Consider the following 57671-nt stretch of genomic DNA (forward strand, 5'->3'; position numbering starts at 1 on the left):
CACGGCATCATGGATCAGCCACCTATTCCGAAAAATGAAGGAATCTTTGCTCGAGGCTTATTGCAAAAAATCGCCATAAACGCAGGGGTCTTCACCATCGTAACCTTGTTTGGTTATTATTTAGGTAGTTATGTCGATACTATCAGCCCATGGGTAGACGCAAGTCAGCATGTCGGTCAAACAGTTGCATTCTTGATCTTAGCTTATTCATCGATTTTGCATGTATTCAATGTACGCAGCAGTCAATCGATCTTTAAAGTCAATTTAGCAACCAATAAAGCTTTGGTAGAAATGGCGTTACTGGCATTAGCTATTACAACGGCTGTTGCTTTGCTGCCGTTTACGCAAGAACTATTCGGCCTAGTACACATCAGTTTGAATCACTGGTTCTTGGTAGGAATTTTGTCTATCGTACCAATCGCGGTCAATGAACTGATCAAGTTCCATCGATTACCGGAAGCAGAAGAAGAGGTATAATTAACTGTTTCTAAGTTGATTTTCTTTTTACTGGAACTATACAAAAAAAGGAGGTGTGACATGAATGTTGTCACACCTCCTTTTTTGCTAATAGGCTGAATGTTTCTTTTACTACCTCTCGATAAACGGTGTTCTCCTGCCAACCCCTCGGTCACAAGTCACACTCTCTTTTAAATATCTTTCGGCAATTGTTCATAAAATGCTGCTTTTGTTGCGGAAATGTATGGGCTGAGCCATAGATAACCGATACCAGCAGTTGCTAATGCTAAGATATGCCAGCCGATAAATGAAAGATCCAACCAGAAAAGTTTTCCTTTGTAACCATCCATCAATTTTCGACTTGCGGTGATCGTATCCAGTACTTTAGGCGTTTGACCTGTTTCTTGGACGATATCATAATAGATAAAATAGCTTTGAGAATAAGAATAGCTTTTAATGATTCCAGGAATAACTAATAACAAACCCCATAATGTTGTAAAGATTGAAATCAGTACAGCTAAGCCGATTACTCCGCCGATAAACAAACCTTTGAATCCACGAAATGCATCTTTGAATGGTTCAATCTGATCTTTTTGACCGCGTAAAACATCAAGATAAGTCCAAGAAATACCACTCATGAACAAAGCGCTGATAATGCTAGAAATAATTCCACCGCCGCCTCCTGAACTACCGCTTCCTGATGCCATCGCATCTGAGACGTTCGCTGATCCATCATACGTGGCAATAGCAAACAAGATAATAGGAATCATAATAAGAAGAATAGCAGCAATACCAATCAATGTAGGGATTAGATTTAATAAAACAGCTTGACCCCACCGACCTTTTAAACTCTCTTTTGCTTGGCGTTTTAATTCTGCAGAAGATTGCATGATTTTTCCCTCCTTTCTTTCATAAAACCAATATACCATGTATCAAAAAATATTTCTGGCATAATGTTTTTTCTTTTTTGTTATTCATGAAAAAAAGATGAAAAAAAGAATATTAAATAAAGTAGAAGGAAGCCGAGGGAACTTGCAAAAAGCACTTGAAACGATTATGATGGTGGGAGTTGTCAAGATATTTTATATAGAAAGTAGGGAAATGAATGACGCAACCTGCCATTCGCTATCGTTTAATCAAGAAAGAAAAACATACTGGCGCGCGTTTAGGGGAATTGATCACGCCGCACGGAACTTTTCCCACACCAATGTTCATGCCAGTAGGAACATTAGCTACAGTAAAAACAATGTCCCCAGAAGAGTTGAAAGAAATGGGTGCTGGCGTTATTTTAAGTAATACATATCATTTATGGCTACGCCCTGGTGAAGACTTAGTAGAAGAAGCTGGCGGACTGCATAAATTTATGAACTGGGATCAACCGATTTTAACAGATTCAGGTGGCTTTCAAGTTTTTTCATTAAGTGATATGCGGAATATTGAAGAAGAAGGCGTGCATTTCAAAAACCACTTGAACGGTTCGCGTATGTTTTTATCACCAGAAAAAGCAATCAACATCCAAAATAAATTGGGCTCTGATATTATGATGAGTTTTGACGAATGTCCACCATTCGATGAAAGTTACGACTACGTGAAAAAATCAGTAGAACGTACGTCTCGATGGGCAGAACGAGGATTGAAAGCTCATGCTAACCCAGACCGTCAAGGATTATTTGGAATCATCCAAGGCGCAGGATTTGAAGATCTTCGTCGTCAAAGCGCGAAAGATCTAGTCGGCATGGATTTCCCTGGTTACTCAATCGGCGGGTTATCTGTCGGGGAACCTAAATCAGAAATGAATCGTGTATTAGAATTCACTACACCGTTGATCCCCGAAAACAAACCACGTTACTTGATGGGTGTCGGTGCTGCTGATTCATTGATCGATGGTGTTATCCGTGGAGTAGACATGTTTGACTGTGTCTTGCCTACTCGAATCGCTCGAAATGGCACATGTATGACTTCTCAAGGCCGTCTAGTAGTGAAAAATGCGAAATATGCCCATGATTTCCGTCCAATTGATGAGAAATGTGATTGTTACACATGTAAAAACTATACACGTGCCTATATCCGCCATTTGATCAAATGTGATGAAACATTTGGCATTCGTTTGACTTCTTACCATAATTTATACTTCTTGTTGAATTTAATGAAACAAGTACGTCAAGCGATCATGGATGATAATTTGCTTGAATTTAGAGAAGCCTTTTTTGAAGAGTACGGGTTCAATAAAGAAAACGCAAAAAGTTTCTAAAGGAAAATCTTTTAAAAATTAAGTAAAAAACTAGTGTTAGCAGCATTTTTCTGCTAAAGTGTTTTTTGTAGATACAGAATTAGTGAGGTGAAAAAAATGGGATCATTACCAATGCTTGTGATGTTTATCGCGCTATTAGCAATGTGGTTTTTTATGTCACGTTCGCAAAAGAAACAACAGCAAGAACGTCAAAACTTGTTAGATAGCATGAAACCAGGTGATTCAGTCGTAACGATCGGCGGATTACACGGAGTTGTTTCAGAAATCGACAATGATAAACGGACAGTCGTTTTAGACTGCGAAGGGATCTTCCTTGAGTACGATCGTGCAGCAATCAAAACGGTCAAACCAGGGACTGTCGTAACAAATGATGCAACAACGACTGTTGAAACAACAGAAGAACCAACTGAGACAGTTGAAGTAAAAACTGAAACAACAGAAACACTGGAAGAGACAGAAGAGAAAAAAGAAAAATAAGTATCAAAGCTTATTTAAAGACGAGGTAGGGCAGAAAGATGTCCTACCTCATTTTTTATTCAAAAAAGAAAGAGATAAGAGCATGGGATACATTGCTCAACATTGAATAATCGGGTGTGTCATATAAATAATAATAAATAACTTTATATATTTTTCTATACAAACGCCTGTAAATAAAGCAATTTTATATTTAAAAATAACTGTGAAAAAAATCACAAAAAAGTGTTTACATAGAAAAACAAATATTGTATGATATACATGTGAATGATTTAACAAATAACCATGACCCATTAGGAGGATAATGATGGCTAAAGTAATGGAAAAAGAAAAAACGAAGACAATTGACGTACAAGCAATGATTGATGGTTTGGCAGAAAAAGCAAATGCAGCATTGAAAGAAATGGAAAGCTTTGATCAAGAAAAAGTGGACCATATCGTGCATGAAATGGCAATGGCAGCTTTAGATCAACATATGCCATTAGCAAAGATGGCTGTGGAAGAAACAGGTCGCGGTGTTTACGAAGATAAAGCAATCAAAAATATGTATGCGTCCGAATATATTTGGCATAATATCAAACATGATAAAACAGTTGGTGTAATCAATGAAGATGTCCAAAAAGGATTGATTGAAATTGCTGAACCAGTCGGTGTGGTTTGCGGAGTAACTCCAACAACGAATCCGACTTCCACAACGATTTTCAAATCAATGATCGCGTTGAAAACAAGAAATCCAATCGTTTTTGCTTTCCATCCAAGTGCCCAAAAATCTTCTGCAGAAGCAGCACGAGTGGTACGTGATGCTGCTATCGCTGCCGGAGCTCCTGAAAATTGTATCCAATGGATCGAACATCCATCGATCGAAGCGACTTCTATGCTAATGAACCATCCAGGTATCGCGATCGTCTTAGCGACAGGTGGAGCTGGAATGGTCAAGTCTGCTTACTCTACAGGAAAACCAGCTTTAGGTGTAGGTCCAGGTAACGTACCAGCTTATATTGAAAAAACAGCAAAAATCAAACGTGCAGTGAACGATTTGATCGTTTCGAAAACATTTGATAATGGGATGATCTGTGCTTCTGAACAAGCTGTGATCGTGGACAAAGAAATCTACGCAGCAGTAAAAGCGGAATTCCAAGCACACCAAGTTTATATCGTAAAACCAGATGAATTGCAAAAATTGGAAGATGCAGTGATGAACGAAGGAAAATATGCGGTCAATCCATCAATCGTTGGACATTCTGCGATGGAAATCGCTAAATTGGCAGGAATCAGTGTACCAAAAGGAACGAAAATGCTGATTGCTGAATTGGAAGGCGTAGGACCAGACTATCCGCTATCAAGAGAAAAACTTTCTCCAGTTCTTGCCATGATCAAAGCTAACAATACGGACCATGCGTTCGATTTGTGTGAAGGTATGTTGAATCTTGGAGGATTAGGACATACAGCAGTTATCCATTCAGAAAACGAAGAGTTGCATGTCAAATTCGGTCTTCGAATGAAAGCTTGTCGTATTTTAGTGAATACACCATCTGCAGAAGGCGGCATCGGTGATATCTATAACGAAATGATTCCGTCATTGACTTTGGGATGCGGTTCTTATGGTAAGAACTCTGTTTCTCGTAACGTCTCTGCTGTAAACTTAATCAATGTCAAAACTGTAGCGAAACGGAGAAATAACATGCAATGGTTCAAATTACCGCCAAAAATCTTCTTTGAAAAGAATTCTCTATTGTACTTAGAGAAAATGGAAAATGTTGAACGTGTCATGATCGTTTGTGACCCAGGTATGGTCCAATTTGGTTACTGCGATACAGTTCGTGAAGTATTGGCACGACGCAAAAATGATGTGAAAATCGAAGTCTTCTCAGAGGTTGAACCGAACCCATCGACAAATACCGTATACGCAGGAACGAAATTGATGGCAGACTTCAAGCCGGATACAGTAATTGCTCTTGGAGGCGGTTCTGCAATGGACGCGGCTAAGGGAATGTGGATGTTCTACGAACACCCAGACACATCTTTCTTCGGTGCAAAACAAAAATTCTTGGATATCCGTAAACGGACATACAAGATCGATAAACCAGAAAAGACACAATTCGTATGTATCCCGACAACATCAGGAACTGGTTCTGAAGTAACACCATTTGCGGTCATCACTGACAGTGAAACACATGTGAAATATCCGTTAGCAGATTATGCATTGACACCGGATGTCGCAATCGTCGATCCTCAATTCGTCATGTCAGTTCCAGCATCTGTCACAGCAGATACAGGAATGGATGTGTTGACGCATGCAATTGAATCTTATGTTTCAGTCATGGCTTCAGATTATACACGCGGGTTGAGTCTGCAAGCGATCAAATTAGTCTTTGACAATTTAGAAAAATCAGTGAAAACACCTGATATGGAATCACGTGAAAAAATGCACAACGCTTCTACAATGGCTGGTATGGCGTTTGCTAACGCATTCCTAGGTATTTGTCACTCAGTCGCACATAAAATCGGCGGGGAATACGGGATCCCTCATGGACGGACAAATGCGATTCTTTTACCGCATATTATCCGCTATAATGCAAAAGATCCACAAAAACATGCGATGTTCCCTAAATATGACTATTTCCGTGCAGATACAGATTACGCAGATATTGCAAAATTCTTAGGTCTGAAAGGCGAAACAACAGAGGAATTAGTCGAAGCTTTAGCAACTGCTGTTTATGAATTAGGAAAATCTGTCGGCATCAACATGAGTCTAAAAGCTCAAGGAGTCACACAAGAAACACTAGATACAACCGTAGACCGTATGGCTGAATTAGCTTACGAAGACCAATGTACGACAGCTAATCCGAAAGAACCATTGATCTCTGAATTGAAACAGATCATCATTGATGCTTACAATGGATAAGCAAAAGAAAGCATAGAAAAGAGATAAAAAAATAGATGAAAAAGAACTTGGAAAACGTTGTTTCTCCAAGTTCTTTTTTTGTTTTCTAAGTATTTGAAAGTTACTTTTGTTATTTAACGTTTAGGTCAATTTTAGACAGTTTTTGTTCAAAAAGCGATATTTATAGTGAACGGTATTACTGCTATATTAAGGATATAAAATGAAAGCGTTTAAAAAGGTGGCGTAAAGATGATTATTAAAGAAGAGATTTTTGTACCTAAAGAATTAGTGAAAGAAAAAATTGACCTGCTCGTTGAAAACCTGACAACGATCAAAGACGATAACGGTGAATTTTTATTGGACTTTGATGGATTGAAAGTAGATGACAAAAGCTGGACAGTATGGAATTGGCCACAAGGTGTCGGATTATACGGTATTTATAAAAATTACCAGATGACAAAAAATCCTCGCGCTTATCAAGTAGTCAATGAATGGTTTGAAGATCGGATGGAAGAAGGCGCTCCGCCAAAAAACGTCAATACGATGGCCCCATTGTTGACGATGGCTTACTTGTATGAAGACACGAAAGATTCACGCTATTTGCCTTATTTAGAACAATGGGCAGAATGGGTCATGAATGACATGCCTCGGACAAATGAAGAGGGGTTGCAACATGCCACATATGGACCGGAAAATAAGAATCAGCTGTGGGATGATACATTGATGATGACAGTGCTTCCTTTGGCAAAAATCGGAAAACTGTTGAATCGCCCAGAATATTTAGAAGAAGCACGTTACCAGTTTATGATCCACATCAAATACTTGATGGATAAGCGGACAGGGTTGTGGTATCACGGCTGGACGTTTGAAGGAAATCATAACTACGCCGAAGCATTTTGGGCTCGTGGAAACTGCTGGTTGACGATTGCTATTCCAGAAATCATCGAGATCTTAGAACTATCGAAAGAAGATGCATTGCGCAAATTATTGATTGAAACACTTGAAGCACAAGTGCGTGCATTAAAAACTTATCAATCTGAAAGCGGTTTATGGCATACGTTGTTAGATGATCCTTCTTCTTATGTGGAATCTTCTGCAACTGCAGGGTTTGCTTACGGTATTTTGAAAGCGGTCCATAAACGTTATTTGCCGCAAGAATATAAAGAAGTCGCTTATCGTGCTATCCAAGGATTGCTTGAACAAATCGATGAAAAAGGAGAAGTCCAAAACGTTTCAATCGGGACAGGAATGGGGGATAGTTTAGATTTTTATCGGAATATCGGAATCACAGCAATGCCTTATGGACAGTCGTTAACGGTGCTTTGTTTGACAGAATTGCTCGTCTCTTATTGTTAAAAGAAAGGAAACCCATATGAAAAAAACATCACTGCTGTTTGCAGCAAGTTCGCTTAGCCTAGGTCTGCTAGGTCTAAGCGGCTGCGGAAATAATTCTAGTGTGGCAACTGTCGCAGATGCAGACGTAAATGAGACAGTTACCTTGCGCTTTGCTTATGCAAGCAACAGCCAGCCGGTAATTGATGCAATGAATGAATTTGGGCGTTTAGTAAAAGAAAAAACAGATGGTTCCGTACAGATCCAGTATTTTCCAGATGGACAACTGGGTGGAGAACGGGAACTGATCGAGTTGACACAGTCAGGAGCAGTAGATTTCACAAAAGTAAGTGCCTCAGCATTGGAAAGTTTTTCTAAAGATTATTCGATTTTTTCAGTTCCCTATCTATTCAATGATGAAGAACATTTTTTTAAGGTGATGGATAATGAAGAAATAATGGAACCAATCTACCAATCAACCAAAGATTTAGGATTTACCGGATTGACCTATTATGATTCTGGTCAACGTAGTTTTTATATGGTAGACGGACCAATCCATACACCGGAAGATTTGAAGGGAAAGAAAATCCGTGTGATGCAAAGCGAAACAGCTATTAAAATGGTAGAGCTTTTAGGTGGTTCGCCAGTCCCCATGGGAAGTGATGAGGTATACACTTCTCTTCAATCCAATTTGATCAACGGATCAGAAAACAATGAATTTGTCTTGTATACAGCTGGACATGGCGGGGTAGCTAAATACTATTCTTATGATGAGCATACACGTGTGCCCGATATCATCATCATGAATGATGCTATCAAAGAACAGCTAACTGCTGAACAGGAAAAAGCGATTGAAGAAGCAGCAAAAGAATCGACGGTTTTTGAAATCGAAGCTTTTGCCAGAGCAATTGAAGAAGAGAAAGCTTTAGCACAAGAAGAACATGGAGTTCAATTCAATGATGTAGATAATACACCGTTTCGAGAGGCAGTCGCGCCGATTCATGATACATTCAAAAACGATCCTGCCTACAAAGACCTTTATCAAAAGATCCAAGAGCAAGGAGCGTAGCTGTGATGAAAATGATTTTAAATAAGGTGTTAGAGATCCTAGGAGCTGTTTTGCTTGTTGGGATGGTCGCTGTCGTTTTATGGCAAGTATTTTCCAGAACGGTTTTAGGAAATCCAAATACGGTCACAGAAGAGCTTGTCCGATTCGGTCTTGTCTGGTTTGCCATGTTATCTTCCGCGTATGTTGTGGGACAAAAAGCACATTTAGCCGTAACGGTTTTAAGTGAAAAATTATCTGGTAAAAAAAGTAAGATTTTAGAAGTCGTTGTTCAAAGTTTGTTTCTGGTATTTGCTGCGATGATCATGGTGTATGGCGGATGGAATGCTGTCACATTGACAATGGGGCAGATCTCACCTTCTTTAAGCATTCCGATGGGGTACGTCTATTTGTCAATACCTGTCTCAGGTATACTCATCATTATCTATAGTCTGATCAATCTAATCGATACATTAAGCAACAAGCCAGCAATTCAAGAAAAAATATAAAAATGGAGGAATAAAATGGCAATAGAAGCCGGATTAGTGTTATTTTTTGTATTTGTCGTGTTGCTTGTATTAGGGATGCCGATTGCTATAAGTATTGCGTTCTCATCAATGATGACTTTATTGTTAGTTATACCGTTTGATGTTTCTGCTTTTAGTTCAGCTCAAAAAATGGTGGGAAGTATCAACAGTTTTTCGCTCATCGCTATTCCGTTTTTTGTTCTTTCAGGTATTATCATGAATAATGGAGGGATAGCCAAGAAACTAGTGGATTTTGCGATGTTGTTCGTCGGACGCGTACCGGGGGCTTTGGCTCATACGAATGTGTTAGGGAATGCTTTATTTGGTTCCATCTCTAGCTCAGCCATTGCCGCTTCTACCGCGATTGGCGGAGTCTTGATCCCTCAGCAAGTGGAAGAAGGATATGACCGGAAGTTTGCGACAGCGGTCAATATCGCGTCAGCTCCGACAGGTATGGTCATTCCTCCAAGTACTGCTTTTATCATGTATTCACTTGTTGCTGGTGGTGCTTCGATTTCGGCTTTATTTATGGGAGGTTATCTCGTAGGGGCTCTGTGGGCACTAGGAATCATGCTAGTAGCATTCATCGTTGCTAAAAAGAATAAATACCCTGTTGTCGAAAAAGGACAGATGGCTCATGCTGGAAAAATAATAAAAGAGGCGATTCCTAGCCTTCTATTGATTGTCATCATTATCGGTGGTATCTTGACGGGGATATTTACAGCAGTAGAAGCTTCAGCGATAGCTGTCATTTACTCCCTATTGATTGCTATGTTTTACTATAAAACGGTAAAACTAAAAGATATACCTAATATGTTGTTTCAATCAGTAGCAATGTCAGGGACGATCATGTTCTTATTGGCTACTTCTTCCATGATGTCTTTCGCCATGGCGTTTACCGGTATTCCTCAGGCGATTAGTTCGTTGATTATGGGCGTAACGGATAATAAGCTAGTGATTCTGTTATTAGTCAATCTTGTGTTATTACTTGTGGGTATGTTTATGGATGTAGCGCCTGCTATTTTGATTTTTACACCAATATTTTTACCGATCGTCACAAGTGTAGGGGTTGATCCTGTACATTACGGGTTGTTTTCAATCATGAATCTGTGTGTAGGATCCATCACGCCACCTGTAGGTACAGGGCTATATGTCGGTGCAAGTGTAGGAGGCGTAAAAGCAGAGGCAATGCTGAAACCACTTCTTCCGTTTTATGGGATTATCCTAGTCGTCTTGTTTTTGATTACCTATTTCCCGCAAATTGTCATGTGGCTACCCAATATGCTGAGTTAGGAGAATAATTATGTTGAACATTACAATTAGAGGACATGATCTTTCCCAAGTCCAAACGATAGAAGATCTTGCAGAAAAAACAAAAGAACAAGGGATCCATACACTGCAGCTCGCCTTAGGTCTTTCGTTTCCTGAAATGTCTTCTGGCGCAAACGAAATCAATTCTGGGATGGGAAATTATGTCAAACAAGTCTTAGAAAAGCAAGAAGTGTCCGTAGGAATTTTAAGTTGCTATATCAATATGATTCATCCAGATTTAATGATACGAGAAGAGTTGCTGACAAAGTTCGAGCAGTATCTTCACTATGCTTCTTCCTTTGGTGCGTCGATGGTTGCTTCGGAAACTGGATGTGTCTTGCCGGAAATCCAATATACGGAAGAAAATTTCACAGATGAAGCATTTGCTGAAGCAGTGTCCGTTATCCGTCGCTTGGTAAAAGCTGGAGAAAAATACCAAATGATGGTGGGGATAGAACCAGGTTTGAATCATCCGGTGTATTCTTTAGCAAGAGTAGAGCAGCTGATCCAAGCAGTGGATTCGGACTATCTAGGAATCATTTTAGATCCGACAAATTTGATCACAAGTACTAATTATCAAGAACAAGTCCAATTGGTAGAAGAAGCTTTTGAGCGTTTTGGTGAAAAGATATGTGCGGTTCATTTGAAAGATTTTCGTGTCGAACAGGAAAAAATCGTGCCGGTAAATTTGGGAGACGGTGTGATCGAGTACACAAAAATCAAAGAAATCATCAAGAAGAACCGTCCGTATCTGTATGTGGTTCTTGAAGAAACAAAAGATGATGGGATTCGTTATGGAAGAAGTCTTCTTGAATAATGTAAAGAAGGCATTGATTAACTAATATTTAGAATGGAGGGGGCGGGGCTAGAAGATGTCACGTCTCTTCTTTTTTATAAGAGTGTATAAAAGCAGCTCTTTTTGATTACAAAAAACGTGATATAATATAATTGTGCACAACTGAACAAAGGAGGTGCAGCACATGCTCCAAAAGAAAATAAGCGGTGAACAAGTCAATACGATGGTTTCTGATCAGTATGAAATCTATCATGTCAAAGATGTCGTCAGCCAAAATAAAACAATCTACCATCACCATGATTTCTATGAGATTCATACTACATTAAAGGGTGAAGCGACTTTTTATTTGAACGGACGGCAATTTACGATCAAAGCAGGAAGTGTGCTGCTCATCCATTCCAACGATTTGCATCGTATTGTCCGCCAGTCTTCAGATGTATTCGAGCGTGTCTATATTTTTGTTACCCCTTCTTTTCTGGAAAGTCGTTCCACGCCATGGTCTAATCTATCGGCTTGTTTTCAACCAATGGGAGAGAAAAGGAGTCGTGTATTGCAAGTCGAACAGGAAGTATTGAAGCAAAAATTATCATTTATCGACCATCCTCCTGATAAAAAAATTTACGGTGAAGACATAAAATATGAACAAGCTCTGGTAGAATACTTGATTTTTCTCAATCAAGTAGTACAAAAAGAAGAGAGTGCGCAAGAACAGAATGCTGTAGTTCCAAATGAGCGTGTGGAACAAATGTTACAATATATCTCAAAAAATTTATCTCATCCGCTTTCTTTAGAGGAAATGGAGAAGCAATTTTTTGTCAGCAAATACCATATCACCCGAGAATTCAAAAAGTACACTGGATTTACGTTTCATCAGTATGTAATGAAGAAAAAGCTGATCTATGCCAAGCACTTGTTGCGAGAGTACCGTAGTTCTAGTGCTGTATATAGTAAAAGTGGTTTTTCGTCTTATCCACATTTTCTGAAAGCATTCAAGAGAGAGTTTGGTATAACGCCTAAAGAATTTTTGAAACGCGATACACAAAACCAGCTTGTTCATTATGAACATTTTGAAGATGAACAATGAGAATGATTGCTCAAAAAATAACCGAAGTAGCTGCTGTTGTTTATATAGAAGCAGAAACTGCGGTTATTTTATTTTTCTACTATAAATATTTAAAAAAAGTGCGTACATATTATATGAATCAGCTAAATTTACGAAAATCTCTCGGTGATAATCCGGTTTTTGCTTTGAACAAGCGACTAAAGTAAGCAAAATTCTCGATTCCGATTTCTTCGGAAATCATTCGAATAGTAAATTCTGTATACCGAAGAAGGTCTTTAGCGTAAGAGAGTTTTTTGCTGATTAAATAATCGATTGGCGGAGAACCGATGAATTTGGAAAAATCTTTGCTCAGCTGATATTTATTCAGTAAAAATTGCTGTTCTAATTGATCAAGTGTGATCGTTTCTTTGAAGTGTTCGTCCAAATATTGCTTAAGCTTATAAACGTAAGGTGGGATATCTTCTTCTTCGAAATCCAGCTGATACTTCTGCAAAATCAGTTCATTCAACAGCTCGTGGATAGCTACAGAGGACTGGAAATCGGTACGGGCATTCGCACCTTGCTGCATGTGGATCAATTCTGTGATCAGATGATGGATCTTATTTTCTGATGGATCACCTGTCGAATGGAAGGTGTTATGGCCATCTTTTGTGAATTCTTGATAAAATGATTGGACGCTCTGACCATTCAAATGGATCCAATCCATTTCCCATGGTTCTTCGCTAATCGTTTGATAACGCTGATATTCTTGGCAGTCAATAAAAAAGAGGTCTCCAGCTTTTAGCTGGTGCTGATTATCTTTATATGTAAGCAAACCTTCGCCAGACAAAGTAAATTTTATCAAATAAGAAGGTAAATGTGCTCGTTCAGTATAGTAAGGGACCGGCGCTTTAAAGTAACCGATTTCTTGGATATAAAAAAATAAATTCCTACTTCTTTGCGTAGGTGTCAAGATCACTCTTTTTGAGTCTTCCGACCATGAGTGATTGGCTTTTTCCCAGTAATCCATGTAAACACTCCCAACTTGTCAAGATAATGCAATTATATACCAAAATAGTGTGAAGCAAAATATAAGTTTATGTAATATGATAGCATTGTTAATAAATGATAACGCTTTATTAATGAAGTGTTAATCAACAATAAAGTAAAAGAGGTGGAGAAATGAATCCGACATTTGTTGCCATTGATATCGGTGCGTCAAGCGGACGACTAATGAAAAGTATGAGGAATGATGAAGGTTCTTTAGTCTTGGAAGAAGTACACCGATTCAAGAACGGCTTTCAGAACAAAGACGGTCATGACCGCTGGAAGATCGATTATCTTATCGAAGAGATTTTGATTGGATTTGAAAAATTAAAGAAAACAGGGATCGATCGCTGTTTTGCAGGGATCGATACATGGGCAGTCGATTACTGTTTGATTGACGAACAAGGGGAACGGATGAATGATCCGATCGCTTATCGGGACGATCGTACCGATGAAGCAGTAAAACAGTTTTCTGAAAGCTATTCTCTAGATAAGTTGTATGAGCAAACAGGGATTCAGATCCAGCCTTTCAATACCTTATTCCAATTGTTTGTCGAAGAAAAAGACCATTTGGCAAAAGCACATAAATTATTATTGATTCCTGATTATTTAGGCTACGTCTTTACTGGCAATATGGTGACGGAGAAAACCAATGCGTCTACTATGCAGCTGCTGAATGCAGGAACAAAAGAGTGGGAAACAGAACTTCTTGAAAAAGTTGGTGTCTCGAAAGAATTATTTCCTCCATTGACAGAGCCGGGAACGATACTAGGAGATTTGCAAAAAGAAAAATTCTCAAAATATGATTTGCCAGATGTGACCTTTATCACAGTAGCAAGTCATGATACGGCGTCAGCTGTATTAGGCACACCAGGGCAAGGAGAACAGTGGGGCTATATCAGCAGCGGGACATGGTCACTTTTAGGGATGGAAACAAAGATCGCCAATGTTTCTCGCGCCGCTTTTTCTGAGAATTACACGAATGAATGGGGCGCTCATAATACGGTGCGTTTCTTGAAAAACATCATGGGGATGTGGTTGATCCAGGAAGTTGCTCGAATGCAGGAGTACGAATACAGTTACGCGGAATTGGCAGAACTTGCTACAAAAGAAAAGCCGCTGCAACAAGTGATGGAAATCAATGACCCTCGATTTTTGAATCCTAAAAATATGATAGAAGAGATTCAGCAATACTGTTTTGAAACAGAGCAGCCAGTCCCTGTCTCACCGGGAGCTATCGCTCGTTGTGTGTATGATAATCTTGCTCTTTGTTACGCACAAGAGCTGATCAAAGTAGAACACTTGACTGGAACGAAATTGGAAAAACTGCACATCGTAGGGGGCGGATCGAATAATCGCTTACTGAATCAATTGACAGCAGATTATGCCGGAATCATTGTAGAAGCAGGTCCTAGTGAAGCCACAGCAATCGGGAATGTTGCCATGCAAATGCTCAGTACAGGTCAGTTTTCGAATATAGAACAAGCAAGAAATGTAATCAAACAGTCGTTTCCATGTGAAACTTTTTACCCAGATGAAAATAAGCAAAACACGATGGAATGGTACGTGAATAAAATCAAAGGAGTAATCGTATGAACACGATTGAAAGAAATTACGAACAAGCAAAAGAAAAATATGCAACTATCGGTGTAGATACAGATGCTGTACTAGAAAAGATGCAGAACATCAAAATTTCTATGCATTGCTGGCAAGGAGACGATGTCAAAGGTTTCTTGACACCGGATGGCGAATTGACTGGCGGAATCATGGCAACAGGAAATTTCCCAGGAGCTGCACGGACACCCGAAGAGCTTAGACAAGATTTGGAGAAGGCATATTCGTTGATACCGGGCAAACATAAATTGAATCTTCATGCTATCTATTTGGACACAGAAGAAGCGGTCGATCTCAATAAGATTGAGCCGAAGCATTTTGAGAAATGGGTAGAGTGGGCAAAAAAAGAAGAGATCGGTCTTGATTTCAACCCGACTTTCTTTTCGCATCCAATGATGAAAGACGGCTTTACATTAGCTCACCCAGATAAAGAAGTTCGTGAATACTGGATCGAACACGGGAAAAGAAGCCGCAAAATCGCAGAATACTTTGGAAAAGAAACTGGACAAACATGTATCAATAACTTTTGGGTACCTGATGGGATGAAAGACAATCCAATCGACCGTTTTACCCCACGGAAACGTTTGATGGAATCGCTCGATGAAATTTTTACAGAAGAGTTAGATGAACGGTATGTACAAGATGCAGTAGAAAGCAAACTATTTGGTTTAGGCGCTGAAGCTTATACAGTCGGTTCCCATGAATTTTATATGGGTTACGGGTTGACTCGTGACAAACTTGTTTGTCTAGATGCTGGACATTTTCATCCAACAGAAGTGATTTCCAATAAATTGTCTTCCTTAGCGTTATTCAGCAAAGGAATCATGTTGCACGTTTCTCGTCCAGTTCGTTGGGATTCAGATCATGTCGTTTTGATGGATGATGAATTGCAGGAAATTGCTAAAGAATTAGTCCGTAACGAATTACTGGAAAAAACGAATATCGGTCTGGATTTCTTTGATGCAACGATCAATCGTATCGCTGCTTGGGTCATTGGTACGAGAAATACACAAAAAGCATTGATGAAAGCTATGCTGGAACCAGTTGAGCGATTGAAAGAAATGGAGCTGGCTTTTGACTTTACTTCAAGAATGGCTTACACGGAAGAATTGAAAGATTTCCCGTATGCCGATGTATGGAATTATTTCTGTTACAAAAATCAAGTTCCAGTTGGTTTGGATTGGCTGGAAGAAGTCCAAGAATATCAAAAAGACGTGTTGGGATTAAGAAAATAGGAGTGTGGCTATATTGAAAAAAATAGATATTTTACAAGCGCCTTATGTGAAAGAAATGATTGAAACGACATCGAATCTTTATCGCTTGGGATGGGATGAACGAAATGGCGGGAATATTTCTTATTTACTCAAAGAAGAAGAAATCACACCGTTCTTGGATCCTGAAAAAGTGACCCGCCGCATCTCGATGATTTTTGATGCCAGCCGTTTAGCAGGATGCTATTTTATTGTAACTGGTTCAGGAAGATATTTTAAAAATGTAGCGAGCGAACCTGCCGAAAACCTTGGAATCGTTCGAGTTGCCGAGGATGGCAAAACATTAGAGCTTTTGTGGGGGTTAGAAAATGACTGCCTTCCTACAAGCGAGTTGCCAAGTCATTTCATGAGTCATATCGCCCGTTTAGAAGTAGACCCAGATAATCGGATCGTTATGCATTGCCATGCTAGCCATTTATTAGCGATGAGCTTTACGCATGAATTAGACGAGCGTTCCTTTAGTCGTACGCTGTGGCAAATGTGCACGGAATGCCTAGTTGTTTTTCCAGAAGGGATTTCCATCATTCCGTGGATGGTTCCGGGAACAAATGAGATTGGGGAAGCAACAGCTGAAAAAATGAAAAAAACTCGATTGGTTTTATGGCCGCAACATGGAATCTACGGGTCAGGAAAAGACATGGATGAAGTCTTTGGTTTGATCGAGACAGCAGAAAAGGCAGCAGAAGTCTATACGTACGTCAAAGCGCAAGGACCAATCTTGCAAACAATCACAGATGGGAATTTGTGGCGCTTAGCAGATGCGTTTGGTGTTACTCCGAAAGCAGGTTATTTGGAGGAAGTTCATACGAAAGCAGGTGTCTGACATGGTGAAAAAAGCCTTTTGCATGAAAGTTTACCCAGAAAAACAAGAAGAATACAAAAAAAGACATGATGAACTTTGGCCAGAGATGCGCACAGCGCTTCGTGAACATGGGGTTATTGACTATTCGATCTATCTTGATCCGAGTACAAGTTTATTATTTGGTTACTTAGTGGTCGAAGATGAAGAGTTATGGGGAAAAATGGCGAATACACCGATCAATCAAAAATGGTGGAAATACATGGAAGATATCATGGAAACAAATCCAGATGCCTCCCCAGTCAGCCGTGAATTGACGCCAGTCTTTGAACTGTAACAACAAGCAACTGGGCAACCGGTTGCTTGAAGTTCTTTCGTTTTTATTGTGAAAAATAATACAAATTAGGAGGAATAGAAAATGAGTAATCGAATGATTTTAAATGAAACATCGTATTTTGGAAAAGGAGCGATTGAGTCAATCGTTCCCGAATTTCAGCAGCGAGGATTCAGCAAAGCAGCTGTCATTACTGATAAAGGATTGATCGAACATGGTATAGCGACAAAAGTAACAGAGCTTTTGGATAATGCAGCAATCGATTATGTTTTATACGACGGGATCGTGCCTAACCCAACGATCCAAAACGTAAAAGACGGAGTGGCTTTTGTTAAAGAGGCAGAGGCAGACTGTTTGATCGCAATCGGTGGAGGTTCGCCAATCGATACGGCAAAAGCCATTGGGATTATTTTGACGAATCCAGAGTTTTCAGATGTCATCAGCTTAGAAGGCGTTGCTGATACAAAAAATCCATGTTTACCTATCTTAGCTGTACCAACGACTTCTGGGACAGCAGCTGAGGTAACGATCAACTACGTCATCACAGATGAAGCAAATCACCGAAAATTCGTCTGTGTCGATCCTCATGATATCCCAATCGTCGCGTTCATCGACAGTGACATGATGATGGGAATGCCAAAAAAATTGGCTGCGTCAACAGGGATGGATGCTATGACGCATGCTATCGAAGGGTTGATCACAAAAGGCGCTTGGGAAATGACTGATATGCTGCATTTGAAAGCAATTGAAATCATTGGTCATTCTTTGGAAGCTTCTGTAGAGGGTGATCAAAATGGACGAGAAAAAATGGCATTAGGACAATATATTGCAGGAATGGGCTTCTCAAATGTAGGTTTAGGACTGGTACATGGGATGGCTCATCCGTTAAGTGCATGGTACAACATCCCGCATGGTGTAGCGTGTGCAGCGCTCTTGCCAACGATCATGAAATATAACAAAGAATATACTGGAGAAAAATACCGTGAAATCGCTCTTGTACTAGGGCTCAAAGGTGCATCTGAAATGTCTTTAGAAGATGTAAGAGATGCAGCTTGCGGTGAGATCGACCGGTTAAGCAAAGCGGTTGGGATCCCAGCAACCATTTCTGAGTTAGGTGTAAAAGAAGCGGATATCCCAGCAATTGCAGAAGATGCTCTGCGAGATGTATGTACACCAGGAAATCCAAGAGAAACGACAGTAGAAGAAATCATTGCCTTATATCAAAGCTTGATGTAAAAACGAAGCGGATCTTTAACTTTGAGTTGCCTATAAAGAGAAATAGCAGTTTGTATCCGGTTATCTCTTTTAAATTGATGGTATTTCCGCTATAATTTTTCTTATAAAGAAATAGGAGAATATTATATGGAAAATAAAAAACCTTATGGAACTGTATTGATCAAAGCTTCTAAAATACTAGACTATTTAGCAGAAAATCCAGACATCTCTTTGCAGACGATCGCAAAGGGTGTGGGAATGACTTCTTCTACAGTCTTGAAAATACTAGATACTTTACTGATGATCGGCTATGTAAATAAAAATTCAGAGAAAAATTATCGTTTAGGTGCAAAGCTTATTCGCTACGCGAATAAAAACATTGAACAAATCGATTTGGTAGAACTGACTTTACCGTTTTTAGAACAGTTGCAGCAAAAAATCGATGAGACTATCCACTTAGGGGTATTGGACAACAATGAGATTTTGTACGTGAACAAACTAGATCCAAAACATCAAACGATCCGTATGTCTTCAAAAATCGGAATCACCCGACCATTATACAATTCTGCGATGGGTAAAGCCGTATTAGCAGAATTCAGTGAAGAGCAGTACACTGATTATCTTGAAAAACATCCGTTGATTCCTTACACAGAGTACACGATTACCAATGCCTTGCGTTTGAAAAAGGAAATCCAAACGGTAAAAGAAACCCACGTTGCATTTGACGATGAAGAAATCGAACGTGATATTTTTTGTATAGGAGCCTCAATCGTGAAAAACGAACAAATCATTGGTGCATTTAGTGTAAGTATGCCGAAATATCGTTTAACAGATGAGACAAAAGAACAAATAATCAGTGCCCTCAAGCAAACAAAAAGCGAAATCGAGCAAAGAATTCAAAAATAATGAAAAAAGCGTTTGCATTTTTTCTTTTCTGCCGTATAATATGGGTATAGATTTCCAAGTTATAAAATAAAATTTCTAAATAGGAAATAGGTGGAGAAGATGAAAAAAATTGATATTTTATCTCGATTGAAAAACGCCGGAGTGATTGCGGTGGTACGCGGAAAAAGTAAAGAAGAAGCTTTGAATGCTTGCCACGCAATCATCAAAGGTGGTCTAACTGGTATTGAGTTGACTTTTACAGTCCCTCAAGCGGATCAAGTAATCAAAGAACTTTTGTCATTCTACAAAGACCAACCAGAAATAGTGATTGGCGCAGGCACAGTATTAGACGCTGTCACAGCTCGCTTGGCTATCTTAGCTGGCGCAGAGTATATTGTTAGCCCTTCCTTTGATCAAGAAACGGCAGAGATGTGCAATCTGTATCAAATTCCTTACTTACCAGGATGTATGACTATTACCGAGATCAAAACAGCGCTGAAAAGCGGGGTAGATATCGTCAAACTATTTCCTGGAAGCGCTTATGGACCAAGTATCATTTCTGCCTTCAAGGCACCGATGCCTCAAGTCAATATCATGCCAACTGGTGGTGTGAGTCTGGACAATATGAAAGAGTGGTTCGATGCTGGTGTCGTAACAGTCGGAGTAGGTGGGAACCTTTTAGCACCTGCAGCTACAGGAGATTTTGACAAAGTAACAGAAGTCGCGCAACAGTATGCAGCAAAAATGAAAGAAATCAAGAGGTAACTGCTTATGGGAAAAGTAGTGACACTCGGAGAAATCATGTTGCGATTGTCCACAGAACAGGGAACCCGCATCGATTCAAGTGAACGATTCGCTGCCCATTATGGCGGAGGGGAAGCAAACGTAGCAATTTCTTTAGCTAATTACGGACATGACGCGGTTTTTGCTACCAAAGTACCTGATAACGCATTGGGAAAAGCAGTCAAAAAGCACTTGCAATGTTATGGAGTAGATACAAAACAGGTATTATTTGGTGGACCAAGACTAGGTACTTATTATATGGAAACTGGTAGTGGCGAACGCGCCGCCTCAGTGATCTATGATCGTGCCGGATCAAGCTTTGCTGAAATGGATCATTTGGAATGGTCGCTAGAGGAGTTATTCCAAGGAATAGATATATTTCATGTTTCAGGAATCACCCCAGCTTTGTCTAAAAAATGGCAAAAAATGACGAAACAAGTGATAGAAGCTGCAAAAAAAGCCGGCTGCCTGATCAGCTTCGATATCAACTATCGCGGGAAATTATGGACACAGCAAGAAGCCAGCGAAGTAATCCATCAGCTTTTACCTTTAGTAGATATCTGTTCAGCTGGAAAAATGGATGCTCTTTATTTGTTAGGTATCGAGAAAGCACCAGAAGCAGAAGAACAACCTCTAATTTATTATTATCAAAAAATGCAGGAAAAGTTCCCGAATATCCAGGTGTTTTATTCGACCAAACGTACCGTTCATTCAGCAAGTGAAAATGAATTGAAGGGGACATTGTGGATGAACCATGAATATGTGGAATCCCAAGTCCATAGAATCACCCCGATCGTGGATCGAGTAGGTGGCGGAGATGCTTTTGCAGGTGGCGTGCTCCATGGGATTTTATCCAATATGCCCCCGCAAGAAATCATTGATTTTGCTACGGCAGCTTCTGCCTTGAAGCATACGATCCATGGGGACTGCAACCAATTCAGTCAAGAAGAAGTCGCACAATTTTTAGCATGCGGCTCTGGAAAAATCATTCGATAGAAGGAGTAGAAGAAAATGCAAGAAATGGAAACACGTTATACACACAGTCCAGAAGATATCCGTCATTATTCAACGGAACAATTGAGAAAAGAGTTTTTAGTAGAAAAGGTATTTGAACCAGGAAAAATCAGTTTGACTTATACGCACAACGATCGAATGATCTTTGGTGGCGTGACACCTACTGAAAAAGAATTAGAAATCACATTAGACAAAGAACTAGGTGTTGATTACTTCTTAGAACGCCGTGAACTAGGTGTGATCAATATCGGTGGACCAGGATTCATCGAAATCGATGGGCAAAAAGAAGAAATGAAAAAACAAGACGGCTATTATATCGGAAAAGAAACACGACATGTCGTATTTTCTTCTCAAGATGCTGAAAATCCAGCTAAATTCTATATTAGTTCTGTTCCAGCTCATCATAAATATCCAAATGTAAAAATCAGTATCGACCAAGTAAAACCAATGGAAACTGGTGAAGGTCTGACATTGAATGAACGTAAAATCTATCAATACATCCATCCAAATGTATGCGAAAGCTGTCAATTACAAATGGGTTATACGATTTTAGAACCAGGAAGTGCTTGGAATACGATGCCTTGTCATACACATGAACGTCGTATGGAAGCTTATGTCTACTTTGATTATGCCAATGAAGATACACGTGTGTTCCACATGATGGGCAAACCAGATGAAACAAAACATTTAGTCGTAGACAATGAACAAGCCATTATTTCACCAAGCTGGTCGATTCATTCAGGTGTAGGTACAAGCAATTACTCATTCATCTGGGCAATGTGCGGAGAAAACATCACCTATACAGACATGGATATGGTGCAAATGGATCAATTAAAATAAGCATAAGGGAGAGAAAATGATGGAATTTAATATGGATATGTTTCGTTTAGATGGAAAAGTAGCATTAGTCACCGGTGCTGTCTATGGTATTGGATTTGAGATTGCACGCTCTTTAGCTACAGCAGGAGCAAAAATCGTATTTAATAACTTGAATCAAGAATCAGTTGATGAAGGTATAGCGCATTATAAAGAAGCGGGCATCGATGCAAAAGGTTATGTCTGTGATGTAACCGATGAAGAAGCGGTTCAAGCAATAGTTCAGCAAATCAAAGAAGATGTAGGTTCAGTTGATATTTTAGTCAATAATGCAGGGATCATCAAACGGACACCGATGATCGAAATGGATGCGGCTGACTTCCGTCAAGTAATTGACGTGGATTTAAATGCTCCATTTATCGTTTCAAAAGCAGTTATTCCAGATATGATCGAAAAAGGCGGCGGTAAAATCATCAATATCTGTTCCATGATGAGTGAATTAGGACGCGAAACAGTCAGTGCTTATGCTGCGGCAAAAGGCGGATTAAAAATGCTGACGAAAAACATCGCTTCTGAATACGGTCAATACAATATCCAATGTAATGGAATTGGACCAGGTTATATTGCTACACCGCAAACTGCTCCATTACGCGAAACACAAGAAAACGGAGAACGTCATCCATTCGACCAATTTATCGTTGGACGTACGCCAGCAGCACGTTGGGGCGAGCCAATCGATTTGGCTGGACCATCTGTCTTCTTGGCTTCTAGCGCATCGGATTTCGTTAATGGGCATGTCTTGTATGTAGACGGAGGCATACTTGCCTATATCGGAAAACAACCTTAAACGAGGTTTAGTACACTGTTTAGTGGAGAGGTCATGAAATCAGCAGCTTGAACGAATACCGAAGGACAGCTGATTAAATATCATTTATCCAAAAAAAGGAGTATGACGTAAATCAGTCATACTCCTTTTTCTGTGCGTCTTCCATACTTCACTAAGTCGATTCCTCTTGCTTCACACCAATCCTTCACTGGACCGGAAAAGATGAGAGATTGTTGGTGGAGGGTCGCGGTATTCGTTGCGCCGACCATGGTATAAAGCAGACGAAGTTCCTCTTGCCATTGTTTCATCAGCATAATGGTTTCTTCTACGCCATGATTCATCAGATGAGTCAATACAGTTCCTGAAGTGCCCACTGCCTTTGCGCCGAGACAAAGGGCTTTAAATATGTCATAGGCATTGCGGATACCTCCGGAGGCTAGGATTTCCATAGAAGTGTCTGCTTCATTTGCTTCAAGCAATGAGGCGACTGTCGATTGTCCCCAATCAGCTAGATAATTCAGTTCCCGCTTGGAGCGACGGGCGTTTTCAATCTGGGTAAAACTTGTCCCACTTCGACCGCTGATATCAACTGTATGAACCCCTAAAGAAGCTAAATCATTGATCGTTTCTCTTGTCATGCCAAACCCGACTTCTTTTACGATAAGGGGAACGTCAATGGCTGTTTGAATCTCTTGGATAAGTGCTTTCCAGTTAGTAAAATCACGGTCTCCCTCAGGCATGACCAACTCTTGAGGTGCATTCAAATGAATCTGTAAGGCATCTGCGTGAAACAATCGAATAGCTTCTTGGGCTCTTTCGACAGAAGTTCCTGCACCGATGTTGGCAATGATTTTCCCGTGAGGATATTCTTGTCGCATAATTGTATAAGTATCGGCTAAAGAAGGGTCCTTCAAGGCAGCGCTGACTGAACCAGTGGCAATCATCAAATCTGCTTCTCTTGCGACGATTGCAAGGTCTTGATTGATTTTTTTTGTTTTTTCGCTTCCGCCAGTCATCGCATTGATATAAAACGGGCTGCTTAGTGTAAACCCAGCTGCCTGTGTGCTTAGATCGACATCAGCAACTGCTGTTTGCGGCAAAGGGTTATGAATGACCCGTACGAAATCAAATTCATTTTTTTGCTTATCATGAAAGGCTTTAGCTAGTGAAACATGTTCATCTTTTCGATTCATCGGTTTTCCTTTCTTTGATCGCTATAGACATGTAACGGTAGGGGGGTGATCTCTGCTTTTTCCCATGCACTCATTAAAGGAAGGATGCCAGATTTCTGATCAACGATCACGATGCCGCAATCCCCACCACCTGCACCAGAAGACTTTGCAGCCCCTTCATACTGTTCAGCTAAATTACATAATTTATTCAAAGCAGGCGTTTCGATAACAACCCCGGTGATAGCCGATAAATCATGCAGTAATTGTCGGTTTTTTCGAATCATCTGTTGGATCAACGTAACATTATCTTCTTTAAACCCTTTGATCATTTCGTTGACGCATTCTGTACTGTTTTTTAAGAAAAGCTGATAAGCCACCATTTTATCTTCTCTCGAACGGTGAACTTGATCAACCAAATCAGAAGTAGAGGCAGGGCTACCCGTCCAACCAATCAATAAACGTAGATCTTCAGGAGCAATCAATGGCTCAATTGAGAGACCTGGCCAATCCATGGCAAGTAACTCACTGATGGAATGCTGAGTTTCTTGTTCTTGAAGCCAAGGATGGTCGAAGGTTGAGAAGGCGATCCAGCCACCATAACAGCTAGCAGCGATGTCGCCGCAAGAACCATTATCTTGAACTGCTAAATTGGCTAGTGCTGCAATCTTGAAAATCTCTAGCTGAGATAAATTCAATGCGTAAAAAACATTCAAGGCTTTGACCGTTGCAACAGTAACGGCGCCGCTAGAACCTAATCCGTATTTCCGACCATTTGAACTGTCTAGCTCGCTTGTTACTTTCAGATCATAAAAGGATAAAAGAATGTTTTTTTCTTGTGCATACTTTTCAGTCAATCGAATAGCGGCAAGGATATAATGAAAAGGATTTTCCCGAATATCTAAAACTAATTCCCCGTTACGTCTTGTCCAACGTACAGGCATCCCACTATATTGTGCAGATTGGATACTTCCGACTTTTCGTGCGGACTCTACAGTGACTGTCACGAATTGATCGACTGCAGCGATAACTGCCGGATGACCTGTTTCAACAACTGCATATTCTCCGGCAATATAGAGTTTGCCTGGTGCAGATACTTCAATCATAAAAATCTCCCTTTATTCAATAATCGCAATTCCTGGACCAGCGTGGGCAGTAATTACTTGTTCTTTGCTAAATAATTTGGTAAATGTTTCTTGTACCTCAGATAAATGGCTGTTTTCCACTAAAACTTTGACATTAGGGCCAGCATCCATCGTAAAGTAGCATGGAATGCCTTGCTTTCTCAATTGCCGCACCGCATCCATCGCTTTTAAGCTGTCAGGAGACCAGTAAGTGAAAGGTGGTTGGGCAGCTAAAGTCGTTCCGTGCATTTTTAGTCCGTTTCTTTCCATCGTTTCTCCGAGAAGTTGGAAATCTTTTGTTTTGATTGCTTGTTTCAATTGATATAGATCCCCTTCAACGGAATCTAACCAGCCTTGATAAAAACTGGATGTTTCGACTGTCCGACGCATCCCATTTCTGCTAGACACTTCTTTTTTCTGGTCGTTGATCAAAATGAAAACCATTGCTAGCTCGTCTTCGAAAGAATCAGAAGGGACTGGCTTGGCATAAGAGCTTAAGTCATCATGACCTTTTTCCCATTCGACGAAACCACCAAAAATACTTCGGCAAGCTGAACCAGACCCGCGTCGAGCAAATCTTGAAAGAGAAAGATCGTCTAATCCAAGCTTAAGGGCAGTATTACAAGCTCCTGCTAAAGCAGCTAGCCCGCTAGCAGAGGATGCTAATCCGGCTGCGGTAGGAACGAAATTCTGACTGATTACTGAAGCTTTTAGTGAGATGCCGGCTTCTTTACGAAAAAGGTCAAGAAACTGACTAACTTTTTTTGTTGCTTTTTCGTCTTGCAAGGTGTCATCTAGATAAAATTCATCTGCTATATAGCTATCAGAAAAGATGACTTCTGTTTCGGTATAAAATGCATCCAATGTCAACGAAAGACTGTTGTTCATCGGAAGGATGAGTGCTTCATTTTTCTTACCCCAATATTTGATTAGGGCAATGTTGGTATATGCGCGTGCTTTGCCTTTAAACATAGGTATGTACTCCTAATCCTTGTATCCAAGTTTCAGCCGCACCCGCATCTTCAAGTGCTTGACTGATTTCTTGGGCTTTTGTTTTTGTTTGTGCTAATGCAATCATGCAGCCACCGCGTCCACCGCCAGTTAATTTGGCACCTAATGCGCCGGTATCTTTAGCTGTTTGGATCAGTAAATCAAGGAAATCGTTGCTGATCGTCAGTTTTTCCAGAAGTGATTGTGATTCATCCATTGTTTGAGCTAACATTTCTGGTGAATTTTCAATGATTGCTTGCTTCGCTTGCTTTGTCAAGTATCCTAATTTTTGGATCATTTGTCCAGTTTCATGTGGTTGTATTTCAAACAGGTGAGCGACATCTTTGACGGCTTCTCTTGTTTGTCCTTTGATTCCTGTATCAGCGACAATCAAAAAAGCATCGATATTCAAAGAAAAATAATCAAAAGGATGCCCTTTTGTAAAATAAATTGGTTGCAAGCTGCTAGTAGCGGCTGCATCGATCCCACTAGGATTGCCATGTGCGATTTTTTCCGAAAGTTGTACATTCTCTAATAGTATTTCACGAGACAAAGGGAGTGCTAAGTAATCATAAAAAGCACGAGTAACTGCTGTGGCGACCGCAGCACTTGATCCCATTCCACGTTCAGCAGGAATCGTGCTTTCGATGGTTAGTTGCAAGTTTTTATGGATATCATGCTCTTTTTTTAAATGGATGAATAATTTTTTGATATTTTTTAATGTATGAGGAGCTTCGGCTAAATTTCCTGAATAGTAGGAAGAAACCAATTGATCGTCCATTGCATCCAGCTCTTCAAGGAATGCGGTGACTTTTGTTGCATAAAAAGGAAAGGCAATCGCCGGTTCTCCATAAACAACCGCGTGCTCGCCCATCAAGATAATCTTTCCGCTTGATTCTCCTTGGCCATAGTTTGCCATAATCTAACTCCTTCTCACGTAAAAGTGATTTTTAAGCAAAAAATAAAGCGCCCAAAACGAGTTGCGCTGCTTCACGAAATTTTTTGTCCGCTAAGGGTCTCAAAAAACATTCCTTCTTTATTTTACTAAAATCATCCCAGAAGTAAAACTAAGAATACGTTTTCTAAAGGAAAAACCTTTTTTTCTTAAGAATTTTTTGACCTTTTTTCTTTTTTGACTAGTAAAAAATACAATTGACACTACTAGATATTGGGGGTATATTTAAAAAGGTTGGAGTTAAACACAATATTTAGTGATGAAGTGAGCTGGAGGTAAATGAGCGTGATCGTTTTAGCAGGTACAATTGGTGCCGGAAAATCAAGTTTGACAGAAATGATGGCTGAACACTTTGATAGTCAGGCATTTTATGAATCAATTGATGATAATGAAGTCTTGCCCTTATTTTATGCAAACCCTGAACAGTATGCTTTTTTGCTGCAAATTTATTTTTTGAATAAACGTTTTGCAAGCATCAAACAAGCAATGAAAGATGACAATAATGTATTGGACCGTTCGATTTATGAAGATTCGCTGCTTTTCCATCTAAACGCAGATCTAGGAAGAGCGACGGAAACGGAAGTTCGTGTGTATGATGAACTGCTGGAAAACATGATGGAAGAACTGCCCTATGCTGCCCATAAAAAACACCCGGATTTATTAGTTCATATTCGTGTATCTTTTGATACGATGCTAGAACGGATCGAGAAACGTGGTCGTTCGTATGAACAATTGTCCTTTGACCCAAGTCTGTACGATTATTACAAAGAATTGAACAGACGGTATGATCAATGGTATGAAGAATACAAAGAAAGTCCAAAAATCCAAATCGATGGAGATCGCTATAATTTTGTGGAAGATCCTCAAGCAAAAGAAGAAGTCTTGAAAATGATCGAAGAAAAATTAGCAGAAATCCGCCAAACTGAATTAGCCATTTGATTTAAAGCTACTCAAAAAAAGGATGCCTTTATTTGAGTAGCTTTTTTCTTTATACTAGAAATAAATATCAGGAGGATGGAGTATGCGAGAAAAACACTATTTTAATCAAGAACGTAATTTTTGGATCAATATACAGCAAGATGATGTGCTAGCTGTTAAAAATTTAAAAGAAGAATATGGCATCAGCGATGAGATGCTGACTTATTCTCTAGATAAAAATGAGCGGGCACGCGTAGAGTATGACTCTTTTGATGAAGCGTTGCTACTTGTATCAAATGTCCCGCACCAACAAAAAGTCGATAATCATTACGAAACTAGTCCTATCGCTTTTATTTTAAAAGAAGATGGTTTGTTTACATTTACCACGCCGAATACCGAGTATGTGATTCGACTGATTCGATCACTTTTGGAGCGAATGCCAGACATGAGTGTATACAGTTTATTGTTTCGTACATTATTTTTAATTTCTGATTCCTTTTTTCCTTTAATCGAGGAAGTAAATAGCGAACGTCAACGGCTCAACCTAAAGTTAAGGGAAAAAACAACAAACAAGAATCTACTGCAACTTTCAGATTTAGAGATCGGTTTGGTTTACTTAGTTACAGGAACAAAACAAAATGTAGTACTTTTGGAACAAATCAAGGCATTAGCCATTTATCGCAAGTTGTCAGAAAAGGAAAAGGAAGAGTTGGACGATGCACTGATCGAAGCACGACAAGCAGTTGAAATGACGAACTTAGCTTCGCAGATTTTAGATCAGCTTTCTGGCACTTATAATAATTTACTGAATAACAATTTAAATGACACGATGAAGTTTTTGACTGTCTGGTCGCTGATCTTGACTGTACCGACTATTGTGACAGGATTTTTCGGGATGAATCTTAAGCTACCATTTACCCATTCCGTTTTCGGATGGGGAATCGCCTTGATCATCAGTCTGGTTTTATCTGTTTGGATGCTCATTGCACTATGGCGGCGGATTCGTTGATCTAGTCTTTGATCTGCAAACCAAGGGCTTGAGCAATCACAAGTGCTTGCTCCTGATTGACGATCAGTCCTGCCAAATAATCTTGAGATAAAGCAATGGCAGTGAAGAAATTAGTCGTAAAGTCTAATTTCTTCAGAGAAGTTCGGAACCAATTCGAACCAGTTAACTGATTGTCAGACAAAAAAAGATTTTTCCAAGTGACCTCATAAAATTCGCTGTCTTCTAACTGGCAATGATCGAAGGATACGGCTTTCAAGTTTGTGCTGCTAAAGGAAGCCATCGAAGCAATGCAGTCAGTGAAAGTGCAGTCTCTAAGATAACTTTCGGCAAAATTCGTACCTGTTAATTTACATTGATGAAACACGACTTGGTGGAAACTGCCACCAATCCACTCCAGATTGGACAAATCACACTTTTCAAAAATGACATTACTGCATTCAAAATGACGTAAAGCTGTTTTTTGCATGGTCAGTTTTTGGACATGACTCTCTCTTAATACCATATTTTTGGCATCAAGATAGCTTTGATCACCTCCATTGATCAGAAGACCAGAGAGGATTTCTTCATCTTCTAAATAAAAATCTCCTTTTGTCAGAGGAGGAAGAGAAGGTGGGAGAGGTTCGATTTTTTTCATTTGGATTCACCTCGTTTTTCTTTAGTATAGCAAAGAAGCGGGAATCACTGCTAGAAAGTCTGCTAGACCAATCATTTTCAGAAAAGGAAGAAAAACTGTATGAAAAACATTGACAGAAGGATTGGTTTTTGCTATACTATGATGGTTGAGAAATAAAAGCAGAAGCACCCGCTTCTCGCCTTAGTTGATAATGTCACTGGGCTAGATAGTTTTCACTGGTTCTATTAGGTGAAGTACGCGCGGGTTCTGTAAGAGAACTCGTTTTTTTTATTGCCGTTTATTCGGTAAGCTTTTCTTTCTCTCATAATATTTGGAGGTGAATGACCATAGCAAAGGATATGATGGTTAACGACGGCATTCGTGCACGAGAGTTACGATTGATCGGTTCAGATGGTGAGCAATTAGGAGTTAAGACAAAAGCAGAAGCATTGAATATTGCAGAACAAGCAAACTTGGATCTTGTGTTAGTTGCCCCTGGTGCGAAACCACCAGTTGCGCGAATCATGGACTACGGTAAATACCGTTTCGAACAACAAAAGAAAGACCGCGAAGCGCGTAAAAAACAAAAGGTGATCAATGTAAAAGAAGTTCGCTTAAGTCCTACGATCGACTTGAATGACTTCAATACAAAACTTCGTAATGCACGTAAGTTCTTGGAAAAGGGCGATAAAGTGAAAGCTTCTATCCGTTTCAAAGGCCGTGCCATTACCCATAAAGAAATTGGTCAAAAAGTCTTGAATCGCTTAGCTGAAGAAACTGCTGATATTGCAACAGTGGAACAAAAAGCGAAAATGGACGGACGCAGCATGTTCTTGACGCTGGCACCGAAAAACGACAGTAAGTAATTTGAATGACTAACTGGCTGTTGGACAGCCGATAGTCGGATAACGAAAGATTTTGAGGAGGAAATATAGTCATGCCAAAACAAAAAACACACCGCGGATCAGCAAAACGTTTCAAACGTACTGGTAAAGGCGGATTGAAACGCTTCCGCGCGTTTACAAGTCACCGTTTCCACGGCAAAACAAAAAAACAACGCCGTCAATTGCGTAAAGCAAGCATGGTTTCTAGTGGCGACTTCAAGCGTATTCGCCAACAACTAGCAAAAATGAAATAAGAAGTACAAATAACAGAATCTGAAGATTTATTTTTATTAGGAGGAATTATACATGGCACGTGTTAAAGGTGGAACAGTAACTCGTAAACGTCGTAAAAGAGTGCTAAAATTAGCAAAAGGTTACTACGGTTCAAAACACACTTTATTTAAAACAGCAAAAGAACAAGTAATGAATTCATACAACTACGCATATCGCGATCGTCGTCAAAAGAAACGCGACTTCCGTAAATTGTGGATTGCTCGTATCAACGCAGCAGCTCGTATGAATGGCTTGAGCTACTCAAAATTAATGCACGGTTTGAAAGTTGCTGAAATCGACATCAACCGCAAAATGTTAGCTGACTTGGCTGTAAACGATGCAGCAGCATTTACTGCATTGGCTGACCAAGCAAAAGACGCTTTGGCTAAATAAGCTAAAAAATTATAAAGAGGAAAGAAGATAACGAAAAGTTATGTTCTTTCCTCTTTTTTTGTTTACAATTCTTCACCATATAAAACGGGATAACAACGTATAAGTCTAAAATAGCATAATTAAGGTTTTTTAATTGAAATTCGAACATTTATGGTCATCCTCTAATGAAAGCGCTAACTACATCAGTTAGAATGAACTTGACTGATATATTAGTTTGTTTATCAGAAAAATAAAATGGACGGAGGAATAACATGAGTGATATTATTATTGGTATTTTGTTAGTTATCTCATTCTTTTTCATGGTCTGGTACTGTGTAAAGGGCTACAACTTGATGGTCGGTTTTGCCATCATGGCGACTGTATGGATGGGATTAGCGCTAGTCGGAAACACGTTTTCGCCGAACCCGGCGATGGAAGGGCAAGGAGTAATTGATGTATTGACGCATATCTATACGACTGGACCTGCTGAGTACGCCAAATCGATCTTGGTAAATGTCTTCTTTGGTGCCTTTTTCGGGCGTGTTCTAGTAGATAGCGGGATAGCAGCCACACTGATTCGTAAAGTAGTCGAACTTGGAGGGGACAAACCAAGAATCACGATGAGTTTGCTGTGCGTTGTAACCGCTGTTATATTCATGTCGATGACAGGAATTGGACCAGTGATTTCTATCGCAGTCATTGTTTTACCGATCTTGATGTCTTTAGGAATCTCAGTACCGGTTGCGTTGTTCTCATTTATGGGCTCGATCATGGCTGGGATCTTTGCTAATATCGTCAACTTCAAACAGTATCAAACGATTTACGCTGGTTTCAATCCAGCCGCTGAAAGTTATACGTATAATGACTATTTCCAAATCGGTATGATTGGGATGGTTGTAAGTTTAGTTGTTGTACTAACGGTGGCTAATATATCAATGAATAAAAAGAAACGCTATGCAATGGCAGCAAACGTACCGGCTGAAGGCGGCGACGCACCAATGATCTCATGGTTAGCCGTATTATTACCAGTTTTAGGGGTCGTTTTGTTAGATCTCCCAATTATCTTAGGTTTTATTCTAGCAGGTATTTGGGCATTGCTGTTTACTGGAAAATTGCGCGGAGGTTATAAAGAAATCTGTCGTCAATTTGCAAAATTATTTACAGATGGCGCAGTCGATGTCGCACCAATGGTTGGTTTCTTGATGACCTTAGCGATGTTCAATAACTCAGCTGCGTACGCTTCTCCTTATTTTTCAGCTATTTTCGGAGATTTGATACCGCAATCACCTTTAGTCTTGGCAATCGTATTTGCTATATTGACACCACTAGGATTTTTCCGCGGTCCAATGAATCTAGTCGGTTCAGGATCAGCTATTTTAGCTGTTGTATTAGCTGTGAACCCAACAATGTCGCCAGCCTTTTTGTTCCCATTGTTTGCAATCACAACGATTGCCCCTCAGCATTTAGATATTACACAATCTTGGGTCGCTTGGGGATTAGGGTATACAAAAGTAACGTCTCGAGAATACATGAAGAAATCCATCCCAACTGGTTGGATCATCGGTGTGATCTTATGTCTGATTACATTCTTCTTGTACGGGAATGCCTAGTAAACAAAACGTCGATAGAAATGATTAGATGAATGGAGGAAAAGAAAATGAAACGTTTTGTGCGAATGGGAATTGATGTCGGTGGTACGCATACGAAAGCAGTGGCAATTGATAATGCGACACATGAAATCATCGGAAAGTCTTCAGTGAAAACGACCCACGATGATGTTCGTGGGGTAGCTGCAGGAGTCGTTCGATCTTTTCAAAATTGTTTGCGGGAAAATAATATTAGTCCAGAAGACGTTGTTTTTGTTGCACATTCTACTACGCAAGCGACGAATGCGCTGATTGAAGGGGACGTAGCAAAAGTCGGTGTAATCGGAATGGCAAAAGGTGGATTAGAAGGTTTTTTAGCAAAACGACAAACTAGATTGAACGATATCGATTTAGGGAATAAGAAAAAAATAGAGATCGTCAATGCATTCTTACCTGTCAAACACTTAAATGTAGACCGTGTTTCAGAAACGATTTCTTCTCTAGAAAGAGAAAGAGCGGAAGTCTTGGTTTCTTCTATGGCATTTGGAGTAGATAATGGGGAACCAGAACGGGTCGTTTATGAAGCAGCATCGGTAAAATCAATTCCTACAACGATGGCTTCTGACATCACAAAATTATATGGATTGACAAGAAGAACTCGGACAGCAGCAATCAATGCGTCTATTTTACCAAAAATGTTAGATACGGCAACATCGACAGAAGACTCTGTACGAGAAGCAGGGGTCAATGTCTCTTTGATGATCATGCGCGGAGACGGCGGAGTAATGGAAATCAATGAAATGAAAAAACGACCTGTTTTAACCATGCTTTCCGGTCCAGCAGCATCAGTCATGGGCTCTTTGATGTACTTGAGAGCGTCTAATGGTGTTTATTTTGAAGTAGGCGGAACGACAACCAATATCGGGGTCATTAAAAATGGACGTCCAGCAATCGATTATTCAATTGTAGGTGGCCACCCAACATATATCTCTTCATTAGATGTTCGGGTTCTAGGGGTGGCAGGCGGTTCGATGGTACGGGCTAATCAGTCAGGAATCATCGATGTCGGTCCACGTTCTGCACATATTGCCGGTTTAGATTATGCAGTATTTACGGAGACAGAAAAAATCAAAGGTCCTAAGGTTGAATTTTTCTCTCCTAAAGAAGGAGACCCTGCTGATTACGTCAAAGTAGTGATGGAAGACGGAGAAGAAGTGACTATTACAAATACATGTGCAGCCAATGTCCTTGGATTAGTGCAAGAAGAACATTTTTCTTATGGAAATGTCCCATCTGCACGAAAAGCCATACAGGCATTAGCAGACTATTGTCATACGACGGTTGAAGACATAGCAGAGCAGATCATGGAAAAATCCTATGCTAAGATTGAACCAGTGATTTTAGAATTGGCAGACAAGTATCATTTGGAGAAAGATCAGATTTCTCTTGTAGGTGTAGGGAGCGGCGCTGCCTCTTTGATTACTTACTTCAGCAATAAAATGGGTGTGAAATATTCCATCCCTGAAAATGCTGAAGTGATCTCTTCTATTGGTGTAGCACTTGCAATGGTCCGAGATGTTGTAGAACGTATCATTCCTTCACCAAGTAAAGAAGATATCCGATCATTGAAAAATGAAGCGATGAATAAGGCGATTGAATCAGGTGCTACGCCAGAATCGATCGAAGTCCACGTAGAAATCGATCCACAGACTTCAAAAGTAACGGCTATCGCTACTGGTTCTACGGAAGTGAAAGCAACCGATCTAACCAAGGAGATCACAACAGAAGAAGCACTAGAGCTTGCTGCAGAGGATATGCGATTAAATAAAAATGAAGTTTGCTTATTGGAAAATACACCTTTCTTTTATGTATGCGGCGAACAGAATCGTTCAAAAAATGCTGGAAGTCTTCGGATCATCGACCAAAAAGGATTTATCAAGGTCCAACGTGGACATGCTTCTTGTCTGAAAACAACTGCAGCTAATTATATGGCAGCAGTCGAACAACTTTGGGAAGATATGGCAGTTTATCAAACTGAGTTGATCGCCCGACCAGAATTTTATCTCTGTTTAGGAGCAAGAGTCTCTGATTTTACAGCGACGGATCTGGAACAACTACAGCTTTTGATGGATCTGGAAGTATCTACTATGGAACCAGAGGAAGAAGTGATCGTCGTTGCCGGAAACATCAAACAAACATAAGTTAGAAGAGTTACTAAACGAATTACAACAGATCCCCGAAGAAATTTGGGGATTCTACCAGTTTCAGCGAGATTTGTTTTGGAAAAAGATCCCTTTGTCCAAGCAGAAAATCCTCATACAACAATCAATCGATTGTGGTATCGAAACGGCATGTAGCATCAAAAAAAAGTACCCTTTTGCCGATGTAGGAGAAATTTGTGAACAAATGGCTGTTCCAATCGTTTCCTGTGAATCAGAGCAAATAAACGAACGAATCACTTTTGCAACTTATGCAGAAGATGAAGGGATCCGATTGATGACGGAGCCGTTAGAAAAATTAAAATGTTCAGGACTTACTTCGATCTCTAAAGAAACAGCGCAAGCTTTGATTATTGGACATGAACTATTTCACCACATCGAAGCTTCTGTTAAGGGGATTTATACTCAAAACGAAAAAATTGTGCTATGGCGGCTGCCTTTTTATACACACCAATCAAACATTCGTGCATTGAGCGAGATAGCAGCGATGAGTTTTTCAAAAGAGATGAATCAAAGCCGTTTTTCGCCTTATGTATTAGAGGCAGTCTTGCTTTGGCCATATAATGAAACGCATAGCCAAGGGATCTTAGAAGAAATAAAAGAAATAGAAAAAAGATGTGCGGAGTATGATTTTGCTCACAAATAAAGAGGTTGTGACAGAAATGGGCAGCTTCAAGAAATAAGAAGAAATTTACGAAAATTGCTTCTCAAATTTTTGTGACATTTCGGCTTATTTCAAAGAAGCTACTTCTGGAACACCGTGAATCAGAGGTTGTGAAAAAGCTGTCCTGCATCAAGTCATAAGAACAGCCAAACAAAAATAGTTCCTCATATTTTTCGTTTGGTTGGGCTTATTACCGCAGATGCAAGCTTTTGAGCACCGTTTAAGAAAGAGGTCGTGAACCTGCCGTTCAGCTCCGAGTCACAAGGAGCAATTTCAAAAAACAGCTTCTCATGTTTGATGATATTGTGACTTGTGACCGAGGAGTTGGCAGGAGAACACTGAAAGGGACTGTGACATGATTTTTGTCACAGTCCCTTTATTTGATGGGTCTTTCCTGAATATCTTCAAAATAATCGGGGTAATTATGAATTACGTATTCTTGCTCTTCGATAATCATATGTAAATGCATCGTACAAAGAAACCCGACTTCATCAAAGTTATGATCAATCATTGATTGAAGCATTGTCTGATGTTCATCTAATACTCGACCCCAATCTAATTCTGAAATCGTCAAACGCAACCATCTGAAACGGTTCAAGTGCGTACTATAACTTTCCAGCCAGTCCCAAATCTCTCGTTTTCCAGCAATTTCATAACAAGTTCGGTGGAAATCAGTATCCAAATCAAAAAAAGCTTTTTTATTTTGAGCGATCACTGCCTGATCGGTTTGTTCTAATATTTTTTCTAGTTTAGCTTGATCTTGCGCTGTCATTTTCGCACTACATTCTTGCAGGATCGGTTTTTCCAGCTTTTCCCGCGTATAACGGGCTAATGAAGCAGATCGGATATCGATTTTTGAAACATAGGTGCCGGACTGTGGAATGGTTTTTACAAGCTCCTGATTACGAAGCTGAATCAGTGCTTCCCGAATCGGTGTGCGTCCGATAGCTAGTTGTTCTTCTAACACTTTATCGGAGATTTTACTTCCAGGTGCTAACTCGGAATAAATGATCTGTTTACGGATAGATTCATAAGCTTGCTGCTGCAAATTATTGATACCCATTAAAACTTCCTTTCTGTGTAAGTATAATCTATTATAACATAAATCGCTTACAAAACGTAGAAAGTAGCTACCGACAGTGTGGTGACTATAACAAGTCATAAAGATTATAAAAAATAATGCTATACATTTAATTGAAGTAAAGATATGATCAATTCTAAGAGAACGCTTTCTTTCGTAAGCGTAATTAGAAAGATGTTTTGTTAGGTCAATTATTTTATATTATGATCTTACTGCGAGTCTGTTATCATCTTTTTCAGTAAACATATTCTGGTTTTAACCACATTTTTTATGCGCTGTCATTAGGTTGATAAAAATAATATTTTAGGAGGTAATATGATGAAAAAATTGTGTCTTGCTTTAACTTTAGGTATGTTAACTGTAGGTACAGGTGTTGTAGCTCAGGCTGACTCTATTTCTGACTATGATACTGATATAGGCCATGCTATTACAGTTGATGAATCTAATGTAAACCACGTCGCTAATGACTTAATAGGGGTTTACCCAAAATTAAGTAAAGGTTGGAATTATCCTACTTCTGTGTGGAATGTCGCTACACAAGGTCGAATGAATATGCAAGCGTCTTCTCAAGGAGGAGTATTTTTGTATTCTAATAATTTAATGACTGGAAAAACCACGTATCGGTATTATTTCCATAATCAAGGACATAATACCATTAATGTGAGTATCAGAAACCAAACAAGTCATGCGCCTTATTTAAATATTGATGTAGCGTCAGGAAGAGTTGCTACAGGGACTGTTTCTTTGGGAAATGCTGGAACGAGAGCGTATGTTCAATTTTACTCTTCTCGTGATTATGTATTCAGTGGGTATGTAGAATGAAAAATTCTAAACGTGTAAGAAAATCTTTATTACTTGTAATTTTTTTATTAGTGGGGATAGTAAGTGTTCATTCTGTTTACGGGGAAGAGCAGGACAAACAATTGGAAGGTGATACCCTAAAAATTATTTTTTCTGGTAGCGAGACATCCCCTTTGGAAAATAATTCGTATTTAGAAAAAAGTGAAATTTTGGGTGTTGTGGCGGACAGCACTGTGTTAAAAGTCAGTTATAAGCTCGATAAAGGATATACTTTTTTGGGGTATTTTGTAAGTAAAGAGATTTCAGAAAATGGGAAAGAAGTACTGGTTACTAGATTATACAAAAAAGAATCTTCTAAAACTAACAGTGAAGATGTGACTGGAGAAATTACGATTGATTTATCAAATGTGAATGCTGAAAGTCAGCTACAATTCATCATCAAGTGAATTTTTTCCCTTAGCACGATAAAAATGAGTTAACCACAACTGTTTTTCAACATACGAATGTACATGTAGTTAAGATAATGTCGGTGTATAATGTGTAATTGATTTGAAAAAAGGGGAAATGACAAAAAACATATCATCTTCCTTTTTTCAAATAAACGTCAAAAGCCAGTTTCTCGGTATGAAGTCAAAATTATGCAAAAAATGTAAGAAACCATTTTCACATCCTCTTATATACGGTGTTGCAGAAGTAGAATTTTCGAAAAATAAGTCAAAATTTACAAAAATTTGAGAAGTAACTTTTGTAAATTTCTTCTTATTTATTGAAGTTGATCACTTCTGTCGCAACCTCCTTGTCAGTATAGATGATCAATCTGGCCGTACCTCTTGGATCGGTTTGACACGACCGCCGATTCTTTTAGCAAAAGCTTCGGATTCTTTTTTGTCTTTGAAAATGAGCAGATTGTCTAAGTTTTTTTCCCGAGTGCGGCAGCCAGTTTTATCGATGTAACCGTGCATTACTTTAACGACATACATGGGGATCACCTGCTTTTTTCTTTTCATTATACGAACTACTCGACACAATACAAGAAAAATGCTTAGACGGTTTTTTATTAAGAAATAGCATTATCCAGAGAAGCGTACGCTTGGAATAACTGATCTAGCTCCGGATTGACTTTGCTCAGCTTCACTAATCGTTGCGAATCAGAAAGTAAGAAACAGTGTTTACTGCTACCAATAGTTTTTAATTTTTTGTCTTCAGTTCCCACAATTTCGTAGCTAAAATCCAAACGTGTCCCCGTATATTTTTGGATAGTTGGATGGATGCTCACTTTTTCTCCGTAATGGATCATTTCTTTATAGCTGCAATTTACTTCCAGAACGGGGATAATGATCCCAGATTCTTCAATTTTTTTATAGGGAAACCCTAGATGTACCAATAAGGCTACCCGAGCCTCTTCAAACCAGCGGATATAATTGCTATGATGAATAATCCCCATTTGATCTGTTTCATAATAAAAAGGTTCTCGTACATAACCTGTAAATTTCTCCATGATTCATGCCTCGTTTTCCATTGATTTTTTACAAAAATAATTCATCCACTTCGGAAGTGCTTCGCTGATCTGTGTAGGCAAAACGACATATTGTTCTTTTGCTAGCTGGTCTCCGATGAAACTATGAAGATAAACAGCTGCCGCAATCGTTTGGTCATTTTGAGGGAATTGGGCGAAGAATCCTGTGATCATTCCTGCTAAAGTGTCACCCATGCCGCCTGTTGCCATAGCAGCTGAACCTAAAGGATTGGTGTAGAAGTGTTGGTGACCATAAATTTTTGTCTCATGACTTTTCAAAACGATCGCAGCACCGATTTCCTGTTGCTTCTTTTTGTTTTCTTCATCCCGTTGTTCTTGTATCGTTAGAGCACTCAACCGTTGCCACTCCATTTGATGAGGTGTAAGTACTGTTTGTTCGGGATAGGGTAGCGAAAGATGGTTAGCAGCCAGTAAACTTAAAGCAGAGCCATCGATCACCAGCCATTGTTCTTTTGATTGGTTTTCTAGTACTTGTTTGAAACGTTCCAAACTCTTGGAAGAAGTGCCCAATCCGGGACCAATCAAGAGTACATCTGCTTGCTTTATCACGGAAAGAAACTGGTCAGTATCCGTCCAATCTACGATCATTGCTTCTGGCAGATGACTGTGAAGGGCACTCCGATTTTTTTCATCCGTTACTACTGTCGTGAGACCCGCTCCACTGTGTACGGCAGCTAAAGCACTCATGATGATTGCCCCGCCGTATTGTTCATTGCCGCCAATCAAAACGACACGTCCAAATGTTCCTTTATGTGAAATTTTTGGACGAGGTGTGATGACTCTTTTCACTAGTTGTTCGTCTATCAGCATCAAAAAACCTCCTTTTACTTATTATAACGTATATTTTTTTTAGAGAAAAACAGATAAGAAAAGGAATTGTCAGATTTTTTGAACTATTTTTTTCTGTAATTTGTGGTATCATGAACACGAAGACTTAAATAAGTGGAGGATTAACTTTATGACAATTGATTGGCAAAAAGAAGTAGAAGCACGTAAAGAAGACTTGCTTGAAGACTTAAAAAATCTTTTACGTGTCAACAGCGAGCGAGACGACTCAAAAGTAACACCAGATGCACCATTTGGACCTGGACCTCGCGACGCATTAAAACATATGTTAGCTTATGGTGAACGTGATGGATTTAAAGTAAAAAATGTCGATAACTATGCAGGGCATATTGATCTTGGCGAAGGAGACGAAACACTAGGGATATTTGGACACATGGATGTCGTTCCTGCAGGAGATGGCTGGGACACAGATCCTTATGAACCAGTAATCAAGGATGGAAAGATCTTTGCACGTGGATCAAGTGATGACAAAGGCCCAAGTATGGCAGCTTACTATGCGATGAAAATCATTAAAGAACTTGACTTGAAACTATCGAAAAAAGTGCGTTTCGTAGTCGGTAGTGATGAAGAAAGCGGCTGGGGCGATATGGCTTATTATTTCGAACATGAAGAAGAACCAGATTTTGGTTTCTCGCCAGATGCTGAATTTCCGATCATCAATGGTGAAAAAGGAAATGTTTCTTTAGCTTTACGATTCAAAGGCGACAATGCAGGAGATTATGTATTGAAATCTTTTGTTTCCGGACTTCGTGAAAACATGGTGCCAGGAACAGCAACTGCAGCACTTCAAGTACCAAGTGCAGATGCAGCTATCGCGATGGAAGAAGCATTTTACCAATTCATCGAAGCAAATCCAGTAAGCGGAACGATTGAAGCAGACAATACGTATGTAAAAATCGAATTAGTTGGTAAAGGTGCACATGGTGCAAGCCCACAATCAGGTATCAATGCAGGTTCTTTCTTGGCATTGTTCTTAGATAACTATGAATTCTTAGGATCTGCTAAACAATTTATCCATGTAGCAGCAGCTTATGTCCATGAAGATTTCTATGGAGAAAAACTAGGTGTCGCTTATGAAGATGAAAAAATGGGCAAATTGACAATGAATGCTGGACTATTTGCTTTTGAAGAAAATGGTACAGAAGAAGCGAACTTCATCAATATGAATTTCCGTTTTCCAAAAGGTGTAACAGTAGACGGATTGCAAAGTGACATCGAACAAACAGTGGGCCAAGAAGGCGCAACAGTTACTCGAGGTGCTCGCGTAATGGAACCACATTACGTACCAATGGATGATCCATTGGTGGCTACATTATTGCAAGTCTATGAAGACCACACTGGAGAAAAAGGCTACGAACAAATCATCGGTGGCGGAACTTACGGACGTTTGTTGAAACGTGGCGTTGCTTATGGAGCGATGTTCCCAGGATATACTGATACAATGCACCAAGCAAACGAATTTATGAGTCTTGATGACTTGTTCAGAGCAACAGCAATCTATGCAGATGCTATCTATCGTTTGGCGAAATAAAAATACTAAAAAACTCCGGCTATCTCTGATAGCTGGAGTTTTTATGTTTAAAAATGAATCAGTACATCGGTCTTCCTAAAAGTAATTCAGTTCGTCTTTTGATTTCTCAGGAGGGATCAAAAAGGCGAAAGCACTAAGTATAGCAAAACTTGTGATGATTTGCGTACGATACGTAAACCAATAATGAATCTGTGAGTGATTAGCTAAAATGTTGTACCAAATATACGGCGTTACAGCAGCTAAGACAAACAAAACTAGAAGTTGGAACGGACGCCAGCTATTTCGTTTACGATAAGCAAAATAGAGAAAAACAAGACAAGTAATCAATAGCAATAATATTGCTACTTTTGGATACATCAATCTAATATTGCTTTTCAGCATCTCTAATCGATGCAACGGGTATTTGTCGTTTCCTTCCGTTCGAAAGAGGATTTGGTTGATTGCATCTTTTACAATGTTTTTGTTCAATATGATCGATGATAGGATCCATTTAGTCACCCATGTCAAACCATAGCCTAATCCCCAAAAGATACCGGTAAAAACAAAACTGCCTACTTGTTTGCTCAATGAACTGCGTTTATCCATTAAATACTTATTTGTTACATAGTAAATAATGATCACGGGTATCCCCCAAGAGATGACCGGTGTTGTCAACAAGTCAAAAAAGTTAGCTAAAGAACCAATGACAAAGAAATACAAGAATAATTGTTGATTGGTCTTGAACAATTGCGGTTTTGTTAAAAATAGTAATACAGACAATAATGTCAAAATCCAAATATTTGAAAACTGCATACTGAAGAAAAAGATTGCGGCATTTCCTATAACAAGCGAGATTAATAAGGCTATCGCTAAATAGATGTCGCTACGCTTGATTAAAAAGTAGCTCGTTAACCCAATCAACAGAAAAAGAACAGCTGCGTAGATCATCCGAATGCTACCTAAACTCATCACTAGCAATAAAGGTCGCAAAAAGAGCTGATAACCATGCCAATAACGAGGATAATCCGCCATAGACATCGCATTCTCCAATGGGTTCAATTCAGGGTCTGCTTTTGTTTTTCGTATCATCAAATGATCAGTAAAGTTATCTAACCGAGTACCTAGCATATTTCCTTGATTGATAGAAGGATACATCCCTTCTTTTTCAACCATCTGTAGAGATTTTTCTGCATTTGATTCAATAGAATGCTGCGGAATGACAAAAGTAATTGTCAGCAGTACGCAATAGCTAGCAATCAAGAAAACAAAAGCAAAAAATATCTTTTTAAATAGTTTCATGAGTATCTCCTATATCTGTTTTCATTTTTTCTCTTTTATCTAGTAAAAAAGGAGAGAGGATATAGACAGGCAAACCTAATGCTAAAACAAACACATACCGTAAACTAAAAGCCACAGGAGTAGCAATCATAATAGTAGCAAAAACAAGCATACCGGGAAGAAAAAGGAGTAGATACCGATGTTTCTTCTTAAAGATTGCTAAAAGTGCACTGCCGATAGCTAACCACAGTAATGTGCCGGAACCAAAGAAATCACGAGCATCGATGATTCTTTTCATTCCTGACAATCCAGTAAGATGTTCAATCAAATCTACTTGTTTTATCCCATAATTATTCGTATTTACACGAGTATCTAAAAAGCCGTAACTATTTTTTGTACCAGGTACCCAGAACCCGAACGTTTCTAAAATATAAGCATCTGTATAAATTTTTATATTACTTGGTAAATTTCTTGCCCATAGTGATAGAAATTCTTTTTTATGTGTATTCAAAAATTCATTGTTAAAATTTTTATGCCACTTGATTGAGTCTGCGAGACTAGGAGAATACGCTTCATAATCTTTTATCGGGAGTAGCTGATTCATGAATGCTTTATCTTTCTTAGACAAGTCACCATCCATAACAATAGTTCTAGAAATTTGCTGCAAAGGAATACCTAATTGTTCAGCAGTTTCTGTAGGAATAGCATAACGAGCCATCAACGGGTGGATGAGTAGTCCAGCAATCACTGTATAACCGAGTACCACTTGAAAGAATGCTTGATACCTTTTTTGTTTCAAAACAATCAAGCCGCAAATCAAACCTGTGGCGATTACTACATAAATCCCATTATTTCTTAGATAGGTAGTCAGTAAAGCAAGGATGATTACGTAAATCTGATTGAGAATCGTTGGCTTTTCTTGTTGAAAAATAAAGTCAAAAACCGCTAAGGAAAATAAAAAGCAAGCGATAGAGAACAAAGTATCTTTTTGCATGTTCAAGGCGTAAATTGGAAAAACCGGTGCAAATGCAAAATAGCATAAACTAATGAGTACCGGAAAAAAATGGATGTTTCTTTTTAACAGCCAGCAAAGAGAATAGCTTATCGCTGAAGCTGTTATCAATGTTTGGAAAATAGAAAATAAAAATACACCGTGATTGATCGTATCAGTTGGTAAATCATGAACAAATAGCTTGACCAGCAAGGTGAATAAGACGGGATGATGATTGCTTATAGGAACATCACCCATAGATTGGGCGACCGAACTTAACGAATCAGGCAAAACCACTCCAGGATACAATGCCAACAGATAAGGAAGCCAACACAGAACTAAAAAGACAGTAAAGAATAAAAAATATTTTCTTGAAGAGAAAGCCTGTGCGTTTTTAGCAGTAAAAAATGTTTCCAGTTTTGGCATTGATAAATAAATCGATTGTAAAAATAAAAAAGAATACACAAAAACGGAGAAAAAAACAAGAAAGTAAAAAATACTTCCATCAGCAATCGTTGTCTTTGTATAGTTTGCTGAGACATACTGAAATTGTATCTGTCTGCCAATAGAAAGTGTAAGAGCAAAAGCTGCAGAAAAAAACAATCGGGCAATAGCTGCCACTTTGTTTTTTATTGAAAACAACTCTATTCCATATTGCTTAAAAGCAAGTAGCAAAACCATGGCTAAACCAATGATTACTGCTGGATTCAAAGTTCCTAAACCATAAGAAGTAAAAAAAGCAAAACCTGACGCAAATAAAGTTGCAAAAAAAGCAGGAAATAGATTCTCCTTTTTCTTATGCATAAAAAAGGCCTCCTACTTCATTTCTTTATTTTGATATTCGTGGTAGACATGGTATAAATTCAATTCATATTCTTTCTTGGCATTTGTGACGACCGTATCCAAAATCAACCCTGTTACTAATGAAAGAAGGGCTAAAGTCATCAATCCCGTACTTAAAATCGCAGAAGGGATGCGTGTAATAAAGCTTGTCAGCATATATTCACGAATCACAGGAATCCCTGTGACCAATCCAAATAAAAAGAAGAAGATAGTCCAGATCCCAAAGAAAAGCAAAGGTTTATAATCTTTGCACATTTTGATGATCATCATGATCACTTTGAATCCGTCAGAGAATGTATTCAATTTTGATTCGCTACCTTCAGGACGATCGCGATAATCGATTGGAATCTCAACGAACTTGAATTTTTTATCTAAAGCATGGATCGTCAATTCTGTTTCGATTTGAAAACCAGAACTCATAATAGGGAAGCTTTTGACAAAAATTCGATTGAATCCTCGATAGCCGGTCATGACATCGCGAATTTTTGTTTTATATAAGTAAGTAATTGTATTTTTAACCAGATTATTCCCAAAATCATGGAAAGGACGCTTATTTTCATCAAAATAGGTTCCATTTGATAGACGATCGCCAATGACCATATCTGCTTCGCCAGAACGTAATTTCTCAAGCAAACCATGTGCAGCTTCTGCAGGATAAGTATCATCACCATCTACCATCAAATAATAATCGGCATCAATATCAAAAAACATTTGACGGATTACATTTCCTTTTCCTTGACGTGGTTCTTTCTTTACGATTGCTCCACCTTGAACGGCCAATTCGTATGTTCGATCGGTCGAATTATTATCATAGACATAAATATCTGCTTCTGGTAATTCCCTTTTAAAATCTTCAATAACAGTTGAAATTGTCGCCTCTTCGTTATAACAAGGAATGAGCACGGCAATTTTTTCACGTGATTCCATTTGTCACTCTCCTTATATAATAAAACTAATCTTATTTCAAGAATACCGTATAATAACTATAAATACTAGCTATTCTAAGAGGAAATAGCCCTATTTTTATAAAAACCACCCACTATAAAAGAAGGATAGGATACCTCTCTTTTAGATAGTGGGTGCGTATTCGTTATTTCATTTTTGACGTATTAATCTATTGCGCCCTTTTTTCTTGAAATGTCTAATACGGTTCCTGTATGAGCATCTGCTAAAAATTCATAATAAACAGTTTCGCCATCTTCTATCCGGGAAAGCCCACCCCGATAAGCACTCGACCGAACGGCGAATTTCCTAATAGGTTCTTTTTCAAAAGAGATCCAAGAACCTTCGATTGCGCCTTCTTTTAAAAAAGATGTTTTGATATTTTCAAGCACTTGGTCTGCTGATAACACTTTTTTGCGATGATACCAAATCGTTGAAGCTACCCCGCTCAATAATCCTAGACCGATCCCAACGGCTAACCCGCCTTTAAAATAGCTTAATTCGCTTTCTTCATACATGTGGATATACCTCCTTCTTCTCACTTGCTACTCCTTGTGCTTATTTTACCACACTCTCATATTTTCTTTGAAATAAATAACCGCTACCAGAAAAAATAAGCTATAATAAATACGATCGGTCTGCAGAAAAAATCATATTTTATCCGTAGATCAATATAAGTCTGAGAGGAGTTTAGTCTGAAATTTAGACGAATAGCATATGGAAGAAAAAACATTTCAACGAATCAAAGAGTTAACAGAATTACAAGGAACAAGCGGTTTTGAACAAGACGTTCGCGCTTATATGGAAAGTCATATGGAACCGCTGGTAGATGAGTTACAGTTAGATGGTTTGGGCGGCATTTTTGGGCTGCGCCACCATGAAGAAGCGGATGCACCTCGTGTAATGGTCGCAGCACATATGGATGAAGTCGGATTCATGCTGACACAAATCCAAGAAAACGGACTTTTTAAAGTCGTACCTCTAGGCGGCTGGAACCCTTACGTTGTTTCTGCTCAACGTTTTACACTTAAAACCTCTACTGGTAAGAATTACCCATGTATTTCTTCTTCCGTTCCCCCACATTTATTGCGAGGAACAAGCGGACAAAAATCAGTAGAAGTAACAGATATTTTGTTCGATGCTGGGTTTGAATCAAGAGAAGAGGCAATGAGTTACGGTGTCCTTCCAGGAGACACAATCGTTCCTTACGCTGAAACAATCAAAACAGCCAACGGAAAGAATATTATCAGTAAATCATGGGACAACCGCTATGGCTGTACAATGGTATTAGAAGCTTTAGAAGCGTTACAAAATGAAACATTAGGTCATACATTGATTGCAGGCGCGAATGTCCAAGAAGAAGTAGGCTTGCGTGGTTCTAAAGCTTCTGTCAATAAATTCAAGCCAGATCTGTTCTTTGCAGTAGACTGCTCTGCAGCAGATGACACAGTGACGAAAAATGGCACATTCGGACATTTAGGAGAAGGTACATTGATGCGTATCCAAGATCCAGGTTTGATCATGCTTCCTCGTTTGCGTGAATACTTGCTGGATATCGCTGAAACAAACAATATCCCTTATCAATACTTTGTTTCAAAAGGCGGTACAGATGCAGGTGCTGCTCATACACAAAATGAAGGAATCCCAAGTACAGTGATTGGCGTAGTGGGGCGTTATATCCATACGCATCAAACGATGTTCAGTATTCGCGATTTTGAAGCTGCACGAGAAATGTTGATTCAAACACTGAAAGGTTTGGATAAATCAACAGTGAATACGATCGTATACGGAAAATAACGCGATAGTGAAACTATAAAATCTGGCAAAAGAAACCTTTTGTCAGATTTTTTTTATAAAAAGAGGATCAATGTTTGTTAGTTCGTAAGAAAGGTGTATAATTTAATTGAAAAATACATAAAGAGAAAGTAGAGGAAAAAGAATGATTATCCCAAATAGTTTAGAAGAATTAGCAGGCTACGTAGAAACTGGAAAGAGTATATTTTTCTTTACTGCCGGCTGGTGCGGAGACTGCCGTTTTATCAAACCGCAAATGCCTGAAATCGAAAATGACTTTTCTGATTGGCAATTTATTGAAGTAGACCGTGACAAGTACATAGATGTAGCCGCTGAATGGAACATTTTTGGTATCCCAAGTTTTGTCGTGATCCAAGACGGAAAAGAATTAGGTCGTCTAGTGAATAAAGATCGTAAAACAAAACAGGAAATTGAATCGTTCCTAGAAAGTGTAACAAAAGGCTGACATCTGTTAGGAGGGGTCAAGATGAATCAAGAATATAAGAACATTTTAGTAGGTATCGACGGTAGTGAACAAGCACTTGCTGCTTTCAAAAAAGCGGTAGAAGTGGCTCGCCGTAATAATGGGAAAGTATATGTAGCAAATGTAATCGATCAGCAATTTTATAACTTTATGGGCTATGCTCCTATTGATCAAAATCTAGTCGATCAGCAAACTGAAACAGCCAAGCAAATGATCGAAGAATGTAAAGAATATGGGAAATCTGTTGATTACACAAATATAGAAGGAATTATTGCCTACGGCTCTGTTCGTGAATCCATGGCAGTCAAATTGCCAAAAAAATATGCAATCGATCTAATCATGGTTGGGCAGTCTGGACTAAATGCAGTCGAACGCTTTATGACAGGAAGTGTAGCCAGCTACGTCATACGTCATTCACCTTGTGATGTCTTGATCGTTTCTGACGAAGAAGAACAGCCAAGTAATTAAGCAAGTGGAATTTGTATAACCTTTTTAATCAATTCACTAAAAACAGTAAAGGGACTGTGACAAAAGTCTTGTCACAGTCCCTTGTTACGAATAAATGGTGTTCCAGAAGTAGCTTCTTCGAAAAATAAGCCGAAATTTCACAAAAATTCGAGAAGCAATTTTCGTAAATTCCTTCTTATTTCTTGAAGCTGACCACTTCTGTTACAATCTCTTCTATTTTGTGAAAACTAGGAAATAAAGCATGAAAAAAATCTCATGCAGTGAATGCAATTTTTTGTTAAGATAAATCTCAGCAAAGGATAATGGAGGAAAGAACATGATTTTTGCTTATAACAAAGCACACGTCGGAGACACTTTGATGGTTATCATAGCCGACGATAAAGGAACAGAAAACACTGTTGAACGTAAATGGAATGTTGCTCGGATCAAAGATGAACAAGGTCAAGTTGTTGCTTGGAACTTTTTCCATATCTCCGATCATCTAACAATCGAAGGGAACGGCCAAGTAAGCTTAACAGATGAAGAATTAGCGAAATTGAATCGATTGATCAAAGAAGCAGGATTCGAAGAACAGCTTGAAGCTGATCGTGAACCGAAGATCGTTGTCGGGTATGTCAAAACATGCGTTCCACATCCTGACTCTGACCATTTATCGATTACTGAGACAGAAGTAGACAATGGGACAGTATTGCAAATCGTTTGCGGTGCACCAAATATCGAAGCTGGACAAAAAGTTGTCGTTGCAAAACCAGGAGCCATGATGCCGGATGGAATGATGATCTGGCCAGGAACTTTGCGAGGGGTAGACAGCTATGGAATGATTTGTTCCGCTCGTGAATTGCAATTGCCAAATGCTCCAGCAAAAAAAGGAATCTTAGTATTGCCTGAGGATGCCGTAGTCGGAGAAGCATTTCCAAAATAAAGAGGTTGTGAGCCTGCCTTTTCACTCTGAGTCACAAGGAGCAATTTCAAAAAACAGCTTCTCATGTTTGTTGAATATTGTGACTTGTGACCGAGGAGTTGGCAGAAGAACACCATTTAAAAAAGAGGTTGTGACAAGTCTTTGTCACAACCTCTTTTTTATTAATTTTCACTATTTTGATTTTGTTTTAATGCCGATTGATCGATCGTCAATTCAACAGTAGTTGTTTTTTCTTTCGAGCCTTCATAGTAAGTGATCTTGACAGAATCTCCTACTTTTTTCTTATACAAAGCAGATTGAAGTTCTACACCAGAAGAAACTTCTTTGTCATCGATCTTAGTAATGACGTCGTATTGTTTCAATCCAGCTTTTTCAGCCGGTGTAGCTGTTTGGACATTTGTCACGATGACACCGTTAGTTACAGATGAAGGAATCTTCAAGATTTGTTCTTGTTGCTGAGTAGAAACGGCAGATAAGTCGACCATTGTGATACCTAGAGCTGGACGTGTCACTTTTCCGTCTTTTTCCAGTTGATTGATGATATTCACTACATCGTTACTTGGGATGGCAAATCCCATTCCTTCTACATTTACGTTAGAAGTAGATTCAGAAGTACTTGCGATCTTACTTGAGTTGATACCGATAACTTGTCCTTCGATATTCACTAAAGGACCACCAGAATTTCCCGGGTTGATCGCTGCATCTGTTTGGATCGCATTGATATTGACTGTTTCGTTCGATTCATTCGTACTTGTTACTTGTCGGTTCAAGGAAGAAATGATTCCTGAAGTGACAGAATTCGCATATTCAGATCCTAATGGGGAACCAATCGCAATCGCAGGTTCACCAACCTTCAGAGCGCTTGAGTCACCAAAAGAGGCAACCGTTTCGACTTTATCTGAATTGATCTTCAACACCGCTAAATCTGAATAAGCATCTGTTCCAACTAATTCAGCTTTTACCTTCGTACCGTCTTTCATCAAGACTTCTAGACCTTGCTGTCCATCTACTACGTGGTTGTTTGTGACTACATAAGCAGTATTTCCGTCTTTTTTGTAGATCACGCCGCTTCCTTCACTATAAGCTTCCAAATTACTATCATCTGAGCTGCTACTTTCTTCTTGCTGCCCGAATAGTCCGCCAAAACCGCTTGATTGGTTTTGACTTTGTAAGTTGATAACAGAAACGACAGCGTCTTGAACTTTATCTACCGCTTTGGTGATATCAGAATCTACATTGACTTTGACATTTTCCACAACTGTTTCACCGGCAGAATTCTGATTGCCGCTTGTAGCAGTAGAACTATTGTTGCCAGTGCCCATCGCTGCATAAAAAATGCCAGCTGTCAGTAGTCCTCCAACGATCCCTCCAACAAGCCCCAGACCTAACTTACGCCAGAGGCTATTATTTTTATTTTTTTTCATCTTTGGTGTCACATTTTTTCTATCCATGTGTTCCTCCTCCAATTACATTCATTTATCTACTGTTAGTATAGTCTTATTTGTTGACTTTAGTCTACTTTGAGACTGTGAACTTTTTATGAAAAACTTTAGGAAAAATCATTGTTTTCAGATGAAAATATTTGATTTTCTTTTTCCACAGATACTGTGTAAAACTACGCGGATAGGATTGGAAAAATAAGGGATAAAACATATCCACAGCCTGTGTATAAAGTGGATAAATTTTTATAAAACGTATGTTTGCCTAATGAATGTGATGAAATAAGGTAAAATAACACTGTTTTCTGTGGATAAACCTGTGGATGTTGTGCATAACTGTTGGGGAAATCTTTTTAACAAAAATAGCCAAAATAAACATATAGACGAAAAAATTGATTATAATAAACAAAGTGAGCGTGAAGATCAAAGGAGAGAAAACATGAATATCAAAATTATTTCAGTAGGAAAATTAAAAGAAAAATACTTGACCCAAGGTATCAATGAGTATGTCAAACGGCTGAATGCCTATGCAAAAATCGAATTGATCGAAGTTCCTGACGAAAAAGCCCCAGAAAATTTAAGCGAAGCGCAAATGAGACAAGTAAAAGAAAAAGAAGGAGAACGGATCTTAGCGAAAATCAAAGAACAAGAATACGTCTATGCCTTAGCAATTGAAGGGGAAAATCCCACAAGCGAATCTTTTGCTAAACAAATCGACCAATTAGGTATCCAAGGAAAAAGCCACCTTGTTTTTGTTATCGGCGGCTCTTTAGGACTCAGCGAAGCCGTCATGAAAAGAAGCAATGCTCAGATCTCTTTTGGAAAAATGACGTATCCACATCAATTGATGCGTCTGATCCTTGTCGAGCAAATCTACCGTGCTTTCCGGATCAACGCGGGGGCGCCGTATCATAAATAAAAATACCATTGAAAAAAATTATAATAAATTATAATAAATAAGTTTCAATTGTGATACGAGAAGGATACGGTTCTTCTTAACTAACATTGAAAATAGTCAGCAAAAAGGGGGACAAACTTTTAATTGTCTCCCTTTAATTGTTAGGGTGGAATATTATCACTCTTAAACAATAAGTTAAAAAATACTCGTTTACATAAAAAAGGATTATTTAGATGCGATAATATCATAGATAAAGAAACATTCATCATAAGAAACAGTGATCCCAAATTCTGTTTCAATATTTTTGAAGGCCTTTTTTACATGAAAAATTGGTTCATGAGAAGGCCTTGTGTCATCTTCTGATATAATTTTAAGTTCATGACCGTTTATCAATGTACGCTCAATTAGACACGCTGTATGAATCAAAAGTTTTAAAAGAATGGAATGAGTGAATTTTTTGTGGAAAGTACATTCCAATTCTTGGATAAAATCCATTAAGCTTTTTTGAATCTTATTCCCAGCTAATAAGTAGAGATATTTGTCCACTGCTTCAATCCCCATATCAAAAACGATATTTCTTGTGAATGAGTGGCTGCTACCCTTTTTTGATTGTTGTTCTTCAGTTGTAAGATGACAAAGTACCTTATCTAACCCATCATGAAGAACAATTTCTTCTAGAGAAACAAAAGGAGCATAGCTGATTTTTGGATTTACAGTCCCGACGATTGCTATGATTTCTATATCTTTAGAACGTAGCATGGTTTCTCGTATTGAAGTTCCGTTATGACCGCTAATTGATTGTACATCAACATCAAATATTTTTAATTCTTTCAATAATGATTTAATGTTTTCTTCTAAAAATCGGGCGGTTCCTTCTCCAGTTTGACAAACTGTGTAGATGATTTTGCTTTTTCTCTTATTGAATTTGGAACCTATTTTATTATTAAGTAAAGTATTTCTACGATTATCAATGTCTAAAATATTATTGATAGTAGATTGTAGTCCCATAGATAAAAATTCTGTATTTTTAGCAACTTCTAATATTATCAATGTATCAATTCGTTCAATGATAAAAATGCTTTTTTGGGTTTCTTTTCTTAGATTAGATTCAAAATTTACTAAAGATCCCATATCAGCAAAAATAATGATCTCTGTTGATTCAAAGTCAGCTATCGTTTTTTTTATGGCATCATAAGTTTGCTTTGGTGTACTGTGTAAAGGCATGTCAACAGGGACAATAATTTCTTTGGAAAGAAGACTATTCACAGTATGTGCAATTTCAGATGCGACGCGCTCGCCGTGGGCACATACAAGAATACTGACATTTTTACTATTTGTTTTATTTTCTACTATGGAAGAAACGATAAGACTCAATGAATGGATTTCATTTTGAGAAAAAATGATTTTCTTTTTTTGTTCTAACTGCTTGACGATTTTACGTGTAACTAGCATAACATTAGCAGATAGCTTCTCTGTTGTTTTGATTTGGCTGAAAAATATATCGTTTTGTTGAGTATGGCTGTGAATATATAAAGCAAAAGCAGTACTGACATTTTTATCTAGGATAATGCCCAAGGTGTTATATAAAATATCTGATATTAATAAAACAATGCTTTTTATATCATCGTTCAATAAAAAGGTGAAATGATCATTTCGCAATCGCTCTTTAGCGATTTCTTGCGAATAATCATTAAATGCTTGTGTAATTGAACGGGTGTTATTTGAATAATTCTTAGTAAAAAAATTTACAAAATCATAGTTGGCGATTGTTTTTCTGTCTTCATCCAACGTGGTATCAAAAACAAATGGCTTTACGCCAACAATCGTTTCAATCTCTTTTTTGTCAGCTAGATTTATTTTTATTAAGGATGATAAAACTGTAGGTGGAAAGAAGTCTTGCGTAATCAGAACTTCTTTTGAATTGTTTTTTTTCTTTTCTAATAGAGCACGAGCTACAGATAATTGAATGTCACTTTTCAATTGACCGATGTTTCCTAGTGGAGTATAAGCTAGTAATGCTTGAATCGCATCTGGCTGTACGGTTATTTGAGAACCAATTTGTTCTGTTTCTTTGTTATATAAGAATGATATGAGATCCAATCTTTCGGAAATGCTTCTTTCTTGAAAGTTTGGAAGTTGGATCATGACAGGGATTCTACGCTTAAATGTTTCTAATAATGCTGAATTCGGAGGCTCTGTAGTTGCCGTGATCAGCAATGTTGAAGCGTAGCGCTTATTGACAGAATCACCTAGTTTATAGAACTGATTTTTATCGATAAATTGAAAAAGCATCTCCTGTCCTTCTGGAGGTAAGCGATGGACTTCATCAAGAAACAAAATTCCTCCATTAGCAGCTTCTATCAATCCTACTCTATCGGCATCTGCTCCAGTGTACGCTCCTTTGACATTTCCAAATAAGTGACTTAGCAGCAATTGCGGATTGCTTGCATAGTCGGCGCAATTAAGAACAGAAAAATTTGCTTTTTCGTTGAAAATATTTTCTTGTTTTCCATAATCAAATATTTTTTCAGCTAACAAGCTTTTGCCAGTCCCTGATTCTCCAAAAATCATCATATGTAACCCTCTTGGAGGATAATTGATTGCTGCCTCTGCTAATTGAATGACTGGTTGTAAACTTTTATTTGCACCGATCAACGAATCAAAAGGATGAATTTTTTTAGAGGAGTAGTTATCTTTCATGAGTTCTTGTATGGAATTTATTTCTGTCTCTCCTATATAACGAAGGTTTAGTCTTTGACAGAGTATTTTTTTACATAGAAATCTGGTTGGTTTTCCTGATAGTTTTAATAATTTGTCCTGCTTCATGAGTTTGTTTAGATCCGAAGAAGCATTATTTCTTAAAATATCTAATTCCAAAGACACTTCTTTTGCGGTTATACCAATATCTGTATCATTTAATAAAATTTTTTTTGAAAGGCTTTCTGTGTAAGCGGTGCAGTAATGGTGTACCTTGTCTATTCGTTTCATAAAATACCTCCTCCCATTAATATAAAGCGCTTTAATATAAAAATCAATACACTTAAATACTTATGGAAAAAGCTGAGAGTGGCGTTTGAAGATAGTGTTCGATTATTTATACCAATTTTATTAAATCTTAGTTAGAAAAAATGTTTTTTGTGTATTTATCTGTATCATTACGTACGTGAAAGTCCAATATTTTTATTATGCGTATTACATGTGCATTTTTTCTTTTTAGAATTGTCTAGATTTCAATAAATTAAAAAATGGCACGAGTTTTGCTTTGTTTTTTATTGAAGGGAGGCATTTGATGAGTAAGAAGATGGGAGTTATTTTAGCAAGTCATGGTTTTTTTGCTAAAGAAGCACTAAATAGTTTAGAAATGATACAAGGTGATTTTAGTAATGCAAGTGTGGTTTCGTTATTTCCAGGAATGAGCTTAGCTGATTTTGTAATTAAAATTGAAGAGAAAATAGAAGAGCTTGATACGACTAATGGACTGCTTATTTTATGTGACATTTTTGGAGGAACACCTAGTAATGCAGCCGCGATGATTTTAATGAAATACCAAAGAAAGGATTACTATGCTTTTGCAGGGTTCAATCTAGGGATTCTGCTTGAATTGTCTAATTTTAGAGAAAAGGCACCTGACTATGTGATGGAGAAAATGAATGAATTAATGTCTTATAGTTGGAAACAGATAGAAACACCAAAACCAATAATCGAAAAAGTGGAGGGATTGTAGATGGCAATTGAATTGATTCGTATTGATGATCGTCTAATACATGGCCAAGTCGTCACAACTTGGGTAAAACAAAAAGGAATTGAACAAATCTTGATTATTAATGATTCGATAACAAATGACCCTGTTCAAAAATCAGTTTTCGATATGATGGCACCTCAAGATGTCATTGTAAGAACATTCGGAGTAGAACAGTTTGCAGAAATCTATCAAAAAACTGCAATTAAAAGAAAAACCTTATTATTATTAACGAATCCTGTAGACGTAGAGACGTTGTTAAATGGAGGGGTCCATTTTAATTATTTAAATCTTGGCGGCATGAAATTTACCTCTACTCGTACAAGGTACACGCGGGCTATTTCTTTAAATGAGAGAGAAAAACAAGCACTTGTCAATATTAGCAACAAAGGTGTTAAAGTATCCGTTCAAATGATTCCATCAGATAAAGAAATCCATATATCAGAATTGATAGAAGGAGAGGGATAATAAATGTTAATACAATGCATATTGTTAGCAGTGTGGGCTGGGATTTGTACTGTTGATGAAAGAACCCTGTGGACTGGAACGCCAAAAGCAATTTTAGCTGGATCAGTTGCAGGAGTGATAATGGGGGACATCACTACAGGTTTGGTAATTAGTGGTACGCTTCAAATGATGTGGTTGGCAAATGCAGCAATCGGCGCATATATCCCGCCTAATGAAGCAACAGGAGCGATAATTGGCGTGGCAATTGCCATTATGACAGGCGGTGGTTTAGCAACTGGTTTGGCAGTAGCTGTACCAACAGCATTGTTGTGTCAACAAATCATTATGTTAACGAATACGGTCAATATTGTTTTTCTTCATAAAGCAGAGAAAGCAGTGGAAAGTGGGGATTTTGACAAAGTTGCACGATATAACTATTTAGGAATCCCATTAAGTTTTATTGCTGGTTCAGTTCCTGTCTTTTTAGCGGCATATTTTGGCGGACCAGCAGTACAATCAGTTTTGGATTTTGTGCCGGAACAAATTTTTGACGGACTAACTGTATCTGCAGGCATTATACCAGCTGTTGGTATGGGTATGTTGTTGATGATGATGTTAGGTAAAAATATGTGGATTTTTTTGCTTCTTGGCTTTGTATTTGCAGCATATTTGAATTTAGGAACAATCGCTATCTCGATCATAGGAGTTTGCTTAGCTGGTTTATATGATCTAATGATAAATCGGGAGGACTCAACACAAAATGTTAGTGTAACGTCTAATGAAATTGTCACAAATAAAAATGATGATTCAGAAGCTATTGAGGAGGTATACGATTTATGATTATAGAAAATGAGCAATCAAAGATGACAAAAAAAGATTTAACAAAAGCATTCTTTCGTTCTCAATTATTAATGGCTACAAGTAACTTTGAACGAATGCAAGCATTAGGTGCATATTATTCAATAGTACCGACTTTGAAAAAAATATATGGGGATAAACCAAAGGAGGAACGGGTGGCTGCAATTAAGCGACATTTAGAGTTTTTCAATACTAACCCCTATGTATACGGTCCGATTTTAGGAATAACAATGGCTATGGAGGAACAAACACCAGAGGATCAAAAAGAGTCTGTTATTGCTGTGAAAACTGGATTGATGGGGCCTTTTGCTGGTTTAGGTGACAGCTTGTTAGCAATGACAGTAGTTCCTATATACATGAGTATTGCTTCAGGGCTAGCAATTGAAGGGAATCCAATTGGTCCTATCCTTTTCTTCATACTGTTCAGTTTGACTATTTGGCCTTTAAAATATAAAGGAATTTTTATGGGGTATGAAAAAGGATCTGCGTTGTTAACAGGAGAAAACGGCAATAAAATGTTAAAACGGTTGGCTACTATGGGAAATGTGGTCGGAATGATGGTAGTTGGTTCTCTTATCGTAAGTACTGTGAAAATTAATATTCCTATCAAATATACGGTTGGAGAATCTACCATAAAGATCCAAGAAATGTTAGATGGTATCATGCCTAATTTCTTCCCATTGCTTATCACGTTGCTTGTCTATTATTTACTTAAAAAAAGAAATGCAAAAAATGCTGTAGCAATCATCGTTTCGATTATGGTAATTGGAATCTTTTTATCAATAATAGGAATTCTAGCGTAATTATCTGCATAGAAAATTCTTAAGTCATTGAATAATGTGGAGGCGTTATGGAAAATTGTACCGATTTAATAACAATAAATGGAAAGTATACTAATTATGCTGTGGATGTAGAAGAATCGATTATAATAAATTGGTCTCGAATAAACATAATTCAAAAAAAAGCCCAGTTATATATTATGAACGAAGATCAAGATATCGTTCTCAAACAAGAGATAGGAAATAAAAAATTTAGCAACGTGAAGTTTCCAACTATTTCTGATCAAAGAAAAAAGTACTTGCTTCATATCATTATAGAGGGGGAAGAAAGTATACAAGAATTTCATACAACGTTTTATTCCGCAAACTCTAATTTGAAGAACGCACATTGGATTACAAGACAAGATAATCCTATTGAGAAAGAAAATATGTATTACAGAGATCGACCATCTATTATTCTAAAAAAATCATTTATAGTTGAGAGACTAGAGAAAGATTTATTTTTAGATATTTGTG

The 57671-nt window shown here is 38.5% G+C and carries 58 protein-coding genes and 1 other annotated feature (2 of these 59 only partly in view); of the genes, 41 read left to right on the top strand and 17 right to left on the bottom strand.

Annotated elements, in window-relative coordinates; all coding sequences use genetic code 11:
• Positions 1–477, top strand: the end of a protein-coding gene (locus IGJ53_RS01130; RefSeq protein ID WP_010731785.1) for a cation-translocating P-type ATPase. Its footprint begins 2163 nt before the window's first position; the window shows 477 of its 2640 coding nt (coding positions 2164–2640); its start codon lies beyond the left edge, outside the window; the stop codon is at positions 475–477.
• A gap of 170 nt (positions 478–647) precedes the next feature.
• On the opposite strand, the gene IGJ53_RS01135 is transcribed toward IGJ53_RS01130, so the two are convergent.
• Positions 648–1346: a DUF975 family protein gene (locus IGJ53_RS01135; RefSeq protein ID WP_010731786.1), complete on the bottom strand. Its 699-nt coding sequence runs from the start codon at positions 1344–1346 to the stop codon at positions 648–650.
• 215 nt (positions 1347–1561) lie between these two features.
• Here IGJ53_RS01135 and tgt point away from each other — a divergent pair, with 215 nt between their 5' ends.
• From tgt to IGJ53_RS01180, 9 genes are all read left to right on the top strand, one after another.
• Entirely contained in the window at positions 1562–2707 is a 1146-nt protein-coding gene (gene tgt / locus IGJ53_RS01140; protein WP_002294183.1) for a tRNA guanosine(34) transglycosylase Tgt, read from the top strand.
• 96 nt (positions 2708–2803) lie between these two features.
• A complete protein-coding gene (gene yajC / locus IGJ53_RS01145) occupies positions 2804–3184 on the top strand; it encodes a preprotein translocase subunit YajC (RefSeq protein ID WP_010731787.1) in 381 nt (126 codons plus the stop codon).
• A gap of 304 nt (positions 3185–3488) precedes the next feature.
• Complete coding sequence (adhE, locus tag IGJ53_RS01150) at positions 3489–6086, top strand: bifunctional acetaldehyde-CoA/alcohol dehydrogenase (RefSeq protein ID WP_259742050.1); 2598 nt, start codon at positions 3489–3491, stop codon at positions 6084–6086.
• Positions 6087–6314: 228 nt separating this feature from the next.
• Positions 6315–7421, top strand: coding sequence for a beta-galactosidase BglB (bglB, locus tag IGJ53_RS01155; RefSeq protein WP_002309738.1), 1107 nt, complete (start codon positions 6315–6317; stop codon positions 7419–7421).
• Positions 7422–7437: 16 nt separating this feature from the next.
• On the top strand, positions 7438–8466 hold the full coding sequence (locus tag IGJ53_RS01160; RefSeq protein ID WP_010731790.1) for a TRAP transporter substrate-binding protein: 1029 nt from the start codon (positions 7438–7440) through the stop codon (positions 8464–8466).
• A 5-nt stretch (positions 8467–8471) separates the two neighbouring features.
• Positions 8472–8951, top strand: coding sequence for a TRAP transporter small permease (locus IGJ53_RS01165; RefSeq protein WP_002328053.1), 480 nt, complete (start codon positions 8472–8474; stop codon positions 8949–8951).
• 15 nt (positions 8952–8966) lie between these two features.
• Complete coding sequence (locus IGJ53_RS01170) at positions 8967–10262, top strand: TRAP transporter large permease (protein ID WP_002329715.1); 1296 nt, start codon at positions 8967–8969, stop codon at positions 10260–10262.
• Between the two features lie 10 nt (positions 10263–10272).
• The gene (locus IGJ53_RS01175; RefSeq protein WP_438749359.1) at positions 10273–11097 is read left to right on the top strand and encodes a sugar phosphate isomerase/epimerase family protein; all 825 of its coding nucleotides are present in this window, start codon (positions 10273–10275) and stop codon (positions 11095–11097) included.
• A 163-nt stretch (positions 11098–11260) separates the two neighbouring features.
• Entirely contained in the window at positions 11261–12160 is a 900-nt protein-coding gene (locus IGJ53_RS01180) for a helix-turn-helix domain-containing protein (RefSeq protein ID WP_438749361.1), read from the top strand.
• A 118-nt stretch (positions 12161–12278) separates the two neighbouring features.
• On the opposite strand, the gene IGJ53_RS01185 is transcribed toward IGJ53_RS01180, so the two are convergent.
• Positions 12279–13148: a helix-turn-helix domain-containing protein gene (locus IGJ53_RS01185; RefSeq protein WP_002293387.1), complete on the bottom strand. Its 870-nt coding sequence runs from the start codon at positions 13146–13148 to the stop codon at positions 12279–12281.
• Positions 13149–13300: 152 nt separating this feature from the next.
• Between IGJ53_RS01185 and rhaB the strand changes: the two genes are divergently transcribed.
• From rhaB to IGJ53_RS01235, 10 genes are all read left to right on the top strand, one after another.
• A complete protein-coding gene (gene rhaB, locus IGJ53_RS01190) occupies positions 13301–14761 on the top strand; it encodes a rhamnulokinase (RefSeq protein WP_259742048.1) in 1461 nt (486 codons plus the stop codon).
• Complete coding sequence (gene rhaA, locus IGJ53_RS01195) at positions 14758–16014, top strand: L-rhamnose isomerase (RefSeq protein WP_010731794.1); 1257 nt, start codon at positions 14758–14760, stop codon at positions 16012–16014. Before rhaB ends, rhaA begins: the two co-directional genes overlap by 4 nt.
• A gap of 13 nt (positions 16015–16027) precedes the next feature.
• A complete protein-coding gene (rhaD, locus tag IGJ53_RS01200; protein ID WP_259742047.1) occupies positions 16028–16873 on the top strand; it encodes a rhamnulose-1-phosphate aldolase in 846 nt (281 codons plus the stop codon).
• 1 nt (position 16874) lies between these two features.
• Entirely contained in the window at positions 16875–17186 is a 312-nt protein-coding gene (gene rhaM / locus IGJ53_RS01205) for an L-rhamnose mutarotase (RefSeq protein WP_002293379.1), read from the top strand.
• A gap of 81 nt (positions 17187–17267) precedes the next feature.
• Positions 17268–18419: a lactaldehyde reductase gene (fucO, locus tag IGJ53_RS01210; protein ID WP_002374262.1), complete on the top strand. Its 1152-nt coding sequence runs from the start codon at positions 17268–17270 to the stop codon at positions 18417–18419.
• A 126-nt stretch (positions 18420–18545) separates the two neighbouring features.
• Complete coding sequence (locus tag IGJ53_RS01215; RefSeq protein WP_002293373.1) at positions 18546–19304, top strand: IclR family transcriptional regulator; 759 nt, start codon at positions 18546–18548, stop codon at positions 19302–19304.
• 99 nt (positions 19305–19403) lie between these two features.
• Positions 19404–20048, top strand: coding sequence for a bifunctional 4-hydroxy-2-oxoglutarate aldolase/2-dehydro-3-deoxy-phosphogluconate aldolase (locus IGJ53_RS01220; RefSeq protein WP_002288242.1), 645 nt, complete (start codon positions 19404–19406; stop codon positions 20046–20048).
• Between the two features lie 6 nt (positions 20049–20054).
• Positions 20055–21062 carry a PfkB family carbohydrate kinase gene (locus IGJ53_RS01225; RefSeq protein WP_438749365.1) on the top strand — a complete coding sequence of 336 codons (1008 nt, stop codon included), beginning with the start codon at positions 20055–20057 and terminating at the stop codon, positions 21060–21062.
• A gap of 15 nt (positions 21063–21077) precedes the next feature.
• The gene (gene kduI, locus IGJ53_RS01230) at positions 21078–21920 is read left to right on the top strand and encodes a 5-dehydro-4-deoxy-D-glucuronate isomerase (protein WP_002288239.1); all 843 of its coding nucleotides are present in this window, start codon (positions 21078–21080) and stop codon (positions 21918–21920) included.
• A gap of 19 nt (positions 21921–21939) precedes the next feature.
• Complete coding sequence (locus IGJ53_RS01235) at positions 21940–22743, top strand: gluconate 5-dehydrogenase (protein ID WP_259742046.1); 804 nt, start codon at positions 21940–21942, stop codon at positions 22741–22743.
• Between the two features lie 116 nt (positions 22744–22859).
• On the opposite strand, the gene fni is transcribed toward IGJ53_RS01235, so the two are convergent.
• Genes fni through mvk form a run of 4 tightly spaced genes read right to left on the bottom strand, consistent with a single transcriptional unit; the run spans position 22860 to position 26924 of the window.
• The gene (gene fni / locus IGJ53_RS01240; RefSeq protein ID WP_002374275.1) at positions 22860–23915 is read right to left on the bottom strand and encodes a type 2 isopentenyl-diphosphate Delta-isomerase; all 1056 of its coding nucleotides are present in this window, start codon (positions 23913–23915) and stop codon (positions 22860–22862) included.
• Positions 23912–24997 (bottom strand): phosphomevalonate kinase, encoded by a 1086-nt coding sequence (locus tag IGJ53_RS01245; protein WP_002374276.1) that lies wholly within the window; start codon positions 24995–24997, stop codon positions 23912–23914. Before IGJ53_RS01245 ends, fni begins: the two co-directional genes overlap by 4 nt.
• A gap of 12 nt (positions 24998–25009) precedes the next feature.
• Positions 25010–25987, bottom strand: coding sequence for a diphosphomevalonate decarboxylase (gene mvaD / locus IGJ53_RS01250; protein WP_010731799.1), 978 nt, complete (start codon positions 25985–25987; stop codon positions 25010–25012).
• A complete protein-coding gene (gene mvk / locus IGJ53_RS01255) occupies positions 25980–26924 on the bottom strand; it encodes a mevalonate kinase (RefSeq protein WP_010731800.1) in 945 nt (314 codons plus the stop codon). Before mvk ends, mvaD begins: the two co-directional genes overlap by 8 nt.
• A 315-nt stretch (positions 26925–27239) precedes the next feature.
• On the opposite strand from mvk, the gene IGJ53_RS01260 reads away from it, so the two are divergent.
• Entirely contained in the window at positions 27240–27899 is a 660-nt protein-coding gene (locus IGJ53_RS01260) for a deoxynucleoside kinase (protein WP_002293362.1), read from the top strand.
• Positions 27900–27981: 82 nt separating this feature from the next.
• Positions 27982–28887 carry a magnesium transporter CorA family protein gene (locus tag IGJ53_RS01265; RefSeq protein WP_002313988.1) on the top strand — a complete coding sequence of 302 codons (906 nt, stop codon included), beginning with the start codon at positions 27982–27984 and terminating at the stop codon, positions 28885–28887.
• A 1-nt stretch (position 28888) separates the two neighbouring features.
• Here the strand turns inward: IGJ53_RS01265 and IGJ53_RS01270 are convergent, their stop codons facing one another.
• A complete protein-coding gene (locus IGJ53_RS01270) occupies positions 28889–29521 on the bottom strand; it encodes a pentapeptide repeat-containing protein (RefSeq protein WP_259742045.1) in 633 nt (210 codons plus the stop codon).
• Between the two features lie 150 nt (positions 29522–29671).
• Positions 29672–29797: a sequence feature (ribosomal protein L20 leader region), on the top strand.
• Positions 29798–29841: 44 nt separating this feature from the next.
• On the opposite strand from IGJ53_RS01270, the gene infC reads away from it, so the two are divergent.
• From infC to IGJ53_RS01300, 6 genes are all read left to right on the top strand, one after another.
• Positions 29842–30366, top strand: coding sequence for a translation initiation factor IF-3 (infC, locus tag IGJ53_RS01275; protein ID WP_002293357.1), 525 nt, complete (start codon positions 29842–29844; stop codon positions 30364–30366).
• Between the two features lie 71 nt (positions 30367–30437).
• Positions 30438–30638, top strand: coding sequence for a 50S ribosomal protein L35 (rpmI, locus tag IGJ53_RS01280; protein ID WP_002289309.1), 201 nt, complete (start codon positions 30438–30440; stop codon positions 30636–30638).
• A 52-nt stretch (positions 30639–30690) separates the two neighbouring features.
• Positions 30691–31050: a 50S ribosomal protein L20 gene (rplT, locus tag IGJ53_RS01285; RefSeq protein WP_002293355.1), complete on the top strand. Its 360-nt coding sequence runs from the start codon at positions 30691–30693 to the stop codon at positions 31048–31050.
• A 251-nt stretch (positions 31051–31301) separates the two neighbouring features.
• The gene (locus IGJ53_RS01290; RefSeq protein WP_010731801.1) at positions 31302–32639 is read left to right on the top strand and encodes a hypothetical protein; all 1338 of its coding nucleotides are present in this window, start codon (positions 31302–31304) and stop codon (positions 32637–32639) included.
• A 47-nt stretch (positions 32640–32686) separates the two neighbouring features.
• Positions 32687–34816 carry a hydantoinase/oxoprolinase family protein gene (locus tag IGJ53_RS01295; protein ID WP_438749369.1) on the top strand — a complete coding sequence of 710 codons (2130 nt, stop codon included), beginning with the start codon at positions 32687–32689 and terminating at the stop codon, positions 34814–34816.
• Positions 34791–35480 (top strand): hypothetical protein, encoded by a 690-nt coding sequence (locus IGJ53_RS01300; protein WP_010731803.1) that lies wholly within the window; start codon positions 34791–34793, stop codon positions 35478–35480. The genes IGJ53_RS01295 and IGJ53_RS01300 overlap by 26 nt, the downstream gene beginning before the upstream one ends.
• A 394-nt stretch (positions 35481–35874) precedes the next feature.
• On the opposite strand, the gene IGJ53_RS01305 is transcribed toward IGJ53_RS01300, so the two are convergent.
• Entirely contained in the window at positions 35875–36561 is a 687-nt protein-coding gene (locus IGJ53_RS01305) for a GntR family transcriptional regulator (RefSeq protein ID WP_002312480.1), read from the bottom strand.
• 333 nt (positions 36562–36894) lie between these two features.
• Between IGJ53_RS01305 and IGJ53_RS01310 the strand changes: the two genes are divergently transcribed.
• Both IGJ53_RS01310 and IGJ53_RS01315 read left to right on the top strand, forming a co-directional pair.
• Positions 36895–37401, top strand: coding sequence for a hypothetical protein (locus IGJ53_RS01310; protein WP_195670335.1), 507 nt, complete (start codon positions 36895–36897; stop codon positions 37399–37401).
• Positions 37398–37826: a hypothetical protein gene (locus IGJ53_RS01315; RefSeq protein WP_010731805.1), complete on the top strand. Its 429-nt coding sequence runs from the start codon at positions 37398–37400 to the stop codon at positions 37824–37826. The genes IGJ53_RS01310 and IGJ53_RS01315 overlap by 4 nt, the downstream gene beginning before the upstream one ends.
• Positions 37827–38192: 366 nt before the next feature.
• Here IGJ53_RS01315 and IGJ53_RS01320 read toward each other — a convergent pair whose 3' ends face one another.
• The 3 genes from IGJ53_RS01320 to IGJ53_RS01330 all read right to left on the bottom strand — a co-directional run bounded on the left by IGJ53_RS01320 (position 38193) and on the right by IGJ53_RS01330 (position 39727).
• Positions 38193–38360: a hypothetical protein gene (locus IGJ53_RS01320; RefSeq protein ID WP_002292624.1), complete on the bottom strand. Its 168-nt coding sequence runs from the start codon at positions 38358–38360 to the stop codon at positions 38193–38195.
• 77 nt (positions 38361–38437) lie between these two features.
• Positions 38438–38878, bottom strand: a complete 441-nt coding sequence (locus tag IGJ53_RS01325; RefSeq protein ID WP_002292625.1) for an acyl-CoA thioesterase — start codon at positions 38876–38878, stop codon at positions 38438–38440.
• 3 nt (positions 38879–38881) lie between these two features.
• Positions 38882–39727 carry an NAD(P)H-hydrate dehydratase gene (locus IGJ53_RS01330; RefSeq protein ID WP_010731806.1) on the bottom strand — a complete coding sequence of 282 codons (846 nt, stop codon included), beginning with the start codon at positions 39725–39727 and terminating at the stop codon, positions 38882–38884.
• Positions 39728–39875: 148 nt separating this feature from the next.
• Here IGJ53_RS01330 and pepV point away from each other — a divergent pair, with 148 nt between their 5' ends.
• Positions 39876–41294, top strand: a complete 1419-nt coding sequence (gene pepV, locus IGJ53_RS01335) for a dipeptidase PepV (RefSeq protein ID WP_002294157.1) — start codon at positions 39876–39878, stop codon at positions 41292–41294.
• Positions 41295–41369: 75 nt separating this feature from the next.
• Here pepV and IGJ53_RS01340 read toward each other — a convergent pair whose 3' ends face one another.
• The 4 genes from IGJ53_RS01340 to IGJ53_RS01355 form a co-directional block, all read right to left on the bottom strand.
• Positions 41370–42572: a hypothetical protein gene (locus IGJ53_RS01340; RefSeq protein ID WP_002374316.1), complete on the bottom strand. Its 1203-nt coding sequence runs from the start codon at positions 42570–42572 to the stop codon at positions 41370–41372.
• Complete coding sequence (locus IGJ53_RS01345; protein WP_010731807.1) at positions 42559–44346, bottom strand: DUF6020 family protein; 1788 nt, start codon at positions 44344–44346, stop codon at positions 42559–42561. Before IGJ53_RS01345 ends, IGJ53_RS01340 begins: the two co-directional genes overlap by 14 nt.
• A 12-nt stretch (positions 44347–44358) precedes the next feature.
• Positions 44359–45312: a glycosyltransferase family 2 protein gene (locus IGJ53_RS01350; RefSeq protein WP_002374319.1), complete on the bottom strand. Its 954-nt coding sequence runs from the start codon at positions 45310–45312 to the stop codon at positions 44359–44361.
• Between the two features lie 182 nt (positions 45313–45494).
• On the bottom strand, positions 45495–45845 hold the full coding sequence (locus tag IGJ53_RS01355) for a PepSY domain-containing protein (RefSeq protein ID WP_002292629.1): 351 nt from the start codon (positions 45843–45845) through the stop codon (positions 45495–45497).
• A gap of 199 nt (positions 45846–46044) precedes the next feature.
• Here IGJ53_RS01355 and pepA point away from each other — a divergent pair, with 199 nt between their 5' ends.
• From pepA to ytpR, 4 genes are all read left to right on the top strand, one after another.
• Complete coding sequence (gene pepA, locus IGJ53_RS01360) at positions 46045–47124, top strand: glutamyl aminopeptidase (RefSeq protein ID WP_002294156.1); 1080 nt, start codon at positions 46045–46047, stop codon at positions 47122–47124.
• 142 nt (positions 47125–47266) lie between these two features.
• On the top strand, positions 47267–47587 hold the full coding sequence (locus tag IGJ53_RS01365) for a thioredoxin family protein (RefSeq protein WP_002374322.1): 321 nt from the start codon (positions 47267–47269) through the stop codon (positions 47585–47587).
• 21 nt (positions 47588–47608) lie between these two features.
• The gene (locus IGJ53_RS01370; protein ID WP_002292633.1) at positions 47609–48073 is read left to right on the top strand and encodes a universal stress protein; all 465 of its coding nucleotides are present in this window, start codon (positions 47609–47611) and stop codon (positions 48071–48073) included.
• Between the two features lie 316 nt (positions 48074–48389).
• Positions 48390–48995, top strand: a complete 606-nt coding sequence (gene ytpR / locus IGJ53_RS01375) for a YtpR family tRNA-binding protein (protein ID WP_010731808.1) — start codon at positions 48390–48392, stop codon at positions 48993–48995.
• 161 nt (positions 48996–49156) lie between these two features.
• Here ytpR and IGJ53_RS01380 read toward each other — a convergent pair whose 3' ends face one another.
• Positions 49157–50446 carry a S1C family serine protease gene (locus IGJ53_RS01380; RefSeq protein ID WP_010731809.1) on the bottom strand — a complete coding sequence of 430 codons (1290 nt, stop codon included), beginning with the start codon at positions 50444–50446 and terminating at the stop codon, positions 49157–49159.
• Between the two features lie 427 nt (positions 50447–50873).
• Here IGJ53_RS01380 and rlmH point away from each other — a divergent pair, with 427 nt between their 5' ends.
• On the top strand, positions 50874–51353 hold the full coding sequence (gene rlmH / locus IGJ53_RS01385; RefSeq protein ID WP_259742043.1) for a 23S rRNA (pseudouridine(1915)-N(3))-methyltransferase RlmH: 480 nt from the start codon (positions 50874–50876) through the stop codon (positions 51351–51353).
• A gap of 204 nt (positions 51354–51557) precedes the next feature.
• Here rlmH and IGJ53_RS01390 read toward each other — a convergent pair whose 3' ends face one another.
• Entirely contained in the window at positions 51558–54320 is a 2763-nt protein-coding gene (locus tag IGJ53_RS01390; protein WP_259742042.1) for a sigma 54-interacting transcriptional regulator, read from the bottom strand.
• Between the two features lie 301 nt (positions 54321–54621).
• Here IGJ53_RS01390 and IGJ53_RS01395 point away from each other — a divergent pair, with 301 nt between their 5' ends.
• The 5 genes in view from IGJ53_RS01395 to IGJ53_RS01415 are tightly spaced (at most 47 nt apart) and all read left to right on the top strand, a layout consistent with a single transcriptional unit that may run on beyond the window.
• Positions 54622–55056 carry a PTS sugar transporter subunit IIA gene (locus IGJ53_RS01395; protein WP_086311238.1) on the top strand — a complete coding sequence of 145 codons (435 nt, stop codon included), beginning with the start codon at positions 54622–54624 and terminating at the stop codon, positions 55054–55056.
• Entirely contained in the window at positions 55057–55539 is a 483-nt protein-coding gene (locus tag IGJ53_RS01400) for a PTS system mannose/fructose/N-acetylgalactosamine-transporter subunit IIB (RefSeq protein ID WP_086311237.1), read from the top strand. It begins immediately after the preceding gene.
• Between the two features lie 3 nt (positions 55540–55542).
• Positions 55543–56358: a PTS mannose/fructose/sorbose/N-acetylgalactosamine transporter subunit IIC gene (locus tag IGJ53_RS01405; protein WP_002307834.1), complete on the top strand. Its 816-nt coding sequence runs from the start codon at positions 55543–55545 to the stop codon at positions 56356–56358.
• Positions 56355–57179, top strand: a complete 825-nt coding sequence (locus tag IGJ53_RS01410) for a PTS system mannose/fructose/sorbose family transporter subunit IID (RefSeq protein ID WP_259742041.1) — start codon at positions 56355–56357, stop codon at positions 57177–57179. Before IGJ53_RS01405 ends, IGJ53_RS01410 begins: the two co-directional genes overlap by 4 nt.
• A gap of 47 nt (positions 57180–57226) precedes the next feature.
• Positions 57227–57671, top strand: the beginning of a protein-coding gene (locus tag IGJ53_RS01415) for a glycoside hydrolase family 78 protein (protein ID WP_259742040.1). The gene runs 2138 nt beyond the window's last position; 445 of the gene's 2583 nt are visible here — the first part of the coding sequence; its start codon is at positions 57227–57229; its stop codon lies off the right edge, out of view.

It is taken from the genome of Enterococcus sp. DIV1283b (assembly GCF_051710965.1).
GTDB classification, from domain to species: Bacteria; Bacillota; Bacilli; order Lactobacillales; family Enterococcaceae; genus Enterococcus_B; species Enterococcus_B lactis.

What these genes read in the sequence shown, in the direction of transcription:
- IGJ53_RS01135 (WP_010731786.1), bottom strand. Translation starts at nt 1,346, where the DNA reads ATGCAATCTTCTGCAGAATTAAAACGCCAAGCAAAAGAGAGTTTAAAA.
- tgt (WP_002294183.1), top strand. Translation starts at nt 1,562, where the DNA reads ATGACGCAACCTGCCATTCGCTATCGTTTAATCAAGAAAGAAAAACAT.
- yajC (WP_010731787.1), top strand. Translation starts at nt 2,804, where the DNA reads ATGGGATCATTACCAATGCTTGTGATGTTTATCGCGCTATTAGCAATG.
- adhE (WP_259742050.1), top strand. Translation starts at nt 3,489, where the DNA reads ATGGCTAAAGTAATGGAAAAAGAAAAAACGAAGACAATTGACGTACAA.
- bglB (WP_002309738.1), top strand. Translation starts at nt 6,315, where the DNA reads ATGATTATTAAAGAAGAGATTTTTGTACCTAAAGAATTAGTGAAAGAA.
- IGJ53_RS01160 (WP_010731790.1), top strand. Translation starts at nt 7,438, where the DNA reads ATGAAAAAAACATCACTGCTGTTTGCAGCAAGTTCGCTTAGCCTAGGT.
- IGJ53_RS01165 (WP_002328053.1), top strand. Translation starts at nt 8,472, where the DNA reads ATGAAAATGATTTTAAATAAGGTGTTAGAGATCCTAGGAGCTGTTTTG.
- IGJ53_RS01170 (WP_002329715.1), top strand. Translation starts at nt 8,967, where the DNA reads ATGGCAATAGAAGCCGGATTAGTGTTATTTTTTGTATTTGTCGTGTTG.
- IGJ53_RS01175 (WP_438749359.1), top strand. Translation starts at nt 10,273, where the DNA reads ATGTTGAACATTACAATTAGAGGACATGATCTTTCCCAAGTCCAAACG.
- IGJ53_RS01180 (WP_438749361.1), top strand. Translation starts at nt 11,261, where the DNA reads ATGCTCCAAAAGAAAATAAGCGGTGAACAAGTCAATACGATGGTTTCT.
- IGJ53_RS01185 (WP_002293387.1), bottom strand. Translation starts at nt 13,148, where the DNA reads ATGGATTACTGGGAAAAAGCCAATCACTCATGGTCGGAAGACTCAAAA.
- rhaB (WP_259742048.1), top strand. Translation starts at nt 13,301, where the DNA reads ATGAATCCGACATTTGTTGCCATTGATATCGGTGCGTCAAGCGGACGA.
- rhaA (WP_010731794.1), top strand. Translation starts at nt 14,758, where the DNA reads ATGAACACGATTGAAAGAAATTACGAACAAGCAAAAGAAAAATATGCA.
- rhaM (WP_002293379.1), top strand. Translation starts at nt 16,875, where the DNA reads ATGGTGAAAAAAGCCTTTTGCATGAAAGTTTACCCAGAAAAACAAGAA.
- fucO (WP_002374262.1), top strand. Translation starts at nt 17,268, where the DNA reads ATGAGTAATCGAATGATTTTAAATGAAACATCGTATTTTGGAAAAGGA.
- IGJ53_RS01215 (WP_002293373.1), top strand. Translation starts at nt 18,546, where the DNA reads ATGGAAAATAAAAAACCTTATGGAACTGTATTGATCAAAGCTTCTAAA.
- IGJ53_RS01220 (WP_002288242.1), top strand. Translation starts at nt 19,404, where the DNA reads ATGAAAAAAATTGATATTTTATCTCGATTGAAAAACGCCGGAGTGATT.
- IGJ53_RS01225 (WP_438749365.1), top strand. Translation starts at nt 20,055, where the DNA reads ATGGGAAAAGTAGTGACACTCGGAGAAATCATGTTGCGATTGTCCACA.
- kduI (WP_002288239.1), top strand. Translation starts at nt 21,078, where the DNA reads ATGCAAGAAATGGAAACACGTTATACACACAGTCCAGAAGATATCCGT.
- IGJ53_RS01235 (WP_259742046.1), top strand. Translation starts at nt 21,940, where the DNA reads ATGGAATTTAATATGGATATGTTTCGTTTAGATGGAAAAGTAGCATTA.
- fni (WP_002374275.1), bottom strand. Translation starts at nt 23,915, where the DNA reads ATGAATCGAAAAGATGAACATGTTTCACTAGCTAAAGCCTTTCATGAT.
- IGJ53_RS01245 (WP_002374276.1), bottom strand. Translation starts at nt 24,997, where the DNA reads ATGATTGAAGTATCTGCACCAGGCAAACTCTATATTGCCGGAGAATAT.
- mvaD (WP_010731799.1), bottom strand. Translation starts at nt 25,987, where the DNA reads ATGTTTAAAGGCAAAGCACGCGCATATACCAACATTGCCCTAATCAAA.
- mvk (WP_010731800.1), bottom strand. Translation starts at nt 26,924, where the DNA reads ATGGCAAACTATGGCCAAGGAGAATCAAGCGGAAAGATTATCTTGATG.
- IGJ53_RS01260 (WP_002293362.1), top strand. Translation starts at nt 27,240, where the DNA reads ATGAGCGTGATCGTTTTAGCAGGTACAATTGGTGCCGGAAAATCAAGT.
- IGJ53_RS01265 (WP_002313988.1), top strand. Translation starts at nt 27,982, where the DNA reads ATGCGAGAAAAACACTATTTTAATCAAGAACGTAATTTTTGGATCAAT.
- IGJ53_RS01270 (WP_259742045.1), bottom strand. Translation starts at nt 29,521, where the DNA reads ATGAAAAAAATCGAACCTCTCCCACCTTCTCTTCCTCCTCTGACAAAA.
- infC (WP_002293357.1), top strand. Translation starts at nt 29,842, where the DNA reads ATGACCATAGCAAAGGATATGATGGTTAACGACGGCATTCGTGCACGA.
- rpmI (WP_002289309.1), top strand. Translation starts at nt 30,438, where the DNA reads ATGCCAAAACAAAAAACACACCGCGGATCAGCAAAACGTTTCAAACGT.
- rplT (WP_002293355.1), top strand. Translation starts at nt 30,691, where the DNA reads ATGGCACGTGTTAAAGGTGGAACAGTAACTCGTAAACGTCGTAAAAGA.
- IGJ53_RS01290 (WP_010731801.1), top strand. Translation starts at nt 31,302, where the DNA reads ATGAGTGATATTATTATTGGTATTTTGTTAGTTATCTCATTCTTTTTC.
- IGJ53_RS01295 (WP_438749369.1), top strand. Translation starts at nt 32,687, where the DNA reads ATGAAACGTTTTGTGCGAATGGGAATTGATGTCGGTGGTACGCATACG.
- IGJ53_RS01305 (WP_002312480.1), bottom strand. Translation starts at nt 36,561, where the DNA reads ATGGGTATCAATAATTTGCAGCAGCAAGCTTATGAATCTATCCGTAAA.
- IGJ53_RS01310 (WP_195670335.1), top strand. Translation starts at nt 36,895, where the DNA reads ATGATGAAAAAATTGTGTCTTGCTTTAACTTTAGGTATGTTAACTGTA.
- IGJ53_RS01315 (WP_010731805.1), top strand. Translation starts at nt 37,398, where the DNA reads ATGAAAAATTCTAAACGTGTAAGAAAATCTTTATTACTTGTAATTTTT.
- IGJ53_RS01320 (WP_002292624.1), bottom strand. Translation starts at nt 38,360, where the DNA reads ATGTATGTCGTTAAAGTAATGCACGGTTACATCGATAAAACTGGCTGC.
- IGJ53_RS01325 (WP_002292625.1), bottom strand. Translation starts at nt 38,878, where the DNA reads ATGGAGAAATTTACAGGTTATGTACGAGAACCTTTTTATTATGAAACA.
- IGJ53_RS01330 (WP_010731806.1), bottom strand. Translation starts at nt 39,727, where the DNA reads ATGCTGATAGACGAACAACTAGTGAAAAGAGTCATCACACCTCGTCCA.
- pepV (WP_002294157.1), top strand. Translation starts at nt 39,876, where the DNA reads ATGACAATTGATTGGCAAAAAGAAGTAGAAGCACGTAAAGAAGACTTG.
- IGJ53_RS01340 (WP_002374316.1), bottom strand. Translation starts at nt 42,572, where the DNA reads ATGAAACTATTTAAAAAGATATTTTTTGCTTTTGTTTTCTTGATTGCT.
- IGJ53_RS01345 (WP_010731807.1), bottom strand. Translation starts at nt 44,346, where the DNA reads ATGCATAAGAAAAAGGAGAATCTATTTCCTGCTTTTTTTGCAACTTTA.
- IGJ53_RS01350 (WP_002374319.1), bottom strand. Translation starts at nt 45,312, where the DNA reads ATGGAATCACGTGAAAAAATTGCCGTGCTCATTCCTTGTTATAACGAA.
- IGJ53_RS01355 (WP_002292629.1), bottom strand. Translation starts at nt 45,845, where the DNA reads ATGTATGAAGAAAGCGAATTAAGCTATTTTAAAGGCGGGTTAGCCGTT.
- pepA (WP_002294156.1), top strand. Translation starts at nt 46,045, where the DNA reads ATGGAAGAAAAAACATTTCAACGAATCAAAGAGTTAACAGAATTACAA.
- IGJ53_RS01365 (WP_002374322.1), top strand. Translation starts at nt 47,267, where the DNA reads ATGATTATCCCAAATAGTTTAGAAGAATTAGCAGGCTACGTAGAAACT.
- IGJ53_RS01370 (WP_002292633.1), top strand. Translation starts at nt 47,609, where the DNA reads ATGAATCAAGAATATAAGAACATTTTAGTAGGTATCGACGGTAGTGAA.
- ytpR (WP_010731808.1), top strand. Translation starts at nt 48,390, where the DNA reads ATGATTTTTGCTTATAACAAAGCACACGTCGGAGACACTTTGATGGTT.
- IGJ53_RS01380 (WP_010731809.1), bottom strand. Translation starts at nt 50,446, where the DNA reads ATGGATAGAAAAAATGTGACACCAAAGATGAAAAAAAATAAAAATAAT.
- rlmH (WP_259742043.1), top strand. Translation starts at nt 50,874, where the DNA reads ATGAATATCAAAATTATTTCAGTAGGAAAATTAAAAGAAAAATACTTG.
- IGJ53_RS01390 (WP_259742042.1), bottom strand. Translation starts at nt 54,320, where the DNA reads ATGAAACGAATAGACAAGGTACACCATTACTGCACCGCTTACACAGAA.
- IGJ53_RS01395 (WP_086311238.1), top strand. Translation starts at nt 54,622, where the DNA reads ATGAGTAAGAAGATGGGAGTTATTTTAGCAAGTCATGGTTTTTTTGCT.
- IGJ53_RS01400 (WP_086311237.1), top strand. Translation starts at nt 55,057, where the DNA reads ATGGCAATTGAATTGATTCGTATTGATGATCGTCTAATACATGGCCAA.
- IGJ53_RS01405 (WP_002307834.1), top strand. Translation starts at nt 55,543, where the DNA reads ATGTTAATACAATGCATATTGTTAGCAGTGTGGGCTGGGATTTGTACT.
- IGJ53_RS01410 (WP_259742041.1), top strand. Translation starts at nt 56,355, where the DNA reads ATGATTATAGAAAATGAGCAATCAAAGATGACAAAAAAAGATTTAACA.